The sequence below is a fragment of the Microbacterium jejuense genome (assembly GCF_039544225.1).
In the GTDB taxonomy this organism is placed as follows: Bacteria; Actinomycetota; Actinomycetes; order Actinomycetales; family Microbacteriaceae; genus Microbacterium; species Microbacterium jejuense.
The window spans coordinates 513,043-570,111 of the sequence record NZ_BAABLG010000005.1; the positions used below are offsets into that span (position 1 = coordinate 513,043).

General features: G+C 71.5%; 51 protein-coding genes (2 of these 51 cut by a window edge). 34 read left to right on the forward strand and 17 right to left on the reverse strand.

Features of this window, described 5'->3' with window-relative positions; genetic code table 11:
* From ABEA46_RS11995 to ABEA46_RS12005, 3 genes are all read right to left on the reverse strand, one after another.
* Window positions 1–592: the start of an acyl-CoA dehydrogenase family protein gene (locus ABEA46_RS11995; RefSeq protein WP_345544773.1), read on the reverse strand. The gene continues 1,136 nt to the left of window position 1, outside the view; only the first 592 of its 1,728 coding nucleotides appear in the window; the start codon lies at window positions 590–592; its stop codon lies off the left edge, out of view.
* A gap of 178 nt (window positions 593–770) precedes the next feature.
* Entirely contained in the window at window positions 771–1,235 is a 465-nt protein-coding gene (locus ABEA46_RS12000) for a hypothetical protein (protein ID WP_345544774.1), read from the reverse strand.
* A gap of 27 nt (window positions 1,236–1,262) precedes the next feature.
* Window positions 1,263–1,700, reverse strand: a complete 438-nt coding sequence (locus ABEA46_RS12005) for an excisionase family DNA-binding protein (protein ID WP_345544775.1) — start codon at window positions 1,698–1,700, stop codon at window positions 1,263–1,265.
* Between the two features lie 147 nt (window positions 1,701–1,847).
* Between ABEA46_RS12005 and ABEA46_RS12010 the strand changes: the two genes are divergently transcribed.
* From ABEA46_RS12010 to ABEA46_RS12030, 5 genes are all read left to right on the forward strand, one after another.
* Window positions 1,848–3,050: a globin domain-containing protein gene (locus ABEA46_RS12010; RefSeq protein ID WP_345544776.1), complete on the forward strand. Its 1,203-nt coding sequence runs from the start codon at window positions 1,848–1,850 to the stop codon at window positions 3,048–3,050.
* 15 nt (window positions 3,051–3,065) lie between these two features.
* The gene (locus tag ABEA46_RS12015; protein WP_345544777.1) at window positions 3,066–3,749 is read left to right on the forward strand and encodes a DivIVA domain-containing protein; all 684 of its coding nucleotides are present in this window, start codon (window positions 3,066–3,068) and stop codon (window positions 3,747–3,749) included.
* Between the two features lie 50 nt (window positions 3,750–3,799).
* Window positions 3,800–4,192 carry a group I truncated hemoglobin gene (locus ABEA46_RS12020; protein WP_345544778.1) on the forward strand — a complete coding sequence of 131 codons (393 nt, stop codon included), beginning with the start codon at window positions 3,800–3,802 and terminating at the stop codon, window positions 4,190–4,192.
* 123 nt (window positions 4,193–4,315) lie between these two features.
* Window positions 4,316–5,125 (forward strand): ThuA domain-containing protein, encoded by an 810-nt coding sequence (locus tag ABEA46_RS12025; RefSeq protein WP_345544779.1) that lies wholly within the window; start codon window positions 4,316–4,318, stop codon window positions 5,123–5,125.
* Window positions 5,122–6,267: a Gfo/Idh/MocA family protein gene (locus ABEA46_RS12030; protein WP_345544780.1), complete on the forward strand. Its 1,146-nt coding sequence runs from the start codon at window positions 5,122–5,124 to the stop codon at window positions 6,265–6,267. Before ABEA46_RS12025 ends, ABEA46_RS12030 begins: the two co-directional genes overlap by 4 nt.
* Before the next feature lie 151 nt (window positions 6,268–6,418).
* Here ABEA46_RS12030 and ABEA46_RS12035 read toward each other — a convergent pair whose 3' ends face one another.
* Complete coding sequence (locus ABEA46_RS12035; protein ID WP_345544781.1) at window positions 6,419–7,840, reverse strand: HNH endonuclease signature motif containing protein; 1,422 nt, start codon at window positions 7,838–7,840, stop codon at window positions 6,419–6,421.
* 213 nt (window positions 7,841–8,053) lie between these two features.
* Between ABEA46_RS12035 and ABEA46_RS12040 the strand changes: the two genes are divergently transcribed.
* From ABEA46_RS12040 to ABEA46_RS12060, 5 genes are read left to right on the forward strand one after another with little or no spacing between them, the layout of a single operon-like run.
* Complete coding sequence (locus ABEA46_RS12040) at window positions 8,054–8,380, forward strand: PadR family transcriptional regulator (RefSeq protein WP_345544782.1); 327 nt, start codon at window positions 8,054–8,056, stop codon at window positions 8,378–8,380.
* Window positions 8,377–8,733, forward strand: a complete 357-nt coding sequence (locus tag ABEA46_RS12045) for a DUF1048 domain-containing protein (protein WP_345544783.1) — start codon at window positions 8,377–8,379, stop codon at window positions 8,731–8,733. The genes ABEA46_RS12040 and ABEA46_RS12045 overlap by 4 nt, the downstream gene beginning before the upstream one ends.
* A gap of 1 nt (window position 8,734) precedes the next feature.
* Window positions 8,735–9,055, forward strand: coding sequence for a DUF1048 domain-containing protein (locus ABEA46_RS12050; RefSeq protein WP_345544784.1), 321 nt, complete (start codon window positions 8,735–8,737; stop codon window positions 9,053–9,055).
* A complete protein-coding gene (locus ABEA46_RS12055; protein ID WP_345544785.1) occupies window positions 9,052–9,960 on the forward strand; it encodes a glycoside hydrolase family 43 protein in 909 nt (302 codons plus the stop codon). Before ABEA46_RS12050 ends, ABEA46_RS12055 begins: the two co-directional genes overlap by 4 nt.
* Before the next feature lie 46 nt (window positions 9,961–10,006).
* Complete coding sequence (locus tag ABEA46_RS12060) at window positions 10,007–10,816, forward strand: isocitrate lyase/PEP mutase family protein (RefSeq protein ID WP_345544786.1); 810 nt, start codon at window positions 10,007–10,009, stop codon at window positions 10,814–10,816.
* A gap of 119 nt (window positions 10,817–10,935) precedes the next feature.
* Here the strand turns inward: ABEA46_RS12060 and ABEA46_RS12065 are convergent, their stop codons facing one another.
* Genes ABEA46_RS12065 through ABEA46_RS12075 form a run of 3 tightly spaced genes read right to left on the reverse strand, consistent with a single transcriptional unit; the run spans window position 10,936 to window position 14,378 of the window.
* Entirely contained in the window at window positions 10,936–12,609 is a 1,674-nt protein-coding gene (locus tag ABEA46_RS12065; RefSeq protein WP_345544787.1) for an MDR family MFS transporter, read from the reverse strand.
* A complete protein-coding gene (locus ABEA46_RS12070; protein WP_345544788.1) occupies window positions 12,606–13,247 on the reverse strand; it encodes a TetR/AcrR family transcriptional regulator in 642 nt (213 codons plus the stop codon). The genes ABEA46_RS12065 and ABEA46_RS12070 overlap by 4 nt, the downstream gene beginning before the upstream one ends.
* Window positions 13,248–13,271: 24 nt before the next feature.
* Entirely contained in the window at window positions 13,272–14,378 is a 1,107-nt protein-coding gene (locus ABEA46_RS12075; protein ID WP_345544789.1) for a substrate-binding domain-containing protein, read from the reverse strand.
* A gap of 220 nt (window positions 14,379–14,598) precedes the next feature.
* On the opposite strand from ABEA46_RS12075, the gene ABEA46_RS12080 reads away from it, so the two are divergent.
* The 4 genes from ABEA46_RS12080 (at window position 14,599) to ABEA46_RS12095 (ending at window position 23,077) form a co-directional block, all read left to right on the forward strand.
* Entirely contained in the window at window positions 14,599–19,980 is a 5,382-nt protein-coding gene (locus tag ABEA46_RS12080) for a 3-keto-alpha-glucoside-1,2-lyase-like domain-containing protein (RefSeq protein WP_345544790.1), read from the forward strand.
* Window positions 19,981–20,245: 265 nt separating this feature from the next.
* On the forward strand, window positions 20,246–21,958 hold the full coding sequence (locus ABEA46_RS12085; RefSeq protein ID WP_345544791.1) for an IlvD/Edd family dehydratase: 1,713 nt from the start codon (window positions 20,246–20,248) through the stop codon (window positions 21,956–21,958).
* Window positions 21,945–22,073, forward strand: coding sequence for a hypothetical protein (locus ABEA46_RS12090; protein WP_345544792.1), 129 nt, complete (start codon window positions 21,945–21,947; stop codon window positions 22,071–22,073). The genes ABEA46_RS12085 and ABEA46_RS12090 overlap by 14 nt, the downstream gene beginning before the upstream one ends.
* Before the next feature lie 8 nt (window positions 22,074–22,081).
* Window positions 22,082–23,077: a zinc-dependent alcohol dehydrogenase gene (locus ABEA46_RS12095; RefSeq protein ID WP_345544793.1), complete on the forward strand. Its 996-nt coding sequence runs from the start codon at window positions 22,082–22,084 to the stop codon at window positions 23,075–23,077.
* Window positions 23,078–23,111: 34 nt separating this feature from the next.
* Here ABEA46_RS12095 and ABEA46_RS12100 read toward each other — a convergent pair whose 3' ends face one another.
* On the reverse strand, window positions 23,112–24,137 hold the full coding sequence (locus tag ABEA46_RS12100) for a YeiH family protein (RefSeq protein ID WP_345544794.1): 1,026 nt from the start codon (window positions 24,135–24,137) through the stop codon (window positions 23,112–23,114).
* A gap of 73 nt (window positions 24,138–24,210) precedes the next feature.
* Here ABEA46_RS12100 and ABEA46_RS12105 point away from each other — a divergent pair, with 73 nt between their 5' ends.
* Window positions 24,211–25,125 (forward strand): LysR family transcriptional regulator, encoded by a 915-nt coding sequence (locus ABEA46_RS12105; RefSeq protein WP_345544795.1) that lies wholly within the window; start codon window positions 24,211–24,213, stop codon window positions 25,123–25,125.
* A 66-nt stretch (window positions 25,126–25,191) separates the two neighbouring features.
* Here the strand turns inward: ABEA46_RS12105 and ABEA46_RS12110 are convergent, their stop codons facing one another.
* The 3 genes from ABEA46_RS12110 to ABEA46_RS12120 all read right to left on the reverse strand — a co-directional run bounded on the left by ABEA46_RS12110 (window position 25,192) and on the right by ABEA46_RS12120 (window position 27,930).
* The gene (locus ABEA46_RS12110) at window positions 25,192–25,998 is read right to left on the reverse strand and encodes a CPBP family intramembrane glutamic endopeptidase (RefSeq protein ID WP_345544796.1); all 807 of its coding nucleotides are present in this window, start codon (window positions 25,996–25,998) and stop codon (window positions 25,192–25,194) included.
* An 82-nt stretch (window positions 25,999–26,080) separates the two neighbouring features.
* Window positions 26,081–26,758, reverse strand: a complete 678-nt coding sequence (locus tag ABEA46_RS12115) for a response regulator (RefSeq protein ID WP_345544797.1) — start codon at window positions 26,756–26,758, stop codon at window positions 26,081–26,083.
* Complete coding sequence (locus ABEA46_RS12120) at window positions 26,746–27,930, reverse strand: sensor histidine kinase (RefSeq protein WP_345544798.1); 1,185 nt, start codon at window positions 27,928–27,930, stop codon at window positions 26,746–26,748. Before ABEA46_RS12120 ends, ABEA46_RS12115 begins: the two co-directional genes overlap by 13 nt.
* Before the next feature lie 225 nt (window positions 27,931–28,155).
* Between ABEA46_RS12120 and ABEA46_RS12125 the strand changes: the two genes are divergently transcribed.
* The 6 genes from ABEA46_RS12125 (at window position 28,156) to ABEA46_RS12150 (ending at window position 34,454) form a co-directional block, all read left to right on the forward strand.
* A complete protein-coding gene (locus ABEA46_RS12125) occupies window positions 28,156–28,680 on the forward strand; it encodes a hypothetical protein (RefSeq protein WP_345544799.1) in 525 nt (174 codons plus the stop codon).
* Window positions 28,681–30,108 (forward strand): sensor histidine kinase, encoded by a 1,428-nt coding sequence (locus ABEA46_RS12130; protein WP_345544800.1) that lies wholly within the window; start codon window positions 28,681–28,683, stop codon window positions 30,106–30,108. It begins immediately after the preceding gene.
* Window positions 30,105–30,713 carry a response regulator gene (locus tag ABEA46_RS12135; RefSeq protein WP_345544801.1) on the forward strand — a complete coding sequence of 203 codons (609 nt, stop codon included), beginning with the start codon at window positions 30,105–30,107 and terminating at the stop codon, window positions 30,711–30,713. Before ABEA46_RS12130 ends, ABEA46_RS12135 begins: the two co-directional genes overlap by 4 nt.
* A gap of 98 nt (window positions 30,714–30,811) precedes the next feature.
* The gene (locus tag ABEA46_RS12140; protein WP_345544802.1) at window positions 30,812–32,113 is read left to right on the forward strand and encodes an MFS transporter; all 1,302 of its coding nucleotides are present in this window, start codon (window positions 30,812–30,814) and stop codon (window positions 32,111–32,113) included.
* Between the two features lie 14 nt (window positions 32,114–32,127).
* Window positions 32,128–32,742, forward strand: a complete 615-nt coding sequence (locus tag ABEA46_RS12145) for a TetR/AcrR family transcriptional regulator (protein WP_345544803.1) — start codon at window positions 32,128–32,130, stop codon at window positions 32,740–32,742.
* An 80-nt stretch (window positions 32,743–32,822) separates the two neighbouring features.
* Window positions 32,823–34,454, forward strand: coding sequence for a glycosyltransferase family 39 protein (locus tag ABEA46_RS12150; protein WP_345544804.1), 1,632 nt, complete (start codon window positions 32,823–32,825; stop codon window positions 34,452–34,454).
* Between the two features lie 41 nt (window positions 34,455–34,495).
* Here the strand turns inward: ABEA46_RS12150 and ABEA46_RS12155 are convergent, their stop codons facing one another.
* Window positions 34,496–37,156: a transglycosylase domain-containing protein gene (locus ABEA46_RS12155; protein WP_345544805.1), complete on the reverse strand. Its 2,661-nt coding sequence runs from the start codon at window positions 37,154–37,156 to the stop codon at window positions 34,496–34,498.
* Window positions 37,157–37,249: 93 nt separating this feature from the next.
* The gene (locus ABEA46_RS12160; RefSeq protein ID WP_345544806.1) at window positions 37,250–38,164 is read right to left on the reverse strand and encodes an oxidoreductase; all 915 of its coding nucleotides are present in this window, start codon (window positions 38,162–38,164) and stop codon (window positions 37,250–37,252) included.
* Between the two features lie 62 nt (window positions 38,165–38,226).
* Between ABEA46_RS12160 and ABEA46_RS12165 the strand changes: the two genes are divergently transcribed.
* Window positions 38,227–38,820, forward strand: coding sequence for a TetR/AcrR family transcriptional regulator (locus tag ABEA46_RS12165; RefSeq protein ID WP_345544807.1), 594 nt, complete (start codon window positions 38,227–38,229; stop codon window positions 38,818–38,820).
* Window positions 38,821–39,029: 209 nt separating this feature from the next.
* Here the strand turns inward: ABEA46_RS12165 and ABEA46_RS12170 are convergent, their stop codons facing one another.
* Window positions 39,030–39,515, reverse strand: a complete 486-nt coding sequence (locus ABEA46_RS12170; RefSeq protein ID WP_345544808.1) for a MarR family winged helix-turn-helix transcriptional regulator — start codon at window positions 39,513–39,515, stop codon at window positions 39,030–39,032.
* Window positions 39,516–39,604: 89 nt separating this feature from the next.
* Between ABEA46_RS12170 and ABEA46_RS12175 the strand changes: the two genes are divergently transcribed.
* Window positions 39,605–40,180: an NADPH-dependent F420 reductase gene (locus ABEA46_RS12175; protein WP_345544809.1), complete on the forward strand. Its 576-nt coding sequence runs from the start codon at window positions 39,605–39,607 to the stop codon at window positions 40,178–40,180.
* A gap of 83 nt (window positions 40,181–40,263) precedes the next feature.
* On the opposite strand, the gene uxaC is transcribed toward ABEA46_RS12175, so the two are convergent.
* Together uxaC and ABEA46_RS12185 are read right to left on the reverse strand one after the other, a co-directional pair.
* The gene (gene uxaC, locus ABEA46_RS12180; RefSeq protein ID WP_345544810.1) at window positions 40,264–41,673 is read right to left on the reverse strand and encodes a glucuronate isomerase; all 1,410 of its coding nucleotides are present in this window, start codon (window positions 41,671–41,673) and stop codon (window positions 40,264–40,266) included.
* 17 nt (window positions 41,674–41,690) lie between these two features.
* Window positions 41,691–42,722 carry a LacI family DNA-binding transcriptional regulator gene (locus ABEA46_RS12185; RefSeq protein WP_345544811.1) on the reverse strand — a complete coding sequence of 344 codons (1,032 nt, stop codon included), beginning with the start codon at window positions 42,720–42,722 and terminating at the stop codon, window positions 41,691–41,693.
* A gap of 118 nt (window positions 42,723–42,840) precedes the next feature.
* Between ABEA46_RS12185 and ABEA46_RS12190 the strand changes: the two genes are divergently transcribed.
* From ABEA46_RS12190 to ABEA46_RS12210, 5 genes are read left to right on the forward strand one after another with little or no spacing between them, the layout of a single operon-like run.
* A complete protein-coding gene (locus tag ABEA46_RS12190; RefSeq protein WP_345544812.1) occupies window positions 42,841–43,689 on the forward strand; it encodes a sugar phosphate isomerase/epimerase family protein in 849 nt (282 codons plus the stop codon).
* Window positions 43,686–44,867 (forward strand): Gfo/Idh/MocA family protein, encoded by a 1,182-nt coding sequence (locus ABEA46_RS12195; RefSeq protein WP_345544813.1) that lies wholly within the window; start codon window positions 43,686–43,688, stop codon window positions 44,865–44,867. Before ABEA46_RS12190 ends, ABEA46_RS12195 begins: the two co-directional genes overlap by 4 nt.
* Window positions 44,864–46,165, forward strand: a complete 1,302-nt coding sequence (locus ABEA46_RS12200) for a mannitol dehydrogenase family protein (RefSeq protein WP_345544814.1) — start codon at window positions 44,864–44,866, stop codon at window positions 46,163–46,165. Before ABEA46_RS12195 ends, ABEA46_RS12200 begins: the two co-directional genes overlap by 4 nt.
* Window positions 46,162–47,400, forward strand: a complete 1,239-nt coding sequence (gene manD, locus ABEA46_RS12205; protein ID WP_345544815.1) for a D-mannonate dehydratase ManD — start codon at window positions 46,162–46,164, stop codon at window positions 47,398–47,400. Before ABEA46_RS12200 ends, manD begins: the two co-directional genes overlap by 4 nt.
* Before the next feature lie 32 nt (window positions 47,401–47,432).
* Window positions 47,433–48,290, forward strand: a complete 858-nt coding sequence (locus ABEA46_RS12210) for a sugar phosphate isomerase/epimerase family protein (protein ID WP_345544816.1) — start codon at window positions 47,433–47,435, stop codon at window positions 48,288–48,290.
* 55 nt (window positions 48,291–48,345) lie between these two features.
* Here the strand turns inward: ABEA46_RS12210 and helR are convergent, their stop codons facing one another.
* Complete coding sequence (gene helR / locus ABEA46_RS12215) at window positions 48,346–50,496, reverse strand: RNA polymerase recycling motor ATPase HelR (protein WP_345544817.1); 2,151 nt, start codon at window positions 50,494–50,496, stop codon at window positions 48,346–48,348.
* Between the two features lie 304 nt (window positions 50,497–50,800).
* On the opposite strand from helR, the gene ABEA46_RS12220 reads away from it, so the two are divergent.
* The 6 genes from ABEA46_RS12220 to ABEA46_RS12245 form a co-directional block, all read left to right on the forward strand.
* Window positions 50,801–52,543: a dihydroxyacetone kinase family protein gene (locus ABEA46_RS12220; RefSeq protein ID WP_345544818.1), complete on the forward strand. Its 1,743-nt coding sequence runs from the start codon at window positions 50,801–50,803 to the stop codon at window positions 52,541–52,543.
* Window positions 52,533–53,000 (forward strand): ribose-5-phosphate isomerase, encoded by a 468-nt coding sequence (locus ABEA46_RS12225; RefSeq protein ID WP_345544819.1) that lies wholly within the window; start codon window positions 52,533–52,535, stop codon window positions 52,998–53,000. The genes ABEA46_RS12220 and ABEA46_RS12225 overlap by 11 nt, the downstream gene beginning before the upstream one ends.
* Window positions 53,001–53,042: 42 nt before the next feature.
* Window positions 53,043–53,777: a GntR family transcriptional regulator gene (locus tag ABEA46_RS12230; protein WP_345544820.1), complete on the forward strand. Its 735-nt coding sequence runs from the start codon at window positions 53,043–53,045 to the stop codon at window positions 53,775–53,777.
* Between the two features lie 120 nt (window positions 53,778–53,897).
* Entirely contained in the window at window positions 53,898–54,830 is a 933-nt protein-coding gene (locus ABEA46_RS12235; protein ID WP_345544821.1) for a sugar phosphate isomerase/epimerase family protein, read from the forward strand.
* Window positions 54,831–54,881: 51 nt separating this feature from the next.
* Window positions 54,882–55,862, forward strand: coding sequence for a 4-hydroxythreonine-4-phosphate dehydrogenase PdxA (locus tag ABEA46_RS12240; RefSeq protein WP_345544822.1), 981 nt, complete (start codon window positions 54,882–54,884; stop codon window positions 55,860–55,862).
* Between the two features lie 55 nt (window positions 55,863–55,917).
* Window positions 55,918–57,069: the 5' portion of an MFS transporter gene (locus ABEA46_RS12245; RefSeq protein ID WP_345544823.1), read on the forward strand. The gene runs 159 nt beyond the window's last position; the window shows 1,152 of its 1,311 coding nt (coding positions 1–1,152); it begins with the start codon at window positions 55,918–55,920; the stop codon falls past the right edge of the window.

Here is a 57,069-nt window from a genome sequence, read left to right on the forward strand (position 1 = left end):
AGATCTTCTGGCCGCGGATGCCCCAGCTGCCGTCCTCGCGCGGCGTCGCCGTGGTGCGGATCGCGCCGAGGTCGGTGCCGGCGTCGGGCTCGGTCAGATTCATGGTGCCGGTCCACTCGCCCGACACGAGCTTCGTGAGGTAGGTCTCGCGGATCTCGTCGGATGCCGCGGCGTCGAGCGCGTGGATCTGCCCGGCCGTCAGCAGCCAGCAGAGGGCGAATGCCGCGTTCGAGCCGTTCCAGATCTCGCCGAGGCCCGCGCGGATCGCGCCGGGCAGCCCGTCGCCGCCTGCCGAGACGGGCGCCTCGGCGGTGACCCAGCCGGCCTCGACGAACGCCTGATACGCCTCGGCGAATCCGTCGGGCAGCCGCACCTGGCCGTCCACGAGGCGCGCGCCGTCGCGGTCGCCGACGGTCTCGAGGGGTGCGATGACGGATGCCGCGAACTCGCCCGCTCCGGCGATGATCTCGGTGGCGTCCTCCGCCGTCAGCTCGCCGCCGGTCGCGCGGGCGACCACGTCGAGGCCGAAGGCCTCGCCGTAAAGGAAGGCGTAGTCGGTGACGGGCGCGGTGTACGAGTTCGCATCGGCCATGACGGACTCCTGACGTTTCAGAATCGTGGGACTGGGGTTCAGTGTACGCGAGACTGAGTGTCAGAACGATGTGTGCGACCGCGCGACCTGGTGATCCGTGGCGAGGGCGTGCTGCATCTCCGTCCGCTACCGCGTGCGGCGGGGCTGAGCGCCGCGCCGTCGCTCTCCGAAGGTGGAGTCAGCCGTGGGCTGTGCCCAGGTGCGCGGCGACGCGTTCGGCGAAGGCGGGGCAGCCCGCTGCCACGAGCGCCTCGGTGAGGGACGTGGTGGGGACGCCGTCCTGCCGGCGACGGTCGAGGTCGACCTGTCGCCGCAGCGTCACGGCGCGCACGCTCGCCGGTTCTTCGTCGTCGACGAGACAGAGGAACTCGTCGGGGGCGAAGGGCTCGGCGGCCGCGCCGTCGGGCGTCACGTCGTCGAGCACGGCCCGCAGCAGATCTTCGCGCCGTGCGGCAGCGCTCCGTGCGTGGGGGTGCCGCGAGCGCCAGTCCTCCGTCGCCGCGGCCAGCGTGTCGTCCGAAGTGTGCAGCCGGAAGGCGCCGTCGGTCTCGTCGCGCAGCATCGCCAGCCAGCAGAACGGGGTTCGCGTGGCGAGCACGTCGGCGTCGACGAAGACTCGTGGCGGCACGGGGGGTTGCAGCACGTGGGACAGACTACCCAGCGAAGGCTGTCAGTCGGCTCCGAACTCCTCATCGAATCGCAGCAGCGCCTCGAACGCCGCGCGCCGCTCGCGCGCCCGCGAGCGGCGGAGCGCCAGGACGTCGTCGGTGCGCAGGCGCGTGTGGCTGCCGACCTGATGAGAGGGGAGTGCACCGTCGCGCACCATCTTCATGAGGGTCGGCCGGGAGACTCCGATGAGCTCGGCGGCGACCGTGGTCGTCAGCTCGTCCGGCAGCGCGGTCACCGACACGGGGCCGCGGGCCAGGCCGGTCAGCACCTGGATCAGGAGGTCGCTGAGGTCGGGGGACAGTGCCGCATCGGCCTCATCGTCGCGCACGAGCGTGAGGCGATGCATGCCCGCCGCATGCGCGCGCGCCACGAGCTCGGCCGCCTGCGCACGCAGGTCGTCGTCGACGAAGACGGTTCCGTTCGTCAAGAGCACGGTCATGAGGCCCCCCAGCCTGCGACGCGCCCGATCGGAGCGCTGCGGCATCCATGATATGCCCTTTCAGTTGTATCTGAAGGCTTTGCAGATACAACTGGAACGTACTAGCGTCGCCCCTACCGACTCGCCGACGGATGGGATACGAATCAGGTGGATGCGGACGCGCTCAAGCGGACCTGGGCACAGGTGGCGGCTCACGGGGACGCGGTTCCCGGGTACTTCTACGCCCACCTGTTCCTGGCCCACCCCGAGACGCGCGATCTGTTCCCCGTCGCCATGGCGGCCCAGCGCGACCGCCTCGTCAAGGCCCTCGGCCACATGGTCAGCAATGTCGACCGCGTCGGCGACGTCGTTCCCTATATCGAGGACCTCGGCCGCGACCACCGCAAGTTCGGCACCGTCGCCGGGCACTACCCGGCGGTGGGCGGCTCGCTGCTCGCGACGCTGAAGCACTTCCTCGGCGACTCCTGGACGCCCGAGCTCGCCGCCGACTGGGCCGAGGCGTACGGGCTCATCGCGACCACCATGATCACCGCGGCCGAAGCGGTCGAGTCGCAGCCGGCGACCTGGTCGGGCGAGGTCGTGTCGACCGAGCGCCGCGGCATGGATGTCGGCACCGTCACCGTCCGCCCCGACGACCGCTACCGCTACCAGGCCGGCCAGTCGATCGCGCTCGAGATCCCGCAGCGGCCCCGCCAGTGGCGCTACTACTCACCCACGCACGCGCCGCGCGCCGACGGTTCGATCACCTTCCACGTCCAGCTCGTCGCCGGCGGTCAGGTCAGCGGTGCGCTGCTGCGCGATGTTCAGGCCGGCGACAAGGTGCGCCTCGGCCCGCCGATCGGCGAACTCCTCACGCTCCCCTTCGACAGCGAGTGGCCCGACCTGGTGCTGGTCGCCGGCGGCACCGGCCTCGCACCGCTGCTCGCGATCCTCGACCAGGTCGACGCGCGGCACGCCTCGCGCGGCAGCGGCCCGCGTGTCGCGCTGTACCACGGCGTGCGGCACCCCTGGGGGTTCTACGCCAAGCCCGAGCTCGAGCGCTTCGCCGACGCATCCTGGCTGACGGTCAAGTACGCGGTGTCGGACGACCCGTCGTTCCCCGGGCCGCGCGGTCTGATCGGCGATCTCGCTGCGGCCGACGGCCCGTGGGAGGACCGCCTCGCTATGATCTGCGGCTCGCCGCGCATGGTCGATCACACCACCGCGGTGCTGCGCCAGGCCGGAATCGACGAGCATCTCATCCGCAGCGAGAAGTACGAAGATCCGTTCACCCAGCAACCCAGTGCCTCCGGTGCTCAGGCGAACCCCCCGGAACTCGTCCCGGCCGGGCGTCGGACGGTAACCCAGTAGAGGGCAGAGACGACAATGACCGCGACCCAATCCGTATCCATCACGCCTGAGCTGCTGCGCAGTGTCTCGTTCGCCGAAGAGCGTCACGGCTACTCGCGCGGCGAGGTGCAGACGCTCCTCGCTGCGGCGGCCGACGCCCTCGAGCTCGCCTGGCGCGACAATGACGCCCTGACCGCGAACGGCGTCACCACCGACGACGGCGAGATCTCCAGCCGCGCCGTGCTGCTGCTCAGCAGTGCGCAGCGCATCGCCGACGATGCCGTGGCCGAGGCCGAGTCGTACGCCAAGGACCTCATCGAGACCGCCCGCAAGCAGTACCGCGAGATCATCGAGCGCGCCCAGCACGTCGCGCACTCGATCGAGAAGCAGGCGGCCGCCCACCCGGGCCAGGTCGCGGCAGCGGCGGCCGCTGCGGCCCCTGCCCCTGCGGCGCAGCAGTGGGCGGCGGACCGCTCCCCGGCCTTCGCGTTCGCGACCGACGATCTCGCGGCTGCCGGCCCCGCCTCGCCCGACGACGTCGTCCGCGCGCGCCAGTTCGCCCGTATGGCGACCGCGCAGGTGCACTCGCTGCTCGAGTCGATCGAGCGCGAACTCGGACGCCTCGGCGCGACCCCTGCCCCCGCGGCACCGGCGGCGCCGCCCGCCGACGCCGCCCCCGCGGTCGACGGCGAGTGGCGTCCCGGCGACACCGACTACTGACGTCCTTCTCTGCAGCATCCATCTCCCACCTTCACGATCGGAGCACGCACATGACCGACACCACCGAAGCGACCCTGTATCAGCGACTCGGCGAGGGCGCCGGCATCGCCGCCGTCGTCGACGGCCTGTACACGCGCATCCTCGGCGACGAGACCCTCGCGCCGTACTTCACCGAGACCCGCATGGTCGACCAGAAGCGTCACATGGCGCTGTTCCTGGCGGCCGCCGCGGGCGGCCCCGACGGCTACAAGGGCAAGGACCTCGGCGTCGCGCACGCCGGCCGCGGCATCTCGGGTGAGGACTTCGACCGGGTCATCGGCCACGCCGCGTCCGCGCTCGCCGAGGCCGGTGTCGACGCCGACGCGATCAGCCAGGTCGCCGGTGCGCTCATGCCGCTGCGTCCGGTGATCACGAACGAGGTTGCCGTGGAGCAGACCGCGTAACGCCCAGCGCAAGAACCGAATGGATGCCGGCGGCCGTGGCCGCCGGCATCCATTTGTCGTCGCCCCCGCGAAATAGCGCCGCGCCTCGCCCGCACCGGCGTGCCGTGACGGAAGAATCGCGGCATGACCAGACCCATCAGAGTCACCGTGTGGGGCGAGAACCGCCACGAGCAGCACGATGAGAGCGTCGCCCGGATCTACCCGGACGGCATGCACGCCACGATCGCGGAGGGGATCCGCGAGAACCTCGGGGAGCATGCCGTCGTGCGGACGGCGACCCTCGACGATCCCGAGCACGGCCTCACCGAGGAGGTGCTCGCCCAGACCGACGTGCTGACGTGGTGGGGGCATGCGGCTCACGGCGAGGTGAGCGACGAGGTCGTCGAGCGGGTGCACCGGCACGTGCTGTCGGGCATGGGACTCATCGTGCTGCACTCGGGGCACTGGTCGAAGATCTTCGTGAAGCTCATGGGCACGAGCTGCACGCTGCGGTGGCGGTCCGAACAGGATCGCGAACTCGTGTGGACGGTCGACCCGACGCATCCGATCGCGCAGGGCGTGCCGCATCCGATCGACATCCCGGCGCAGGAGATGTACGGCGAGTTCTTCGACATCCCCGCGCCCGACGAGCTCGTGTTCATCAGCTCGTTCAGCGGCGGCGAGGTGTTCCGCTCGGGCTGCACGTTCCGCCGCGGGCACGGCCGCATCTTCTACTTCAGCCCCGGCGACCAGGAATACCCCGTCTATCATCACCGCGACGTGCGGCGCGTGATCGCGAACGGGGTGGAGTGGGCGTACAGCGATCGCGCCGAGCGGTCGCTGCCGACGCTGCTGCGGTACGAGACGGGCGAGTTCTTCCGGGGAGCCGACTACGCGCATGCCGCGCCCGAGATCGCCGAGGCGCGTGCCGCCGCCGAGGCGGGTCAGGCATGACGTTCGCCGTCCTGCCGAACGGCGTCGAGCGCGTGCGGGTCGTCGTCGTCGGCGCGGGCCCGATGGGGCGCGCCTGGCTGCGGACGATCGCCGACGACAGCGAGGTCGAGCTCGTGGGCATCGCCGACCTGGCGGTGGACGTGGCCGACCAGGCGGCCGCCGAGCTCGGGCGAGCGGGGCTCCCGACGGGCCCCGACTCCGTCGAGCTCGCGCGCCGGACGGGCGCGCACGCGATCGTCGATGTGACGGTGCCTGCCGCACATCACCCCGTGACCCTCGCGGCACTGCGTGCCGGCATCCCTGTCCTCGGCGAGAAGCCCGCAGCCGCGACCGTCGCCGAGACGCTGTCGCTCGCTGCGGCCGCCGAGCTGACCGGGCAGCTGTTCATGGTGAGCCAGTCGCGTCGGTACAACGATCAGCTCTCCGCGGCGCGTGCGAGTGCGCAGCGGCTCGGGCGTGCCGGCATCCTCTCGGTCGACTTCTTCAAGGCGCCCCGGTTCGGTGGCTTCCGCGACGAGATGGCCAGCCCGCTGCTGCTGGACATGGCGATCCACCAGTTCGACATGGCGCGGTTCCTGCTCAGGGCAGACCCGGTGTCGGTGCTGTGCGACGAGTACAACCCGGCGTGGAGCTGGTACTCCGGCGACGCCGCCGCGACTGCCGCGTTCGAGTTCGAGGGCGGCGCGCGGTTCGTGTTCGCCGGCAGCTGGTGCAGCCCCGGCGCCGAGACCTCGTGGAACGGGTCGTGGCGGCTCTCGGCCGAACGCGGCACCCTGCTGTGGGACGGCGACAATCCTTCGACGGTGGATGCCGTCGCCGACGGCGCCGACCGTCCGTCCGGCGAGGTGGGGGCCTCGGCGGTTCCGGTTGCGCCGGGCGACGGCATTGCGGGGTCGCTGCGGGAGTTCACCGCAGCCCTGCGCACCGGCGCCGAGCCGATGGGGCGCGTGCACGAGAACGTCCTGAGTCTCGCGATGGTCGAGGCCGCGATGCTCAGCGCGCGGGAGGGGCGCCGGGTGACGATCGACGAGATCCTCCAGGCATCGCTGGCGACGGCGCTCGCCGTGGAGCGCGACGCCGAGGTGCGCGACGTGATGGCGGGATGGGGGTCGGCGCGCGGGGCGCTGCAGCCCGGTGGGTGACGGCGCCGGGCCCGGTGCGGCCTCGGTGGGTGACGGCACCGGGCCCGGTGCGGCCTCGGTGGGTGACGGCGCGGTGTCGCTGCAGCAGGGCAGGTGACGGCGCCGTGCCGCTCGCCGGAATCGGTCGTCTGAACGCGCGCCGCGCCGGGCCTCAGATCCGGAGTGCGATCTGATCTCGTCGCCTGACCGGCGATCCGGTGGCGGGTCGCCATCGCGCCTCGGCGTCCCACCAGGACGGGCCGCGCACATGCGGAACCCCGTCGATCATGCGGATCTGCCAGCCGCCGGTATCGATGGTGCGGTGGTGGAACCAGCACAGCAGCACGCCGTTGTCGGTGTGCGTCGGCCCGCCCCCGGAATGCTCCTGAACATGGTGGATCTCGCACCACTGCGGCGGCACGTCACATCCGGGGATCAGGCATCCGCCGTCGCGGAGCGTGATCGCCCGCCGCTGGTGATGGGTGAAGATCCGGTCGAACGTCGTGAGGGAAACGATCCGCCCGCCCTCGCTGAGCACGACCCGCTGCACCGCACCGGTGCACGCGACCTGGCGGGCGACGCCGATCGAGACCGGCTCGCCGGCCCCCGGCAGATGCGCGTACCCGCGCCCGGACGTGAGGTCTTCTTCCCGCACCTGAACGACGAGGGTCGGGGCGGCACCGCCGAGCATCGGAAGCTCCCCTGATGACACCGCGGCCGCCAACAGTGTTGCCAGAGCGTGGTGTCGCTTCTGCGTCGCGGTGCGCGTGTCGGCGGCCCCCTCGAACGGTCCGTCCACGGCATCAGCGCTGCTGCCGGCCTCGTCGAAGCGCGGACCGGGCATCCCCGCTCCGTCGACCTTCGGGTTGAGCACGCTGTCGAGCCCCAGCTGCAGCTGTGCTGCGACCTCGGGCAGCAGGCCGCCGCGCACCGGCACCAGCCCGTCCGCCCCGCGCCGCCCGATCGTGAACCCGCGTCTGCGCATCGCCCGTGCCTCCACGGGCTCGGCCCCGTCGGGGTCGAGGAACACCGCCCACACCTGCGCCATCGCCCGCAACTCATCCGCCGATACCGGGCCGACAGCATCACCACGCACGGCCGCAGCGAGCTCTGTATCCGCGGCCAGAAGCGACTCCCGTCCGACCAGACACCCTCGGAACACGGACGCCACCGCCACCACACCGTCCAAGCCGGCATCTCCGGTGAGCAGCACCCCTCGCATGCTCGGGAACTCCGGTGGCAGTGTCTCTCCCGTCGACGGTGCCACCTGCCGGCGCACCGCCTTGGCTGCCGCGACCACGTCACCCGCCGTTCGCCCTGACACGCGGGTCGCCCGCTGCAGGAGTTCGCCGAGGTTGCGGCATCCATACCGTGTCGTCACCCTGTCTGCGTGAGGGGCACGCTCGTCACACCCGACGATCGCCGCGACGGCCTCGACCACGACAGCCTCGGCCAGCCGCCGCACCCGACCCGCTTGGGCGAGTGCCTCCAGCACGTCCGCATCCGAGGCGGACCGCAGCCCTTCGCCCGCTGCCGCCGTCACCTGCGCCAGCGCATCGCCGAGCTCCGCGAGAGCGTCGGCGAGGTCTGTCATGGATCCATTGTGGCGAGGGGTTCCGACAATGGAATCCGCAGATCGCACAGAGTTTTCCACCTGTGGAGAACTTCGATTCCACCGTCGGATCCAACCCATGTGGAGGAGGTACGGATGCCGCGGCGTCCATCTCCCCGCTTGCCGTCCGCACTACTCGGTGTTACCGTATAGTGGTACTCGGTGATACCGAGTACTGGAGGGGATGAGACGCCGATGGAAGACCTGACCGAGATGCTCAAGGGCACGCTGGAGGGCTGTGTGCTGCAGATCATCGGCAGCGAAGAGGCCTACGGCTATGCCATCACGCGGCGGCTGAACGAGCTCGGTTTCGCGGACGTCATCGAGGGCACGGTCTACACGATCCTCATGCGGCTCGAGCGCAACGGCCTGGTCGAGGTGACCAAGCGGCCGTCGGGCGTAGGTCCGCCGCGCAAGTTCTACGCGCTGAACGACGCCGGCCGCGCCGAGCTCGCCACGTTCTGGGCGAAATGGGAGTACGTGTCCGCCCGCATCGACACACTGAAGGAGAGCGCAGGATGAACTTCTGGGAGACCATCACCGGGAGCGACCTGACCCGGGACTGGAAGGCGTTCGACGCCCGGGCCGAGGCGCTGCCTGACGACTACCGCGCCGCGTGGCGCGAGCTCGTCACGCGGATGATGCCGTACGGCGACTTCACGGGGCGCAACCTCACGCCGATCATGGACGGCGCGCTCGGGCTGCTCGAAGAGTCCGCCGCCGAGAGGCTGGGCGTCGAGGAGGTGCTCGGCGGTGATGTCGCCGCATTCGCCGCGGCCCTCGCCGGAGAAGAGGGCGCCGGCGACTTCCGCGACAAGTGGCGCCGGCAGCTGAACCGCAACGTCGCGCGCAAGCTCGCGCAGCTGGGAGAGTGACATGGGCATCCGAGACATCATCGAGGGCAAGAAGCAGTGGCGGTCGCACGTCGCGCGTGTGAAGGCTCTGCCGCCGGACTACCGCGTCGTGTACGACGAGCTCCAGAGGTACTACTTCAAGGTCGGGCCGGTCGGCCTCGACGACGGCTCGCTGCTGTCGGGCATCGTCGACTTCTTCGAGCAGGGCACGGCCGACGGCAAGAGTGCGCGCGAACTCGTCGGCGAGGATGTCGCGGCCTTCGCCGACGACCTCATCGCCGACACGCCCACCTACGCCGAGCAGTACCGTGCGTCGCTCGCCGGCGGGAACGACGACGCATGAGTGCCGGCACCCTCACCCTCGCCGACATCCAGATCCGTGACCCGTTCGTGCTCACCGTGCCCGAAGAGCGCGCGTACTACCTGTTCGGGTCGACCGACGCCGACATCTGGCATCCTCCCGGAGTCGGGTTCGACTGCTACCGCAGCACCGACCTCGAGCGCTGGGAGGGGCCGATCGAGGCCTTCCGGCCGCCGGTCGGATTCTGGTCGGACCGTGACTTCTGGGCGCCCGAGGTGCATCGGTTCCAGGGGCGGTTCTTCATGTTCGCGACGTTCAAGGCCGAGGGTGTGACACGCGGGACGCAGATCCTGGTGGCGGATCGACCCGAGGGGCCGTACACGCCGTGGAGCGACGGGCCGGTGACGCCGCGCGACTGGGAGTGCCTCGACGGCACGCTGTTCGTGGACGATGCCGGCGACCCGTGGATCGTGTTCTGCCACGAGTGGGTGCAGGTCATGGACGGCGAGATACTCGCCCAGCGGCTGACCCCCGACCTGCGTGCCGCGACGGGGGAGCCGGAGCTCCTGTTCCACGCCTCGTCCGCGCCGTGGGCGCGCCGGGTGCCGCATCCGCGGGTGCCGCCCGAGGAGTCGGCCTTCGTCACCGATGGGCCGTTCCTGCACCGGCTGGCCGACGGCGGCCTCATCATGCTGTGGTCGAGCTTCGGCACCAGCGGCTACGCGATGGGCATCGCCACGTCGTCCAGTGGTGGCGTGAACGGGCCGTGGACGCAGCAGGCCGAGCCGATCTGGGCCGCGGACGGCGGGCACGGCATGATCGCGCGCACGCTCGACGGCGGACTGCTGCTCACGCTGCATCAGCCCAACGACTCGCCGCACGAGCGGGCCGTGTTCCGCGACCTCGTCGAGGGCGACGCAACGGTGCGGCTCGCGGGCGACGCGTGACACCGATCCGATGCGGGCGTCGGAGGGGCGGCGTACGATCCCGAGCGTGACCGACACCGATCGTGCCGCCGCACTGCGCGCGCTGCACTCCGGGGCCGGGTTCGTCATCCCCAACGCGTGGGATGCCGGAACCGCCCGCATCCTCGAACAGGTCGGCTTCGCGGCCATCGCCACGACCAGCGCCGGCATCGCGTGGTCGTGCGGCGTGCCGGACGGCGGCGCGCTCAGCCCCGACAGGATGTTCGCCCGCGTGGCCGAGATCGTCGCGGCGGTCGACGTGCCGGTGTCGGCCGACCTCGAGGCAGGCTACGGCGACACCCCGGACGAGGTCGGCGCGACGGTCGCCCGTGCCGTCGCGCTCGGCATCGTCGGCGGCAACATCGAGGATGCCGCCGACGGCCGGCTGTTCGACATCGAGACCGCCACGTCGCGCCTTTCGGCGGCGCGGGAGGCGGCATCCACCGACGCGTTCGTGCTGAACGTGCGCACCGACGCGTTCTTCGTCGGCGGGGTCGACGATCCGTTCGCCGAGACCGTCGAGCGCGCCCGCCGCTACGTCGAGGCGGGGGCGGACTGCATCTTCGTGCCGGGCGTGCGCGACGCCGACACGATCCGCCGGCTCGTCGACGAGATCGCGGCACCCGTCAACATGGTCGCGGGGCTCACGGCTCCCGTCATCGACGCGCAGACCCTGTTCTCGCTCGGAGTCACGCGGGTGAGTGTCGGCGGCAGCATCGCCCGGGCCTCGTTCCATGCCGTGGAGCGGGCCGGGCAGGAGCTGCTCGAGCACGGCACGCTCGGATTCCTCGACGGTGCCGTGTCGTACGCGGGACTGCAGCAGCGCTTCGGGGCCTGAGCCGCACGGCCTCGGAGGTTGTTCCCGGCCGGCGTGCGGCATCCATTCACTCGCTCGAGTGAGGGACCGCCGAGTCGCGGAGCGGAACGACGCACCGGCTCCGCAACCCGGCGATCGTCTCAGTCGAGGCTGCGTCCGGCGCGCGAGCGGCGGCCCGGGCGTCCGGCGGGCACCTCGGCGGCGCGCTGCTCGGCCTCGAGGCGCTCGGCCTCCTCGCCGCCGATGGCCTCGCCGCGGGCGACCAGGCCGGCGACGTCCGACAGTGGGATCTGCTTCAGGAACAGGGCGAGCACGAACGCGGCGGCGATGAACGGCACGAGGTACCAGAACACCGGGGCGAGCGCGTCGGCGTAGGCGTCCACGACACCCGTGCGGATGGCATCCGGAAGGTCGTTCAGCACCGACGGGTCGATGGTCGAGGTCGCCTGACCCGCCTGCTCGGCCGAGGCGCCGGCATCCGTGAACACCTTCGTCAGGTTCTCGGTGAGCCGGGTCGTGAACAGCGTGCCGAACACGGCGGTGCCGAGGGCCGCGCCCACCTCGCGGAAGTAGTTGTTCGTCGAGGTGGCGGTGCCGAGGTCCGACGCGGGCACGGCGTTCTGCACGACGAGCACGACGACCTGCATGATGCAGCCGAGGCCCACGCCGAACAGGAACAGGTACACGCAGATCAGCCAGATCGGCGTGGACGCCGTGAGCGTCGTCATGAGGATCATCGCGATGCCGACGATGACCGTGCCGACGATCGGGAACAGCTTGTACTTGCCGGTCTTGGTGATGAGCAGGCCCGACGCGATCGAGGTGCCCATGACGCCGACCATCATCGGCAGCATCAGAAGACCGGATGCCGCAGCCGACGTGCCCGAAGACATCTGCAGGAACGTCGGCACGAAGCCGAGCGCGGCGAACATGCCGATGCCGATCGCCATGCCGATCGCGGTCGCGTTGATGAAGATCGGGTTGCGGAACATCGAGAGCGGCATGATCGGGTCGGCCGCGCGCGACTCGGTGAAGATGAACAGGCCCGCGGCGGCGACGAGGCCGGCGCCCCAGGCCCACGTCGCACCCGAGTCCCAGCCGAAGTCTGCCGAGCCGCCGAAGTCCGTGAAGAAGATGAGACACGTGGTCGCGGCCGAGAGGAACAGCACACCCAGCCAGTCGATGGGCTTCTCGGCCTTCTTGTTCGGCAGCTTGAGCGCGAAGACGGCCACGAAGAACGCCGCAATGCCCACCGGGATGTTGATGTAGAACGCCCACTGCCACGTGAGGTGGTCGACGAAGAAGCCGCCGAGGAGCGGGCCGGCGACGGCCGCGAGGCCGAAGATGCCGCCGATCGGGCCGAGGTACTTGCCGCGCTGGTCGGCCGGCACGATGTCGGCGATGATCGCCTGCGAAAGGATCATGAGCCCACCGCCGCCGAGGCCCTGGATCGCGCGGAACACCACGAACATCCAGAAGTCGGTGGCGAACGCGCACCCGATCGAGGCGAGGGTGAAGATCGCGATCGCGACCATGAACAGCCGGCGCCGGCCGAGCACATCGCCGAACTTGCCGTAGATCGGCATCACGATCGTCGTGGCGAGGATGTAGGCGGTCGTGATCCACACCTGGTGCGAGACGCCGCCGAGCTCGCCGACGATCGTCGGCATGGCCGTCGACACGATCGTCTGGTCGAGGCTCGACAGCAGCATGCCCGCGATCAGCGCGGAGAAGATGATCCAGATGCGCCGCTGCGTGAGCAGGAACGGCGCATCCCCGCCGGGCTTGGCGGTGGGGAGGGTGGCGGTGGTCATTCGGGTCTTCCTGTCAATGCGGTCTGCGTGCTGAAGAGATCGCGGGCCGCGCCGATGCGTCGCTCGAAGATCTCGATGAAGGTGTCGGAGTCGCCGGCGGCGAGGAACTCGCCCGCGGCCGAGCGCACGACGGCGCCCACGATCTGCGCGGCCACCTCGGCACGCAGGTCGCCGGCATCGAGACCCTCGCGCTGCTCGATGAGCTGCGCGTCGTAGCGCTCGCCCTCGGCGCCGAGTTCGAGCATGCGCGCGAGCAGTCGAGGCTCCTTCTCGACGGCGCGGAAGAGGTCCTGCACGGTGTCGGGCGCGATGTCGAGGGCGCGCCAGCGCTCCTCGGCGAGGACGGCGAGGTCGGTCAGCAGGTTCGGCGACAGTCCAGGCCCCTCGGAGCCTCCCGCGACGAAGCGGGCGACTGCTGCGGCATCCGCGCGCTCGATCGGGATGCCGAGCACGGCGTCATCCTTCGACGCGAAGTAGTTGAAGAACGTGCGCCGTGAGACGTCGGCCTCGGCGCAGAGCTCCTCGACGGTGAACCCCGCGAGGCCGTGCTCGGCGGTGAAGCGGCGGGCCGCGCGGATCAGCGTGCGCGTCGTCTCGGCGCGTCGGCGTTCTCGCAGTCCATCTGCACTATCGGTCACATCATGCAGTTTTGCACTAAGTGGCTAATCGTGCAAAAAAGCAGCGCTCGACTCCCGCGTGTGCAGCACCGGCAGGACGTAGGTCCGGCGCACCGGGAGTCGTGCGCCGCGCGCCAGGCGCTCGACCATCATCTCGACGGCGAGCCGGCCGATGTCCTGCTTGGGCGGGCGCAGCGCGGTGATCGGCGGCTCGGCGCTCTCGGCCACCTCGTCGTCGTAGGCGACGATCGCGAGGTCGCCCGGGATCGCCCAGCCGTGGTCGAGGGCGTGCTGCTCCAGCAGCACGGCCTGCGGGTCGTTGTGGATGAGCAGGGCGGTGGTCGATGTGTCGCGGCACCGCCGCAGCACGTCCGAGACGAGCTCCTCGCGGGCGATGCCGTCCAGCGCGTCGAGCGTCGCATCGACGTCGACCAGGCACTCCAGCCCCAGCTCGTCGACGGCGCGGTCCCAGCCGCGGCGCAGCTGCCAAGACGTCGGCGATCCTTCGGAGGTGAGGATGCCGACGCGCCGGTGCCCGAGCGATGCCAGGTGCGCGGCAGCCAGCGACCCGCCGAAGACGTGATCGGTCGTGACCCACTCCAGGCTCGTCAGCGCGAGGGCCGACGGGACGCGGCGCTCGGCGAGCACCACCGGGATCGGCAGGGCCTCGAGCCCGTGCAGCAGGGCACGTCCGTCGGCTCCGAGCGTCTCGGGCGCGACGATGAGCCCGTGCAGGCTGCCGGACTCGACGAGCGATGCGATCTGCCGGCGCTGGTCGTCGACCGAATAGCTCGCACCGCGCAGGATCAGCTGCACGCCGAGCTCGGTCGCCGCCGCCCTGGCCCCGATGATGACGTGCGGCCAGTAGTAGCTGAGCGAGGGCACGATCATGCCCACGCGATAGCGGATGCCGCGCTCGGGCGCTGCCGGGACGCTCGTGTCGAGGCGGCTGCGCAGCGTCGCGCCGCCGTGCACGCGGGTGACCAGGCCGCGATCGGCCAGGTGGCCGATGTCGCGGCGGATCGTGAGCTCCGACACGCCGAGCTCGCGCGCCAGGTCGGTGACCCGCACCGACCCGCTGCGGCGCAGCTCGTCGAGGATGTGCTCGCGGCGTGAGAGGCCGAAGGCCGGCGGATCGGTGGGCTGGTCCATGATCGCCTCAGCGTACAGATGTGTTCGAATGCGTTCAAGCATGAACGAACCTGTTCGGTTGGCTACCGGCATCCCTCCTCCAGCGGGCAGGATTTCGCTGCGGGCACGCGGTCGTGCCCGCACACGCGTGCCAGCGCCCGAAGGAGAAGTGCACATGCCGCAGGCAAGGATGCCTCGTCCGAACATCGGACCGAATACCCGACGGATCCGGAAGGGTGTCGTGGCCGCCGTGGTGACCGCGGCCGTGATCGCAGCCCCGCTCGCCGTGCCCACGATGGCGCAGGCGGCCGGAGCCGACCCGGTCACCGTCACGGTGACCGGTGCCGACGTCGCCGCCGCGGCGCTCAACAAGAACGGGCTGACCTTCAAGGGCTTCGGCGTGCTGTCGGCAAACTCGACCAGCGCGCTGCTGCTGGACTACAAGTCGCAGCATCCCGACAAGTACTGGGAGCTCATCGAGACCCTGTTCGGCGGGGACCACCCGATCATGAACACCGTCAAGATCGAGATGGGCAACGACCGCAACACGTCGACGGGCCCGAACGCCTCGACGATGCGCACGCGCGACGAGTACCCGAACGTGCTGCGCGAGCCGGGCTTCCAGCTGGCGGCCGACGCGCAGCGGGTCGCGCACGGCGACGTCCACGTCAGCATCCTGCGCTGGAACCGGCCGGCGTGGGCCGTGAACGACGCGGACCAGTACATCTGGTTCAAGAACACCGTGATCGCCGCCTACCGCCAGTACGGCGTCATGGTCGACTCGATCAACCCCGACACCAACGAGACCAGCACACCCAACGTGCAGCTGTACAAGGACTTCGCCGGCTGGGTGAAGAACGACGCCAAGGGCTACGAGGGCGCCACCGCGGGCGACCCGAACAACGGCTTCGCCACGCAGCAGGAGGCCGACCTCTTCCACGCGATCCGCACGGTCGCCGCCGACATCGTGGGGACGCCGCCGGTGTCGTTCGGCAACGCGATGACATCGGCGACCGACTCGTCGCTGCGCGACGCCGTCGACATCGTCGGCTTCCACTACTCCAGCGCCGACGACAGCGCCGGCAACATGAAGAAGATCGCCGAGCAGCTCGACCAGGAGGTGTGGAACTCCGAGGGCCAGTCGACGTTCTCCAGCTCCGCAGACCGCCCCAACAACAACGCCAGTGACGAGCAGGGCGGCAGCGGCACCGAGTTCGGCGGCACCAACAGCGCCCTCGAGATGGGCAACTGGATCACCACCGGCTTCGCCGCGTCGCGTCGCACCATGAACATCTTCCAGCCGGCGATCGGCTCGTTCTACGACGGGTTCCAGTACTCGTCGAAGGAGCTCGTGAATGCGCGCGACCCGTGGTCGGGCTGGCTGTACTACGACGGCGGTCTGGCCGTGCTCGAGCAGTTCACGCAGTTCGCGACGCTCGGGTGGGAGAACGCCGACAACACCGCCGGCATCTGGCGGGCGATCCCACAGGCCTCCAAGAGCGAGCTGGGCACGGGCAATCCGCCGAGCGGTGCTCGCGCCGGGGGTGCGTCGTACACGACGCTCGCGGCGCCCGACGCGTCGGACTTCTCGACGGTCGTCATCAACGACTCGAAGTTCGCCAAGACCTACCGCGTCGTCGCGAAGGAGCTGAACCTCGGCGCCGACGCGACCGCCGAGGTGTGGGAGACCCGCGCCGCAGACGCCGGCCAGGCGTACGACGCGAACTACCTCAAGCCCGTCGCCGAGGTGCAGCCCGCCGCCGACGGCTCTTACACCGTCACGGTGAAGCCGTGGTCGACCGCCACGATCACGACCCTCGACCACGCGACCGCGAAGGCGGACGGCTCGCTCGTGGCGAAGGACGGGTACGGGTCGGGCCTGCCGACGTCGAGGGAGTACACCGACGCCGACGGTGGTCGTGACGTGCTCGACACGGACGCCAGCGGCAACGTCAACGGCGTGACCGACGACGCGACGCTCTACGCCGACGACTTCGACTACCGCGAAGAGGGCACGATCCAGGGCTACGACCCGGCGACCGGGCAGCTCGTCGACAGTGGCGTTCCGTACCTCGTCGCACGCGGCGATCAGGCCAAGCCTGCCGGCACGCCCGCGGTGCAGAGCGAGGACAACGGCGCCACCCCGCGCTACACGAACGACACCAACGGCGCGTTCGAGTCCGTCGCGACGCAGGATGCCGCGCACGGCCGCGTGCTGCGCCAGCAGGTGGGCCCCGGCATGGCCGGCGGCGCCTGGAACAGCGGCGACCCGAAGACCACGATCGGCGACGCGCGCTGGGCGAACTACACCGTCTCGTCCGATGTGCTGTTCGAGGCGACCGGCTCGCAGTACGCGACGATCGGCGCCCGCGAGCAAGGCGGCACGGCCAACGGCCAGAGCGTGTCGGCGGCAGAGCTCAAGATCGATCCGACCGGCGCGTGGACGTTCATGCGGTTCGGCGCGACGCTCTCCAGCGGCACGGTGCCGGCGAACGCGGCCTTCAAGACCGGCGCCGGCGTCTGGAACAACATTGCCGTGAAGGTGGCGGGCTCCGTCTACACGGCCTTCGTCAACGGCGTCCAGGTCGCGACCTACACGGATGCCGCACCGCAGGCCACCGGGCGCATCCAGCTCGGCTCGAGCTTCACGTTCGTGCAGTTCGACAACCTGAAGATCGAGACGGTGCCCGGCTACACGCCGTACTACGCGGCGATGATCGACGGCATGCACCAGACCAGCTGGGCGGACTCGTCGGTGCCGGTGCTGCAGTTCGACGCGAACTGGAGCCACGTCAACGGCCAGGGGATGTTCGAGTGGCAGCGCACCGCGTCCAAGAGCACCGCCAAGGGTGCCGCGATGACCTACGCCTTCACGGGCACCGGTCTCGACATCATCGGCACCAACACGGGCGGACCGACGCTCGATGTCGTGGTCGACGGGGTGCCCGTCGTCGCCGCCGCGCCGACCTACAACGCCGGCAGCGAGCGGACCGCGTTCCAGCTTCGAGGTCTCGCGAACGCGGCGCACACTGTCGTGATCAGGACCGCCAACGACAGCTCGATCAACGTCGACGCGGTCGGGGTGGTCACCGCGACGGCGGACTCGTCGAAGGTCGACACGACCGCGCTCGCCGCCCTGGTCGGATCCGTCGACGACCTCGCCGAGAGCGAGTACAGCGCCGAGACGTGGGCGGTGTTCGCGGCCGTGAAGGCCGACGCGGAGGCCGCGGCATCCGATCCCGCCACCTACGGTCTCGACGCCGAGGGCGCGACCGCGCTGTCGGCCCGGCTGACGGCCGCCGTCGACCGTCTCACCCCGAAGGACGTGAGTGCCGATGTCGTGGACCTCGGCGTCGTGACGATCACGTCGAGCGCGCGGACGCTGCCGTCGCACCTGACGCTGCTCGGCGCCGACACGAAGGTCACGTGGGCCCTCAGCTCGGTCGACAGCGCGAAGAGCGCCGCGGAGCTCGGCACGTTCGCCGCGACCGGCCGCTCGACCGAGAAGCTGCCGTCGGGGCTGTACCAGCGGTTCAGCGCGACAGTGCTGGTCGTGCCCGCCGCCCTGGAGTACTTCATCGACTCCGGCGCTTCGGGCTCGCCTGACGGCTCGGTCTACGCCGCCGTCAAGGCCGCGTTCCCCGACCTGCGCAACGACACGGGCGACCAGAAGTGGGACGGCGTGGCATCGGGCGAGACGTGGGGCTACTCGACGACGGCGACGACGATCGCCGCGGGTTCGCCGCTGGACTGGGGTTCGTCATACGTCGGCGCGGACTACAACAAGCCGATCACATATCACCTGGCGCTGCCGGCCGGCTCGTACAACCTGGTCGGAGTGCAGGCGCCGCGTGCGGGGCTGACGACCAACGTCTACTCGAAGGTGACCGCCGCGGGCGTCTCGACCACGAAGACCGCGGTGTCGACCGGCTCGGCGACCCCGGTGGCGCAGACGCTGACGCTCGACCAGGACGCGGTCGTCGACCTCGAGTTCGGCACCAACGGCACGAGCGGGTACAACGCCCGCCTCGCGCTGGTCTACGTGCAGAGCCTGCCACGCGACCTGGGCGTGCAGGGTGCGCTGGGCGTCGCCGACGACCTGCCTGCGACGGTCCTGGTGGCCGGTGCCGAGAAGGACGTGGAATGGGATGCCGCCTCCGCCGCGCAGCCGCGCACGGAGTATGCAGCGCTCACGCTGACCGGCCGCCTGACCGGCACGGACCAGGCCGTCATCGCACGGTACGAGATCGTGCCGCCTGCGCTGGTGTACTACATCGACTCGGGCACGAGCGGTGCGGCCTCGCCGCAGTACACGGCGGTGGCGGGGGCGGTGCAGCTGCGCAACGACAAGGTCGACCAGGTGTCGGGGGCGGCCGACCAGTGGGGATATGTCGCCGACGGCATGAAGACCAAGGGCACCACCGACATCAACGACAAGTACTCCACGGGCCTGTACCAGGACACGACGAAGCTGATCTACCGGCTGCCGCTGGATGCCGGCACGTACACGCTGACGGGCGGCTTCACCGAGTGGTGGAACATCAACCGCGCCATGTACCAGACGGTGTCGGTCGCCGGGACGGAGCTCGCCAAGGGCACCATCCCGCTGTCGGGGACGAGCACGCCGCTCGCCGCCGCGCTGACCTTCACACTGACGGCGCCGGCCACTGTCGACTACGTCGTCACGAACGAGGGCGCCGGCAGCGAGAAACCGGTCATCTCGTGGCTCGCCGTCGCCGACACGACGAAGGCCGCCGCGCCGCAGAACGCGCAGGCGGTCGCTGCCGGCGACACGTCGATCACCGTGTCGTGGGATGCCTCGGCCCTGACGGGTCCCGGCTTCACCGGGTACCGCGTGTACGAGGTGGGCGGCACGGAGCCGGTGTGCGAGACGACGAAGACGACGTGCACCGTCTCGGCGCTCGAGCTCGGCACGACCCACGCGTACGAGGTCGCCGGGGTGAACACGCTCGGTGAAGGCGACCGCTCCGCCGCGACGGCCGTGGTGACGCTGCCCGAGGTCGTCTCGGACGACGGCGCCAAGACGGCGCCGGGCAAGGGCGTGCTGTCGTCGAACGACGGATGGGACACCGGCCTCAAGGACGGCACGTTCCAGGTGACGATGGACCTGTGGTGGGGTGAGAACGGCCAGCTGTTCAAGCTCTACCGCGACGGTGAGCTCGTCGCCAAGGTGCCGCTCGCGATGACGACCCCGAGCGCGCAGCGCGCGGTGGTCGACGTCGCGGGCCTGAAGAACGGCACCTACGTCTTCACGGGCGAGCTCGTGAACTCGAAGGGCACGACGGCCACGCAGTCGCTCACCGTCAAGGTGACCGACGCGTCGCCCGGCAAGCCCACGCTGTCGGCCTCGAACAAGGACGGCGACGGCGGGTACACCATCACCGCCGACCTGTGGTGGGGCACCAACGCGACCTCGTACCGATTCCTCGAGAACGGCACCGAGGTCGGGTCGGGCACCCTCACCGCGGCCTCGCCGGGCGCGCAGCACGCGACGCTGCCGGTCAGCGGCAAGGCGAAGGGCACGTACACCTACACGGTCGAGTTCACGAATGCCGCCGGCACCACCGTGAGCGCTCCGCTCAAGGTGACCGTCGCGAAGTAGTCCGAACGACCTTCCCGGTCGTTGAGCGGAGCGAGGACACTTCGTCTCGTCGCTGCGCTCCTCGCTCAGTGACCGACTCGCGAAGACGAAACGTCGCAAGTCGCTTTCGAGGACCTGGGCCACTGCATACGTTGCGGAGGTGGTCACGTCCGATCGGCGGCTCGCGGCGTTTCGTCTCGCTCCGCTCGCTCAACGGCCGGTGGCTCGCATCGGGCAGGATGGCGGGAGCAGCCCGGCATCGCCGCCGGACGGAGGAGAGCCCGACATGTCGCTTCGCAGTTCGCACTGGTACGCGGGGGATGACCGCAACGCGTACATCCATCGGGCGTGGATGCGGCGCGGCGCGCCGTCGAGCGCGTTCGGGGGGCGCCCGCAGATCGCGATCGCCAACACGGCGTCGGATCTCACGCCGTGCAACGCGCACCTGACCGAGGTGGCGCAGTCGGTGAAGAACGGGATCTACGAGGCGGGCGGCATCCCGCTGGAGCTGCCGGTGGTCTCGCTCGGCGAGACGCAGGTGCGCCCGACGGCGATGCTGTGGCGCAACATGGCGGCGATGGCCACGGAGGAGATGCTGCGGGCCAACCCCATCGACGGCGTCGTGCTGCTCGGCGGCTGCGACAAGACGATCCCGTCGCTGCTGATGGCCGCGGCATCCGTCGATCTGCCGGCGGTGGTGGTGCCCGGTGGGCCGATGCTCACCGGGCACTTCCGGGGCGAGGCACTGGGGTGCGGCACAGACGTGTGGCGGCTGAGCGAAGAGGTTCGCGCCGGCACCCTGAGCGAAGAACAGTTCCTGAAGTCCGAGTCGTCGATGATCCGCTCCAAGGGTCACTGCAACACGATGGGGACCGCGTCGACGATGGCGCTGGTCGCCGAGGCGCTGGGTGTGGTCGTGCCCGGCGTGGCGGGGACCCCGGCGCCCGACGCGCGGCTGCTCGAAACCGCGCACGAGACCGGGCGCCTGGCGGTGGACCTGGTCGCGGCGGACCGCCGGCCGTCGACGTTCCTCACGAAGGGGAACTTCCACAACGCGATCGTCGCGCTCGCCGCGATCGGCGGATCGACGAACGCCGTCGTGCACCTGCTGGCGATCGCCGGGCGGCTCGGGATCGACCTCACCATCGACGACTTCGACCGCATCGGCGCCGAGGTGCCGCTGCTGGTGAACCTGCAGCCGGCCGGGCACTACCTGATGGACGACCTGTACCGGGCGGGCGGGTTCCTCGCCGTGCTGCGCGAGGTGCGCGACCTGCTCGACCCGACCGCCCTCACCATCACGGGTGAGCCGTTCGTGGAGTACCTCGATGACGCCCGCATCTGGGACCCCGACGTCATCACGCCGCGCGACGCGCCGCTGCAGCCGCACGCCGGCATCTCGGTGCTGCGCGGCTCGCTCGCGCCCGGCGGCGCGCTCATCAAGCCCGCGGCGGCGTCCCCGCACCTGCTGAAGCACCGGGGCCGGGCGGTCGTGTTCGACTCGATCGAGGACTTCCACGCGCGCATCGACGACCCCGACCTCGACATCGACGAGAACAGCGTCATGGTGCTGCGCGGCTGCGGGCCGAAGGGGTACCCGGGCATGCCCGAGGTGTCGAACATGCCGTTGCCGGCGAAGCTGCTGGCGAAGGGCGTGCGCGACATGGTGCGCGTGTGCGACGGCCGGATGTCGGGCACCGCGTACGGCACCGTGGTGCTGCACGTCACACCCGAAGCCGCCGCCGGCGGACCACTGGCGCTCGTGCGCACCGGGGACTGGATCAGCCTCGACGTGCGCGCCCGGCGCCTGGACCTCGACGTGCCCGCCGAAGAGCTGGCCGCGCGGATGCCGAACCAGGCCACCCTCGACGGCTACGCGAACCCGCGCCGCGGGTGGGAGCGCCTCTACGTCGACCACGTGCTGCAGGCCGACCGGGGCGCCGACCTCGACTTCCTGGTCGGATCGTCCGGATCGGGGGTCACGCGTGAATCACATTGACCCGGGCCACGTCGCCGTGCCGCTCCTGGCGACGGCCCAGGTGGCGACCGACGAGCCCCATTTCCTCGGCGAGCGGGTGCGCGGCATCCCGCCGCTCTTACGGGCCGGGCGATGAAGGCGCTCGTGATCACCGCGCCCGGGCACGCCGAGGTGCAGGAGGTCGACGAGCCGGCGCCCGCGGCCGGCGAAGTGGTCGTCGACGTGCGACGCGCGGGCATCTGCGGCACCGACCTCGAGTTCTTCAGCGGCGAGATGGCGTACCTGCACTCGGGCCACGCCGCGTATCCGATGCGCATCGGGCACGAGTGGGCGGGCACGGTGTCGGCCGTGGGCGCCGGCGTGGACCCCGCGTGGACCGGACGCCGAGTGACCGGAGACACGATGCTCGGCTGCGGAGAGTGCCGGCGCTGTCAGCACGGCCGGCAGCACGTGTGCGAGCGCCGCCTCGAGCTCGGCATCCGCGGCGGCAAGCCGGGAGCCATCGCCGAGAAGGTCGCGACGACAGTGGCGTCGCTGCACCGGCTGCCCGACGCGGTCGACGACGCGATGGGTGCGCTGGTCGAGCCGGGCGGCAACGCGTTCCGTGCGGTGCAGGGTGCGGCGCTGCAGCCGGGGGACAGGTGCCTCGTGCTCGGGCCGGGCACGATCGGGCTGCTGTGCGCGATGTTCGCGCGTGCGGCCGGGGCCGAGGTCCATCTGCTCGCGCGCGACGAGGCCTCGACGGCGTTCGCCCGGTCGCTCGGCTTCGACGACGTCTGGACCGAAGCGCAGCTGCCGGGGCTGCCCTGGGACGCCGTGGTCGAGGCATCCAATTCGCCACAGCTGCCGGCGCGGGCGCTGGAACTCGTCGAACCCGGCGGCCGAGTGGTCTACATCGGCCTCGCGGGCACGCCCAGCCTCATCGACACGCGGGATCTCGCCCTCAAGGACGTGACAGCCGTCGGCGTGCTGAGCGCGTCGCCCGGCCTCGCCGGCACGATCGACGCGTACGCGGCCGGCGTGGTCGACCCGCGCCCGCTCATCGCCGCGACAGTGGCGCTCGACGACCTGCCCGCGATCCTCGCCGGCACGCGGCCGCCGGGTGCCGGCCCGGGGCCGAAGTTCCACGTCGCGCTCTGACGCCTCGCCCGTCGAGGGAAGGGGATGCTCCGCCTCAGCCCCGCAGGCCGGTCACGGCCAGCGCGCCCACCGCGGTCGCGGTGACCAGCAGCGACAGCACAGCGCCCAGCGCGAGCGGGCGCCAGCCGGCGCGGCGGATGGCCGCGAGATCGGTCGACAGGCCGATACCCGCGAGCGCCACTGCGATGAGCACGCCGCTGCCGAAGAGCATCGCGCCGCGCACGCCGGGGGCGATCAGGCCCGCTGAGTTCGCGAGCACCATCACCGTGAAGCCGACGATGAACCACGGCACCAGCGTGACGATGCGCCACGGCCGGCGCAGCAGGCTCGCCTCGCTGTCGCGGGGCTGCCGCAGGGCGAGCCCCACGCTGATCGGCAGGATCATGAGGGTGCGCACGAGCTTCACCACGACCGCGAAGCCCAGCGCCCCCGCCCCGAAGGTGGTGGCCGCGGCGATCACCGAACTGGTGTCGTTGATCGCGGTGCCGGCGAGCAGCCCGAAGGTGTGGGCGTCCAGCCCGAGCGCGTGGCCGAGCAGCGGGAACGCCACCGCCGCGGCGATGTTGAACACGAAGATCGTCGACACCGCGTACGCGATCTCGCCGCTGGTCGCCGCGATCACCGGGGCGACGGCAGCGATCGCCGACGCGCCGCAGATGCCGGTGCCCACGCCGATCAGCGTGCGCAGCCGGCCGTCGATCCGCATGGCACGACCGAGCCCCCGGGCCGCGAGCAGGCACACCGTCAGCGTGCTGAGCATGACGGGCAGCGACTCGGCGCCGACCGCGAGCACGTCCTGCAGCGAGAGGTGGGCGCCGAGCAGCACCACGGCCGCCTGCAGCAGCCACTTGCTCGAGAAGGCGACGCCGGGCTGAACGCCCGGCCCCGGTCGCCGGATCGCCGCGACCGCGACGCCGAGCGCGATCGCCGGGATCGCCGTGCCGACCACCGGTGCGACGGCTCCGACCGCGACCGAGACGGCGCCGATCGCGAGGCACAGCGCGATGCCGGGAACGAGGCGGATGGTGCGATGGGCGAGCGGGGCGGAGCGGAACACCATTCCACGTTCGCTTTTCGCCGCGGACTCCGGTACCCCTCCCGCATGCGTAGGGGTACAGGCGTAGGCTGTGGCTGTGGGATACGTGCCCGACATCGAGGCCCTGCGACTGCTGCGCGCGGTGCTCGAGAGCGGCTCCATCTCGGCCGCCGCCCGCGAGCGCGGCGTCACGCAGCAGTCCGCGTCCGCGCGGCTGCGCGCGATGGAACGCGCCCTCGGCCTCGAACTGCTGCTGCGATCGCCGCAGGGGGTGACCGCGACGCCCGCCGGCGAGGTGTTCGTCGCGTGGGCCGACGACCTGCTCCACGCGGCCGACCGGCTCGAGACCGGCATCGGGCAGCTGCGCGGCGAGACCGGACGGGAGCTCTCGGTCGCCGCGAGCCAGACCGTCGCATCGCACCTGCTGCCGCGGTGGCTGGTGGCGCTGCGGGCGGCGCAGGTCGCCGCCGGACGCACGCCGACCGAGGTGCGCCTGCTCACCGCCAACAGCGCAGACACGTGTGCACGCGTGCGGGGCGGTGAGGCATCCCTCGGCTTCATCGAGAGCCCTGAGGCCCTGACCGACCTTTCGAGCCGTGTCGTCGCGCGCGACGAGCTGGTCGTGGTCGTCGCGACGGATCATCCGTGGGCGGATCGGGATGCCGTCCCCCTCGCCGACATCGCCGGCACCGGCCTGGTCGCACGCGAGCTCGGCAGCGGCACCCGGCGCAGCTGGGAGCTCGTAGTCGAGGAGCGGTTGGGCCACGCCCCCGCCGCGCCGGCTGTCGTGCTCGCGAACACGGCGGCGATCCGGTCGGCGGTGGCGAGCGGGCTGGCACCGGCCGTGCTGTCCAGCCGCGTCGTGGCGGACGACCTGCGGCTCGGGCGTCTGGCCCGCGTCGCCGTCGACACCGATCCGATCACCCGGCCGATCACCGCGATCTGGCGCGGCGCCGCGCGCGACCTGGCGCCGGTCGCGCGGGACCTGCTGGAGGCTGCTCACACCTCGTGAGCGCACGAGCGGAGCGCGTATACGACGACGCCCCCGACCCGTGAAGGTCGGGGGCGTCTTCGACGATCAGCCGATCGCGGTGCGCTCCTTCGCGCCGCGGATGACGAAGGCGACGACGATCAGTCCGGCGACGCAGGCGATCTGGTTCACGATGCCGCCGAAGGCCGCGAACGCGCCGGGCGTGCCGTGGCCGACGGCGAAGGTCGAGAAGTCCCACAGCCCGTGCAGCACCATGGCCCAGATGAGGGTGCCGGTGGTGCGGCGCAGGATGTAGAAGATCGTGCCGCCCGCGAAGGCGAGGGCGACCTGCTGCAGCGTGGTGAGGAGGTCCTGACCCGACAGTGCGTTCGTCAGGTGCATGAGTCCGAACAGCAGCGAGCTGAGGAACCACACCCAGCCCTCGCCGAGCCGGCTGCGCAGCGCCACGATCAGCAGGCCGCGGTTGGCCATCTCTTCGGTGAAGCCCACGAGCAGCAGGACGATGGATGCCGCGAAGAAGGCGCCGTCGTACGAGGCCCAGTCGGTGCTCGCGAGGTTGATGACGAGCGCGACGGCCATCAGGATCGGCACGAAGATCGGCCAGCGCACGCTGCGGTGCTGATCGAACAGGGCGGGGCGCCACCAGCCGAGCAGCGTCGCGGTGATCGCCAGGGCCACCGCCCCGACGATGAGCGAGAGTCCGGCGCCGAGGAAGAGGTTCGAGCCGCTCTCGCCCAACGCGGTGTACGGGATGCCGATCAGCGCCTGGACGGCGACGACGAGAAGGGTGTACCCGGCCCAGATCGCGAGGCCGATCCACACCCGGGGACGGACCCGCAGTGCCGGACCCGTGGGGGTCTCGGCGAGGGTCGCGCTGTGCTCTTGGTTGGTCACGGCTCAATGATGGCGGGGATGCCGCCGCCGCAGCAGCACCGGAAGTCTGTGTCGACTCCTACTTTCGGCTACGTCCGCCGGGTCACGTCGCGTCGTGAACCAGCAGCGCCAGCTGCACCCGGTTCTCGAGCTGCAGCTTGGCCAGGGCCCGGCCCACGTGCGCCTTCACCGTCGCGATCGACATGTGCAGGTCCGCCGCGATCTCGGCATTCGAGAGGCCGCGGCCGACTGCCTGCGCCACCTCGAGCTCGCGTTCGGTGAGCTGGGTGAGCTGCGTGCGCGCGGCCGCCCGGGCGTCGTCGTCGCGGGTGCGCTCGGGAGCTGTCGCGGTGGCGATGAGCTTCTGGGCGACCCGCGGCGACAGCGCGGGCGACCCGGCGGCGGCGTCCTTCACCGCGGCGATGAGCTGTGCGGGCGGGGTGTCCTTCAAGAGGAATCCCGCCGCGCCCGTGCGCAGGCCGCGCAGCACCATGTCGTCGGTGTCGAACGTCGTCAGCAGCACGACGCGCGGCGGCTGCGGCATCCCGAGGATCCGCTCGGTCGCGGCGAGGCCGTCCATGACGGGCATGCGGATGTCCATGAGCACCACGTCGGGCTGCTCGCGTTCGACGGTGGCGATCCCCTCGGCGCCGTCGGCCGCCTGCGCCACGATGCGCAGCGCCGGGTCGCCGCCGATGATCATCGCGAGACCCGTCCGCACCAGGGGGTCGTCGTCGACGATCACGATGCGCAGCGGCTCGGGGACTGTCACGTCGCCCATGGTAGCCAGGCGGCGACTTCGAACCCGCCGTCGTCGGTCGCGCCGTGGTTCATGCGGCCGCCGAGGAGCTCGACCCGCTCGCGCATGGCGACGAGCCCCAGCCCCGCGCCGGGCAGGGCTTCGGACGACGGATGCCGCACCGCCGCATTGCGGACCCGCACGGCCAGTCCCTCGCCGGCCTCACCGGCGATCGACACCACCGTCTTCGCGCCCGGTGCGTGCTTGCGGGCGTTCGTGAGGGCCTCGCGGATCACGCGGTACGCGGTCTGGCCGACGACCGACGGCGGGTCGCCGTCGACAGCCTCGACGAGGTCGACCTCCAGGCCGGCCGCGCCGACCTCGTCGACAAGGCGGACCACGTCGCCGAGCTGCGGCTGCGGCGGTGCCGGGTCGGCGAGGCCGGTCGGGCCAGGCTCGCGCAGCACACCGAGCACGTCGCGCAGCTCGGAGAGCGCCAGGCGTGCGTTGTCCGCGATCGTCTGCAGTGCGGCCTTCTCTTCATCGCGAGGCACGTCGTCGCGGAAGGCGAGCGCCGACGAGTGCAGCGCGACCAGCGAGATGCGGTGCGCGAGCACGTCGTGCATGTCGTGGGCGATGCGGGTGCGCTCGGCGGCGCGGGCCGCCTCGGCGCGGGCCTCCTGCTCGCGCTCGGCCTGCTCCGCCCGCTCGCGCAGTCCTGCCAGGAGCGCCCGGCGCTGGCCCATCGCGATGCCGACGGCGACGACGACCGCGAGCCCCAGCCCCATGACGAGGACGCGCCCCCACCACGGCAGCGTCCCCGCGGCTGCGGGGTAAAGCGAACCCGCGAAGAGCAGCGCGACGAGATCGATCGCTCCGACGATCGCGATCTCGCGCCAGCGGCGCCGCGTGGCGACCGAGCCGATCGCGAGGAGCGCGGGGCCGATCGCCGCCGTCGAGACGACGACGAGGATGCCGGCGGCCGCGCCCACGATGACGGGGAGCCGCCGCGCGAACAGGAGTACGAGGACCAGCGCCACAACGCCGAGCGCCGGATCCACGACCCACGCCCAGACCCGCTGGAAGGGCGTGAAGATCGGGCCCTGGCTCGCGACGACAGAGCCCCAGACGACGCCGCTGATGAGGAGTGCGAGAGCGACGCGCCACACGACGCCCCACACGCTCCGCGGCGCGTTCGCATCCGGTGCCGGCATGGCTCGAAGTCTAGGGTCGGCGAGGTCTCCGGCCGTTCAGCGTGCGACGAATGCGCGCCTGGCGGAGGAGCCGGTGCCGCGCTCACGGAGCGGGGGGATACCGGGGTCGTACGACCATCGTCCGATGGCGGCGGGGCGAGCGCGACGAGGACGCTGGAACCACCTCGACCCGCACGGCTGTGCGCCATACGCGCCGAGGGCCAGAATGAGCGAAGGGGCGGAACCATGAAGAACCAGATCCTTGTCGGCGCGGGGGCACTCGTGCTCGTCGCCGTGCCCGCGGTCATCGGCCTGTGGGGCAACGGGTCGTTCGCGCAGAACGTGCCGGTGCGCGTGCCGTCGTCCGGCCAGGTCGTGACGCCGGCGCCGACGCCGTCGCCGTCGGTCGACGACCACGGCGGCGACGTGCCGCGCGATCAGCGCACCGAGCCGGGCGACGACCGCGATGTCAACGGCGGCGTGACGACCCCGACCGCACCGGCCCCGGGCGCCACAGCGACCGATGACCACGACGGCGACGTGCCGCGCGATCAGCGCACCGAGCCGGGCGACGACCGCGAGGTGAACGGCGGCACGACGACGCCGGCCGCCCCGGCAGCACCCACCACTGACGACGGCGGCGCAGCGGCGACCACGGACGACCACGGCGGCGACGCGCCGCGCGACGACCGCACCGAGTCCGGCGACGACCGTCACGGCGGCGACGACCGCACCGGCGACGATCACGGCGGCCACGGTGGGGACGACTGAGTGACGGCCCACGACGCGCGGACCGCCGCGGCCTCCGAGGCCGCGGCGGTTCCTGTGCCGTGGGTGACGGTGGTGGCGGCATCCGATGATCCCTCCCCGGAACGCGGCCCGCTGCGCACCCGCACGGTCGTGCTCGCGCTCGCCGCGGGGCTGGCGGCGATCCTGGTGGTCGTCGGGCTGCTCGCGACGTTCGCCGCGCAGTGGCTCGCCGAGCGCGAGGCGGTCAACGATGCCGCGGGCGTCGCCGACGTGCTGGCCGAGGCGGTGGTCCAGCCGGCGCTCACCTCGGAGATCGCCGATGGCGACCCCGACGCCGTCGACGCCTTCGACCGGGTCGTGCGCGATCAGGTGCTGGGCGACGACATCGCCCGGGTGAAGCTGTGGAGTCCCGACGGCGTCGTGCTGTACGCCGACGAGGAGCAGCTGATCGGCCGCTCGTTCCCGCTCGACGATGCGCGACGCAAGGCGCTCGAGCATCCGTCGACCCGCGCCGACGTGTCGGACCTGTCGGAGGACGAGAACGAGTTCGAGCCCGGTTCGCGGCTGCTCGAGGTCTACCGGCCGGTGTGGACACCCGACGGCAGCGAGCTGCTGTTCGAGGTCTACCTGCCGTACGAGCCCGTGGCGGCGCGTGCCGCGGACCTCTGGCGGGGATTCGCGGGCGTCACCACGAGCAGTCTGCTGCTGCTGCTCGTGCTGACCGCGCCCATCGTCTGGGGCCTGCTGCGTCGGCTGCGTCGCGAGGAGCGTCGCCGTGCCGACCTGCTGCAGCGCGCGGTGGATGCCTCCGACGCCGAACGCCGGCGGATCGCGGGCACGCTGCACGACGGCCCGGTGCAGGAGCTCGTGGCGACGAGCTTCGCCGCCGAGAGCGCCGCCGACGCCGCCTCGCGTCGAGGCGACGACGAGGCGGGAGCGCAGCTGCGCGAGATCGCCGGAGCGGTGCGCGGCGACATCCGCGTGCTGCGGTCGCTGCTCATGGACATCTACCCGCCGGGCCTGCGGGCCGCGGGCCTCGACCATGCGCTGCACGACCTCGCCGCCACCGTGCGCGGCCGCGCCGTGACCGTCGACCTCGACATCGCGGCGTCGCTGCCCGAGCTGTCCGAGGCTGACGAGCAGCTCGTCTACCGGGTCGCGCAGGAGACGCTGCGCAATGCCGTCGCGCATGCGGCGCCGTGCCGGGTGACGATGCGCCTGGCTCGGGAGGGCGGCGACCTCGTGCTGCAGATCGCCGACAACGGACCGGGGTTCGATCCCGGCATCGTGCAGCGCCTGCCGGCCGAGGGTCACCTCGGCACCCGCGTACTGCGGGATCTGGCCGAGCAGGCGGGCGCCGAGCTCGCCCTCGCGACCCGGCCGGGCGCAGGAACGGCCTGGCGACTGCGGCTGGTCGCCGTCGCCGCACGACGGGAGGCGGCGGTGTGATCAGGGTGCTGGTGGTCGACGACCATGCGATGGTGCGCGAAGGGCTCACCGCGGTGCTCGCGGCCGACGGCGACATCGAGGTCGTCGCGAGCGCGGGCAACGGCTCGGAGGCCGTGCCGGCAGTCCTGGCGCACCGGCCCGATGTGGTCGTGATGGACCTGTCGATGCCGGTGATGGACGGTGTGGCCGCGACGGCGGCGGTGCGGGATGCCGTTCCCGAGGCGCGGGTGCTCGTGCTGACCTCGTTCACCGACCGCGACCGCGTGCGCAGCGCGATCGAGGCGGGCGCCACGGGGTACCAGCTGAAGGATGCGGAGCCCGCCGACCTGCGCGCGGCTGTGCGGGCGGTCGCCGCCGGTAACGCGCCGCTCGACCCGCGCATCGCCACGGCGCTGCTGCCCGCGCCTGCGGCGCGGCACCGCCTCAGCGACCGTGAGCGCGAGGTGCTCGACCTCGTCGCCGAGGGGCTGGCGAACAAGCAGATCGCGACCGCTCTGGGCATCGCCGAGCGCACGGTCAAGGCGCACCTGGGCAGCATCTTCCGCGAGATCGGCGTGGCCGACCGCACGAGCGCGGCCCTGTGGGCCCGCGACCACCCGGCGTGACGGCATCCGCTCGACAAAAACCGGCAGGGGTGACGGTTTTGCCGTAGAGTCGGGGCGACCGGGCCGCGCACGGACGCGCGGCAGAACGGATGTGCACTGTGGCCGACAAGAGACCGAGCCCGCCGCGCGAGCTGCGCACGTGGCGCAACGCGGTCATCGCGACCTTCGGCGTCGGCGGCGTGACGGTGTCGGCCTGGGGTCCGCGGCTGCCCACGATCTCGTCCGAGGTCGGGCTCGACGCGACGACGATCGGGTTCCTCCTCACCGCCATGGCGATCGGCTCGGTGCTCGGCCTCGCGGTGTCGGCGCAGATCTCGATGCGCCTCGGCGGACGACGGGCGATCGCCGCGGCCCTGGTCGTGGTGGTGCTGTCGATGGTGACGCTCGGGATCGGCGTGGGGGCGGCATCGGTCCCGTTCATCGCGATCGCATTCGTGCTCACTGGTCTCGGGATCTCGGTGCTCGACGTCACGGCCAACGTCGAGGGCGCCGAGGTCGAGAAGCGCGCCGCGCGCACGTGGATGCCGATGATGCACGCCGCCTGGTCGATCGGCGTCGCCGCCGGCGCGGCGATCGGAGGTCTGTGCGCGGCCATCGGCATCGCGCCGGCCGCGCAGTTCCTCGGCGAGGCGGTCGTGATCGCGATCGCGGCCGTGCCGATCGTACGCGGCATCCCGACCGGCAACCACGCGGCGCCCAAGCCCGCGGCCGACGGCACGAAGGCGCGCGTGAACTGGCGTGCCGTGCTCGACTGGCGCCTCGTGCTCATCGGCGTGGTGATGCTCGGCGTCGAGGTCGGCGAGGGGTCCGCCAACAACTGGCTGTCGCTCGCGGTCAGCGACGGTCACGGCCAGAGCGCCACCGTCGCGGCGTTCTTCTTCACCGTGTTCGCGATGGTCGAGGCGGCCACGCGCATCTTCGCCGGACCGGTCATCGATCGCATCGGGCGGGTCCGCGCGGTGCGCTACACGACGGCACTCGGGATCGTCGGCGTCATCCTGTTCATCGTGGGCGGCCCTGCCTGGGTCGTGCTCGTCGGCGTGGCGCTGTGGGCCGTAGGCGTTTCGATGGGCTTCCCGCTCGGCATGTCGGCTGCGGCCACCGGCCCGTACGCGGCGCTGCGCGTGAGCTTCGTCGCGGCGATCGGCTACCTCGCCAACTTCGCCGGTCCGCCGGTCATCGGCGTGCTCGCCGACCAGTACGGCCTGCTCGAAGCCCTGTGGGTCGTCGTCGCGCTGCTCGCCGTCGCGTGCGTCGCGGCGAGCGGCCTGGCTCCGGCGCGCGGCGCGCGGTCCGTGGACGGGCACCTGGATGCCACCCCCGGCGTCGAGGCGGGGGCCGCCGTGGTGGGGCGCGCTGACGACGGAGATCCCGGCACCGGCCAGGTCGGCAAGGGCTGAGGACGACCGGGGCCATGAGCGGCGTCGACGAGGATGCGGGCTACGCGAAGGGCCGCGCCCGCCGTGCGCTGATCGTGCGCACGGCGTTCGAGGCCTTCAGCGCGCACGGCTACCGGGGTGCGAGCCTCGTGCAGATCGCCGCGGACTGCGGGGTGTCGCGGGCCGGCCTGGTTCACTACTTCCCGACCAAGGAGTCGCTGCTGGAGGCCGTGCTCGAAGAGCGCGACCGCGTCGACAGCGAGCAGTTCTTCGCGGGGGTGACCTCGCCGATCGACGGGCTGGACCTGCTCTCGCGGTTCGCGCGACTGGTCGAGCACAACACGTCGAACCGCGGCATCGTGAGCCTGTTCGCGGTGCTTTCGGTCGAGGCATCCGATCCCTCACACCCGGCGCACGCCTACTTCGCGACCCGCTACGAGAACCTGCGCCGTCACCTGCGCGCCGCGATCGCCGACCTCGACGCCCGCGGACTGCTGCGCCCCGGCGTCGTCGTCGAGGGCCTCGAGGCCGAGCTGATCGCCACGGCGGACGGCCTGCAGGTGCAGTGGCTCATCGCCCCCGACAGCATCGACATGGCGGCGGGGTTCCGCCGTCGGCTGGCGGAGCTGGTCGCGGTCGAGGTCGCCTGACCGAGGACGCGACTGACCGCTGCGTCGCGGCATCCCGGATTCCCTGCCCGTTCACAGTGGTTCAGGAGCACTCTGGACAGGTGAGCGTCTCACCGGAGAGGTTCGGGCCGGGCCCGGTCGCCGCCGTCGGCACACCGGCGACGGACCGGACGCCGGCGGTGAGCACCGCGCCCGAACGCGCGGCGGCGCCGCATGAAGCGCCCGGCGTCGACCCCCTCCGGCTGGGACGTGCCGCGGCGATCGTCGGCGCGATCGCGGCACTCGTGAGCCTGGCGGGGTCGTGGATCCCGTCGCTGTGGGGCGACGAGGCCGCGAGCGTGCTGTCGGCCACGCGCCCGGGGTCCAGTCTTTTCGCGATGTTCCTCAACGTCGACGCGGTGCACGGCGCCTACTATCTGGGTCTGCACGAGTGGGTGCGGCTGTTCGGCTCCAGCCCGTTCTCGGTGCGCCTGCCCTCGGCGTTCGCGATCGGCGTGTGCGCGGCCGCGGTCACGTGGCTGTGCGGGCGCGTCGGCGGCGCCGGTCGTGCCGGATCGATCCGGTTCGCGGTCGTCGCCGGCCTGATCGCCGCGATCCTCCCGCGGCTGACGTACGCGGGCGAAGAGGCCCGCGGGTACGCGTTCTCGGCGGCACTCGCGACGCTGCTGTGGGTCGTGGTCGTCGAGGTCCTTCGCCGGGGGATGCCGTCACGCCGCGGCTGGGCGGTGTACGCGGCCGTGCTCGCGGCGGGGGTCTACATCTTCCTGTACCTCGCCCTGCTCGCCGTCGCCGTGGGGGTCGTGCTGGCCCTCGGGCCGGAGCGCCGCCGTCACCTGCGCCACTGGGCGGTTGCCACGGGTGCGGCCTTCCTTGCGGCGAGTCCCGTGGTGGTGCTGGCGCTCATCGAGCACAAGCAGATCGCGTTCCTCGCGGACCGGGCGGTCGTGACGCCGAACACGGTGCTGGTGAAGATGTGGTTCGGCGCGTGGCCGTTCGCGGTGATCGCATGGACGCTGATCCTCGTGGCCGTCGTGCTGTGGGTGCGCGGGCTGATCCGTCTCCGCTCCGTGCCGTCGGGCCTCGATCTGGAGACGATCACCCTCGCGTGGCTCGTCATCCCGACCGGCGCGCTGCTGCTGGTGAGCACCGTCATCCCCGACTACACCCCGCGGTACGGCACGTTCGCGGCCCCGGCCGCCGCGATCCTCATCGCTCTCGGGATCCGTCGGGTGGGTGGCATCCCCTTCTCGAACCGGATGCCGCGACCCGTGCTCGCCGCGATCGCACTGGTCGCGGTGCTCGCCGCCGCGGCTCCGGTGTACGTCGGGCAGCGCACGCCGTACGCGAAGAACCAGTCGGACTGGAACGACATCGCCGCGACGGTTCAGCACGAGGCGCAGGCCGGGGACGCGATCGTCTTCGACGCATCGGTGCGCCCGTCGCGCCGCCCGCGGCTCGCGCTCGACACGAACCCTGCGTCCTTCGCGGGCCTGAACGACGTGCTGCTGAAGACGCCCTACTCCCAGAGCGAGCTGTGGGATGCGACGACGTACAGCATCCCCGACGCCGCGGCGCTCGGGCGCTTCGCCGCTGTCACGCGCGTGTGGCTGGTCGAGTACGAGAAGGGCCCGGCCCCCGACACGTGGGGCGTCGGCGACCTCGAGGCGCTGGGCTTCAGGGTGGCCGAGCACGTCGACCTGCACCGCAGCGACGTGTACCTGCTGATGCGCTGAGGGATGCCGGCGGCCGCTGCCGCCGGCATCCGCAATCCGGATCAGCCGTCCGTGCCGCTGCCGCGACCGTTGCCGTTGCCGGAGCCGTTCTCGGTGCCGTTGCCGGCTCCGTTCCCGGCGCCCGGGTCGGTGCCGGTGCCCGCGTCGGTGCCGGTGCCCGCGTCGGTCCCGGATCCGCCGTCGCCCTTGCCGTCTCCCGGGTCGGATGGCGCCGTGCCGGTGCTCGGGTGCAGCGTGACAGTGGCTCCCGCGGCCACGCGACCGGCGCCCGGCTCCTGCGAGGCGACGAGGCCCTCGGCAACATCGGCGTCGACAGCGTCGCCCACGTGGACGGTGAAGCCGGCGTCCTCGAGCTTCGCCTGTGCATCGGCGACGCTCATGCCCGTCACATCGGGCAGCGACACCTCGACGGTCTTGATGAGCGCGGGATCAGGGTTCGGGAAGGCGTCGCCGCCGTACGCGTCGTTCGCCGCGGTCTGCACGGCCTTGGCGATGCGGTAGCGGATGTCCGACAGTCGCGTGCCGTCGTGCCAGGTGTTGAACAGGTCGCCGAAGCCGTCGGAGTTGCCCGCCCACGTCGCCGACGTCACCTTGGTGCTCGACTCGATGAGCCAGGTCTGCCACGCCTCGTGCGTGCCGGTCTTGCCGAGCACCGGCGTGCCGTCCCACGGGTTGCCCTGCGTGCCGCTGCCGCCCGCGGCCATCACGCCCTGCAGCGCGTACGCGGCCGTCGCGGCGATCTCAGGGTCCAGGGCGGCGGTGCACGACGGTGCCGTGCTCGTGATCTCCTTGCCCGTGGCATCCGTCACCCGGTCGATCGCCGACGGCACGCAATAGGTGCCGCCGTTGGCCACTGTCGCGTAGGCAGCCGCCATCGCGATGGGCGACACAGCCGCGGTGCCGATGATCGAGTTGAGGTTGTCCATCGTGATCGCTTTGCCGTCGGCCTGCGTGACACCGAGGCGGCTCGCGACCTTCTCGATGTCGCAGAGGTCGAGCTTCTCGGCCATCGCGAAGAAGCCGGTGTTCAGCGATGCCGCGGTGAACTGCAGCGGAGTGCCGACCTTGCCGGCGGCCTTGCCGAAGTTGTTCACGAGCGTCTTGGAGTAGTTGGTCCAGTCGCCCTGGCATGAATTGGTGAGGTGGGTGAAGACGCGCAGCCGGCCGTCGAGCGACTCGTTCAGCGAATGCCCCTGCTCCAGCCAGTCGAGCAGGGTGAAGAGCTTGAACGTCGAGCCCGCATTGAAGCCGGTCGACCCTCCCGTCGCCTGGTCGCCCGCGAACACGATCGACGAGTAGGCGGGGTCGCCGTCGTGAGCGGGGTCCTCGGTGAACGTCGTGTTCTGCGCGATCGCGAGGATGCGGCCGGTCGAGGCCTCGATGCTGACCGTGGTCGAGCCGAACTTGCCGGTGGCCGCGTCCTTCGCCGTCGGCATCTCGGCGGATGCCGGGGCGTACGTGGTCATCGCCTGCTCGGCGGCCGTCTGCACCCTCGAGTCGAGCGTCGTGTAGACGTTGAGGCCGCCGCGCTGGAGCGTCTGCAGCCGGTCTGCGCGGGTCTCGCCGAAGGCGGTGTCGCCCAGGATCGTGTCTTTGACGTACTGGCAGAAGTACGCGGCGCCGCCCGCGGCCGCGCAGCCGACCTGGGTCGGCGTGATGACCGGGGCGATGGGCTCGATCGCCGCGGCGACGTACTCGTCGCGCGTGATCTTGCCCTCGTCGAGCATGCGGCTCAGGACGTACAGCTGGCGGCCCTTGGTGGACGTGTAGCCGTCGGCGGCGGCGGTGTACTGGTCCTGCGTGATCGTGCCGTCGGCCAGCAGCGAGTCGAGCGCCTTCAGCTCGTTGCCCGTCGCATCGGCGACCGATCCGTCCGGCGCCTTGTTCAGTGTCGTGCCGTCCGACGCGGTGATCGACCCCTCGGGCCTGTCGATGCGGTAGCTGTTCGGGTTCTGCACCATGCCGGCGAGCGTGGCCGCCTGACCGAGCGTGAGGTTCGCAGCCGTCGTGCCGAAGTAGTAGTGGGCCGCCGACTCGATGCCGTAGGTGGTGCCGCCGAAGTTGGCGATGTTGAGGTAGCCGAGCAGGATCTCGTCCTTGGAGTACTTCTGCTCCAGCGCGATGGCGTAGCGCATCTCCTGCAGCTTGCGCTCGACGCCCTGCGTGCCGCTGGAGGTCGTCGCGTCGGACCAGCACGCGTACTTCTCCTCGGACGTCTTCGCCGATGACTCGCACTGCTGCACGAGCACGTTCTTGACGTACTGCTGGCTGATGGTCGACCCGCCCTGGGTCTCGGCGCCGCCGCTGAGGTTCGACAGCACGGCGCGCGTGGTGCCGATGATGTCGACGCCGCCGTGGTCGTAGTAGCGCGGGTCCTCGCTGGAGAGGATCGCGTCGTACATCACCGACGAGACCTGGTCGTACGTCACCGGCGTGCGGTCCTGCTCGAGGAACTTGGCCAGCAGCACCGGCTGCCCGGTGGTGGGATCGGTCGCGTAGAAGTTGCTCGGCAGCATCAGCTGATCGATGTCGAGCGTGCTCGGCAGATCGTCGAACAGCGTGATGGCCTGGCTCGCGGCGCTGCTGGTGAGGGCCACCGCCGGGGTGACGGTGGCGGCGATCAGCACGCCGCTCAGGGCGCTGAGGCCCACGAGTCCGGCGATTCCGCCGAGGATCCTTTTCGGGCGCGGCGAATCAGGCATTCCTCGAGGGTAGGAACCGTCCCTGGGCGCTTTCGGAGCGCCCGCTATGCGTCCGGTGGATGCCGGCGCGCGGGCCTCACGCGCAGTCCGAGGTCACGAGCGGGGCAGCGAAGCCGGAAAGCTCACCCCGGTGAGCTGCTCCGAGGCGTCCCAGAGGCGGCGGGCGACGTCGGCGTCGGATGCCGCGGGGGAGCGGTCGACGAGCGCGGGCGCTCCCCGCATCTCGAAGCGGCCGCCGGGACCGGCGTAGCTCGCGCCGGGCAGATCGGCGACGGCCGCGTAGAGCGTCGGGAGCGCACCGCCGTCGGCGTCCTGTGCGACCAAGCGGTTGCCGAACAGCATGAGCGCGCGCCGGACGCCGTTGGCGTCGTGCCCCTGCAGCTCGGTGGCGGCCCAGCCGGGGTGTGCGGCGAGGGCGCGCACGGGCGAGCCCGCATCGGTCAGGCGGCGCTGGAGCTCGAGGATGAACAGCAGGTTCGCGAGCTTGGACTGGCTGTAGGCGGCCCCGGGCGAGTACTCGCCCGCGAGCGTGAGGTTGTCGAACCGGATCCGCGTGCCGGGTGACCGGTGCATGCCCGACGACAGCGACACGACGCGGTCCGACACGTGCGGCAGCAGCAGGTTGGTGAGTGCGAAGTGGCCGAGGTGGTTGGTGCCGAACTGCATCTCGAAACCGTCGGCTGTGCGCGACTCGGGGAGGTTCATCACGCCCGCGTTGTTGATGAGCACGTCGATCGGCGCGCCCCATGCCGCGGCGAATGCGCGGATCGACGACAGATCGGCGAGATCGAGCCGCCGGACCTCCGTGCTGCCGGGGATGCCGGCGGCCGCGGTCTCGCCCCGCGCGGTGTCGCGCACGGCGAGCACCACGTGGGCGCCGGCCGCCGCCAGAGCACGGCTGGTGGCCAGGCCCAGCCCGCTGTTGGCGCCCGTCACCACGACGGTGCGTCCGGTCTGGTCGGGGATGTCGGCGGTGCTCCAGCGGGGAGTCTTCGTTCTGCGGGCCATGAGCACAATGTATGCGATGACTACATTGTATGCAATGCCTACATTCAGGATAGGCTGAAGCCATGAGGCATGGCCGCTACCACCACGGGGATCTTCGGGCGGCGCTCCTCGTCCAGGCCGAGCAGCGGTTGCGCGAGCGGGGCGCCTCGGGACTCTCGCTGCGAGAGCTCGCGCGTGACCTCGACGTTAGTCCCGGCGCGCCCGGCCGTCATTTCGAGAGCAAGCAGGAGCTGCTGGCCGCCCTGGTTCTGCGCGGCTACGAGCGGCTCGACCGCGTCACGGCATCGGCGATCGCCACCGCCGGCGAGTCGTTCGCCGAGAGAGTGGATGCCGCAGCCCGTGCCTACGTGGACTTCGCGGTGGCAGACCCCGACCTGCTCGCACTCATGTTCGCGGCCAAGCACGACGTCGCGCCGTCCCCCGAGCTGGCTGCCGCGGCCCACGCCTGGTTCGAACGCATGCTCGAGGTGATCGACGAAGGCCAGCGGCGCGGCGAGGTGAAGGCCGGAGACCGCGAACGCGTCGCGCTCCCCGTGTTCGCCGCGCTGCACGGCTTCGCGATGCTCGTCGTGAGCCGCAGCCTTCCTCCGGAGCTCGCCGCCGCCGGCCTCGACGACGTCATCGTCGCCGCCGTGCAGGGCAGCGCCGCCGTCTGAGCCGCGCCTGGAATCCCCGGTCTCGTCGAGACCGGGGATCCCCGCCGAGACCGAGGGCGTCGTCGCTGGTCTCGGCGCAGATCCCCTGACTCGGCATCCGGATCCCCTGTTTCGGCGACGAGCGGCCGACCGTCGAGGAAGGCCCGCTCACGGTGGTCCAGGAGGTCCGCTGGGCCCGGTGCGCCGTCCGAGCCGCGCCCGGCGCGACATCAGCGGGGCGGCAGGATCCGCATCCGGCCTTCGGGGTCGACGCGCGCGAGCACGGCGTCGGTGATCTGCTGCAGCTGCGCGGTCTGCTCGGGGGTCAGCGCGTCGAGCACCAGGTGCCGCACGTTCTGGACGTGACCCGGGGTCGCCGCGAGCACCTTTCGCCGGCCGTCCGCCGTGATGACGGCGTCGGTCGCGCGCGCATCGGCGGGGTTGCGCTCGCGCCGCACGAACCCGCGCGACTCCAGGCGCGAGATGACGTGCGAGAGCCGCGGCAGGGTCGCGTTCGTCATCGTCGCGAGTTCCTTGAGCTGCAGCCGATGGTCGTCGGCGTTGACGAGCATCGACAGCGCGAAGTAGTCGAAATGCGTGAGGTCCTCGTCGCGCAGCAGCTGCGCATCGAGTTCGCGCGGGAGCAGCTCCAGCAGGGCGGCCAGCGGCACCCACGTCGCGCGCTCGTCCGGTGTGTAGAAGCGCGGTCGGGTCATTCTCCGATTCTAGGAATAGTTGCACCGACAAGTGGGTTGTTCCGATCAAGTGCTTGTAGCTACAAGCAATCGATCGACAGGAGCACAGAATGACCAGCATCACGATCTTCGGCAAGGGCAACATGGGCCAGGCCATCGGCGGCGTCCTCGCCCGTGGCGGTGCCGACATCCAGCACATCGACAGCAGCGTCACGGGCGCCGTCGTGCAGGGTGACATCGTCGTGCTCGCCGTCCCCTACGGCGCACTTCCGGCGATCGTCGAGGCCTACGGCTCGCAGCTGGCCGGCAGGACTGTCGTCGACATCACGAACCCGCTCGACTTCTCGACCTTCGACGCCCTCGTCGTGCCGGCGGGCAGCTCCGCCGCCGCCGAGCTGCAGCAGGCGCTGCCTGACGCGATCGTGCTCAAGGCGTTCAACACCAACTTCGCCGCCACCCTCGTGAGTGGTCGCGAGGGCGATGCGACCACGACCGTGCTCGTCGCGGGCGACGACGACGAGGCGAAGCGCGGTCTGATCGCGGCCGTCACCGCGGGCGGTCTGGAGGCCGTCGACGCCGGTCCGCTGTCGCGCGCCCATGAGCTGGAGGCCATCGGCTTCCTCCAGCTCTCGCTCGCCGTCGGCGAGAAGATCAGCTGGACGGGCGGTCTCGCGCTGGTCCGCTGATCGCGCGGACCGAGCGGAGGGGTGGATGCCGGGCGCCCGGCATCCACCCCTCTCCCGTTCCCGGCCGGTGAGCCGGACAGCGCTCAGTCGCCGAGGCGGAAGACATGACGGGGGAGCGGGCCGACCAGGTCGGCGGCGATCGTGCGGGCCTCCTCCTCGGGCAGGCGGCCGGTGGCGACGAGCGTGGCGAGCCAGCCGGCATCCATCCGCCGGGCCACATCGTGGCGCGCCGGGATCGACAGGAACGCGCGCGTGTCGTCGATGAAGCCGCTCGTCTTGTAGAAGCCCGCGGAGTCGGTGACGGCTTCGCGGTAGCGCCGGATGCCGTCCGGCGAATCGAGGAACCACCACGGCGCCCCCGCGAACACCGACGGGTAGAAGCCCGCGAGCGGCGCGATCTCGCGGCTGAACGCGGTCTCGTCGACGGTGAACAGCACCATGCGGAACCTCGGATCCGCGCCGAAGTCGCGCAGCAGATCGCGCAGCGGCACCGAGTACGCGGTCGGCAGCGGCAGGTCGTGCCCGGTGTCGGGGCCGAAGCGCTCCAGCGTGGGCGTGTGGTGGTTGCGCAGCACGCCCGGATGCAGCTGCATCACGAGGCCGTCTTCGCTCGACATGCGCGCGAGCTCCCACAGCATGTGCGCGCGGTACGCGGCGGCGTCGGATGCCGTGACCTCGCCCGTGCGGGCGGCGGCGTGGATGCGCTCCAGCTCGGCGGGTTCGGCGCGCACCGCCCACGCCTCGACGACGCCGGTGTCGGTGGAGGTGGCGCCGGCGGCGCGGAAGAACGCGCGACGGTCCTCGAGCGCCGCGACGAGCCCCGCGTGCGTGCCGCAGTCGACACCGCTCGCCGCCGTGAGGCCGTCGAGCGCCGCCTGCCACCCCGGCGCCGACGGGTCCAGATAGCGGTCGGGACGGAAGGTCGGGATCACACGACCGTGCCACGTCGGATCGTCCGCCAGCGCGCGATGCGCGGCCAGGTCGTCCGCGGGGTCGTCGGTGGTGGCGAGCACGTCGATGCGGAACCGTTCGAACAGCCGCCGCGGTCGCGAGGCGGGATCTGCGATCCACGCCGTGATCGCGTCGAACTGCTCGTCGGCGTTCGCTGCGGAGGGATGCCGGTCCAGCCCGATCACGTGCTGCAGCGTGTCTTCGAGCCACACCCGCACCGGGGTGCCCGCGAACATGTGCCAGTGCGACGCGAAGGCCCGCCACACCTCGCGCGGGGGAGCCGTCGCGGGGGCGGGGCCCCGGCCGAGCGCGTCCAGCGCCACTCCGTGCGCGTGCAGCAGCCTCAGCACGTAGTGGTCGGGAGTGACCAGCAGGTCGGCGGGATCGGCGAACGGCGCGTCGTCGAGGAGCAGCCTCGCATCCACGTGGCCGTGCGGCGAGACGATGGGCGCGGCGGCCACGACGTCGTGCAGCTCGGCCGCGATGCGCCGGACGGCGGCGTCGGCGGGGAGCAGTCGATCAGGGGAGGCGGAGAGGCGCACGGGGATCCGTTCGGTGTTCAGGCGGTGGGAGCGGGGCCGCTGCTGCGGCGGGCGCGGAGGTAGGTGGGCAGGATCGCGCGGGTGCGCCCCGACCCCGTTCCGCCGATCGTGTCGAGCAGCATGGTGACCGCGACACGCCCCGCCTCTTCGATGGGTGCGGCGACCGTGGTCAGCGGTGGTTCGCAGAAGTCGGCGCCGAACACGTCGTCGCACCCGACGATCGAGAGATCCTCGGGTACGCGCACGCCGCGCTCGCGCAGCCGGCGCAGCATGCCGAACGCGAGCACGTCGTTGAAGACGATGCATGCGGTCGCTGCGCCGACGACCGCGTCCGCGGCCGTCGCGCCGGCATCGGCGTGCGGCATCCACGGTCCGCTCCGGTGCAGTTCGACATCGAGCTCGCCGGCGGCGGCCTCGAGCGCCTGCCAGCGGCGGGCATTCGACCACGAGTCGGCCGGGCCGCCCACGTAGGCGATGCGGTGGTGGCCGAGCGAGCGCAGGTGGAGCAGCGCCTGGCGTGCGCCGTCGGGGGTGTCGAGGATGACGCTCGGCACGCCCGGCACGTCGCGGTTGACGGTGACGATCGGCTGGCGCTGCGCCAGTGCGGCGAGCTGGCGTTCGTCCAGGCGCGATGCGGCGAGGATCACGCCGTCCGCCGACTTGCGCATGAGGTCGATGGTCTCGGCCTCGATCTCGGCGGACTCCTCGGTGTCGACGAGCAGCTGGGCGTACCCGGCGGCGCGCAGCTGGCGCTGGGCGCCGCGGATGAGCCCGAAGTAGAACGGGTTGGCGATGTCGGGCACGAGCAGCGCCACGGTGCGGGTGGCGCCCGAGACGAGCGAGCGCGCATGGGTGCTCGGCACGTACGAGAGCTCGGCGGCTGCGGCGACGACGCGCTGCCGCGTCGCCTCGCTCACCCGCCCGGGCGTCGTGAGTGCGCGCGACACCGTCGAGGTCGCGACCCCGGCGAGGCGCGCCACGTCGCCGATGGTGGCGGGACGCCCGGAGGCGGCCGTGGATGCCGGCGTCGGGACCGTCGCGTCTGTCATGGCACTCCCCTCGGTCGGTGCGAGCCTAGCCACCGTGGCAACTCATGGCAAACGATTGCACAAAAGCGCCTCACGCGACTAGCCTGATCGCGCACACGCTCCCCGAACGAGAAACGCGATGACGAACGACACGAGCACGACCTGGCAGCTGTCCGGCTTCGGCGACGAGATCGACCCCGACCCGCGCGTGCAGTGCGCGGTGCTGTCGGCGCTGGGCGCCCGGCACATCGAGGTCCGCTCGGCGGGGGGCACCAACATCGTCGATCTCGACGACGAGGGGCTCGACGCCCTCGGCGCCACGATCCGCGACGCCGGCATGGGCGTCTCGGCGATCGCGTCGCCGATCGGCAAGAGCGAGCTCAGCGAGCCCGTCGAGTTCGAGCTCGGTCGCCTCGACCGCGCGCTGCGCGCCGCGGACGTGCTCGGATCGCGCTACATCCGGCTGTTCTCGTTCTGGTGTCATGAACCGGATGCCGCGGCCCGCGGCCGCGACGAGATCCTCGACCGCATGGGCGCGTGGGCCGCGCGCGCCGCGCAGGCCGGCGTCACTCTCGTGCACGAGAACGAGAAGCACATCTACGGGGACGTGCCCGAGCGCGTGCTCGACATCGTGCAGACGGTCGACTCCCCGGCGCTGCGCCTCGCGTGGGACAACGCCAACTACGTGCAGGTCGGCGTGCGCCCCGTCACCGACGGCTGGGCGCAGCTCGCGCCGTACGTCGACTACCTGCAGGTCAAGGACGCGCGCCTGGCCGACGGCGAGGTCGTGCCCGCCGGCGAAGGCGATGGCGAACTGCGCGAGACGATCGCGAATCTGCGGGATGCCGGCTTCGCGGGCTTCGCGTCGCTCGAACCGCACCTCACCGACTTCACCGCCACCGGCGGCTTCTCGGGCGCCGCGGCCTTCGGCCGCGCGGCCCGGGCCTTCCGTTCCCTCACCGACGACGCAGGAGTGACCCTCGCATGACCGCCACCACATCCGCCCACCCGCTCGCAACCGGCCCTCTGGCCACCGTGATCGTGGGCTGCGGCGTCATCGGCCGTACCCATGTGGAGTCGGTGCTCTCGTTCGACGAGCTCGAGCTCGCCGCCCTCATCGACCCGGTGCGCGAGCGCGCCGACGCCCTCGCCGACGAGGTCGAGCGCACCGGTGGCGCGCGTCCGCTGGTCTTCGCATCGATCGAGGACCTGGTGGCGGCATCCGTCCCGGTCCAGCTCGTGGTCATCGGCACGCCGAGCGGTCTGCACGTCGACCAGGGCGTCGCGGCGCTCGAGGCCGGCGCCCACGTCATCATCGAGAAGCCCCTCGACGTCGACCTGGTGCGTGCGCGCCGCCTCGCAGAGGCGGCCCGCGCCCACGCCGGACAGGTCTGCACCATCATCAGCCAGCACCGGTTCGATCCGGCAAGCCGGATCGTCCACGAAGCGATCGAGGCCGGTCGCTTCGGACGGCTGACCTCTGCGGTCGCGACAGTGCCGTGGTGGCGCTCACAGGGCTACTACGATTCCGGCGACTGGCGCGGCACGTGGGCGCTCGACGGCGGCGGTGCGCTCATGAACCAGGGCGTGCACACGCTGGACCTGCTGCTGTGGTTCCTCGGTCGCCCGGTCTCGGTGAGCGCCGAGTTCGCGCTGCTCGCCCACGAGGGCGTCGAGGTCGAAGACACCGTGGTCGCGACGATCACATTCGCCTCGGGCGCGCTGGCCGTGCTGCACGCGACCACCGCAGGCTACCCCGGACTCGCCGTGCGCCTGCAGGTGCAGGGCTCGACCGGGTCGGCCGTGATCGACTCCGACGAGCTGCAGTACATCCACATCGCCGACAGCGCCGCGGGCAACGACATGGGGCTGCAGGGCGGCGGCAACCAGCGGGACGCGTATGACATGGAGCCCGCCGACGGCGAGATCCCGGTGGATGCGACCCAGTCGGCGACCGGCCACGAGCGCCAGTACCGCGACCTGCTCGACGCCGTGGCCGACGGCCGCGACCCGATCGTGACGGTCGACGAGGCGCTCTTCACGCTCGCGACGGTCCGGGCCGTGTACGCCTCGGCGACCATCGGTCAGAAGGTGCTGATCGACGACGTGCTCGCCGGCGCCTACGACGACGTCGAGCTGATCGTCCCGGCACCGCAGCTCGTATGACAGCATCGCCGGCGCGGATCGCCCATATCGGACTGGGCGCCTTCCACCGCTCGCACCAGGCCTGGTACACCGAACTGGTGAACCGCGCGAGCGATGAGGAGCCATGGCGCATCGCCGCGTTCACGGTGCGTTCGCCGCACGCCGCGGAGGTGCTCGCCGGGCAGGACTGCCGGTATCCGCTGGTGCTGCTCGGACGCGACACCGAGCACGTCGACTGGATCGACGCGATCGCCGAGGCGCACGACGGTGCCGATGCCGCGCGCTGGCGCGAGGCTGCGGCATCCGTCGCCCTCATCACGGTCACGATCACCGAGGCCGGCTACCGGATGAGCGAGGCGGATGCCGCGGCCACCCGTGCCGCCCTGCGCGCGGGTGCGCTGCCGAGCACCGTCGCCGGGCGCCTCGTCGACGGGCTGCGCGCGCGCCGCGCCGCGGGCGGCGGTCCGATCGCGGTCGTCAGCTGCGACAACCTGCGCGACAACGGGGGAGTCCTCGCGCGCGCCGTGCGGGGGCTCGCGCGCGAGGTCGATCCCGACCTCGCCGCGTGGATCGAGCACGACGTCTCATTCGTGTCGACCGCCGTCGACCGCATCACTCCGGCACCCGATCGGGCGATGCTGCCGGCCGAGCTGCGAGAAGACCCGACAGCGCTGGTCGCCGAGGAGTACGCCTCGTGGATCCTCGCGGGGGAGTTCCCCGCCGGCCGTCCGGCGTGGGAGCTCGCCGGCGCCGAGTTCGTCGACGACATCGTGCCGTACGAGCTGCGCAAGCTGTGGCTGCTCAATGCCGGGCACACACTGCTGGCCTCGCTGGGTCTGCTGCGCGGCCACACGAGCGTCGCCGAGGCGATGACCGACCCGGTGTGCCGTGCGGCGCTCGACGCGCTGTGGGCCGACGCGGCCGACGTGCTGCTGTTCGCGCCCGACGAGATCGCCCGCGTGTGCGCGGCGATCGCCGAGCGGTTCGAGAACCCCCGCATCCGCCACGAGCTGCGCCAGATCGCCCGCGACAGCGAGCTGAAGCTGCGCGAACGGGTCGTGCCGGTCATCGCCGACCGCCTGCGGCGCGACCTCGCCCCCGGCGACGGCGAGCTCACCGCCCTCGCCGCGTGGGCCGCCGCCGTCCGCGCCGGCGTGCTCGACGGTCCCGGGCTCGGTGCCCCCGGCGCCGACCCCGAGGCCGCCGCCGCGGCCGTATTGCAGACCCTGGCACCCGAGCTCGCCGCCTCGCCGCACGGCGCCGAGGTGACGGCATCCACTGCTCTTCTCATCCGCACTCTCGAAGGGAACGCATCGTGATCATCGACAAGGCCGAGGTGATCGTCACCAGCCCCGACCGCAACTTCGTCACCCTCAAGCTCACGACAGACGACGGACTCACCGGGCTGGGCGACGCGACGCTGAACGGCCGCGAGCTCGCCGTCGTCGCCTACCTCACCGAGCACGTCGTGCCGCTGCTGCTCGGCCGCGACGCGCATCGCATCGAGGACACGTGGCAGTTCCTGTACCGGTCGGCGTACTGGCGGCGCGGTCCCGTCACCATGGCTGCGATCGCCGCCGTCGACATGGCGCTGTGGGACATCAAGGGCAAGGCGGCCGGCATGCCGGTCTACCAGCTGCTCGGCGGCGCCTCGCGCACGGGGCTGCTCGCCTACGGGCACGCCTCGGGCACCGACCTGCCGTCGCTGTTCGACTCGGTGCGCGACCACCTCGAGCAGGGGTACAAGGCGATCCGCATCCAGACCGCGGTGCCCGGGCTCAAGGCCATCTACGGCATCGCCGCGCAGTCCTCGTTCACCGGCGGCGGCGATGCCCGCTACGACCACGAGCCGGCGCGCCGCGGCGCGAAGCCGGTGGAGGAGGACTGGGACACCCGGCCCTACCTCCGCCACCTGCCGACCGTGTTCGAGGCGGTGCGCAACGAGTTCGGCCCCGAGATCCCGCTGCTGCACGACGGCCACCACCGCATGACCCCCATCCAGGCCGCCAGGCTCGGCAAGGCGCTGGAGCCGTACGACCTGTTCTGGCTCGAGGACTGCACGCCGGCCGAGAACCAGGAGGCGCTGCGGCTCGTGCGCCAGCACACCACGACGCCGCTCGCGATCGGCGAGATCTTCAACACGGTGTGGGACTTCAAGGACATCATCCGCGACCAGCTCATCGACTACGTCCGCGGCGCCGTCACCCACATGGGCGGCATCACCGCGCTGAAGAAGACGCTCGACTACGCGGCGCTGTACCAGATCAAGTCGGGCATGCACGGGCCGACCGACATCTCGCCGGTCGGCATGGCGGCCGCGATGCACCTGGGACTCGCGATCCACAACTTCGGCATCCAGGAGTACATGAAGCACGGCGTGCGCACCGACCAGGTGTTCCAGCAGTCCTTCACGTGGCAGGACGGCCTGCTGCACCCCGGTGACAACCCCGGGCTCGGCGTCGAGCTCGATCTCGACGAGGCGGGCAAGTATCCGTACGAGCAGGCCTACCTGCCGTACAACCGCCTGGCCGACGGCACAGTCCACGACTGGTGACCCGCCGCCCGGCGGGAGAGGAGAAGACGAACATGGCACGCATCGGTGTGCAGGCGATGATGCTCCGCGGCGCGATCGGCGAGCTCGGCGCCTACGAGGCGATCCGCCGCACCGTCGACGTCGGCTACCGCGTCGCCGAGCTGTCGGCCACACGGCTCACGCCCGAGGTGCTCGCCGACCTGCGGCGCGCGCAGGACGACTTCGGCTTCGAGGTGTGCTCGACGTCGGCGGGAGTCGGACCCGCGGGTTCGGCGAACCCGTCGCTGGAGACCGAGTTCGACAAGGTGGTGTCCGACACCCACGCGCTGGGCGCCGACATGGTGCGCATCGGGATGCTGCCGATCCCGATGCTGCGGTCGCTCGACACCGTGCTCGAGTTCTGCCGGATCGCGGATGCCGCAGCCGTGCGACTGGCTGACGAGGGCATCGCGCTGTATTACCACAACCACCATGTCGAGTTCGCGAAGAGCGACGGCCGCTACCTGCTCGACATCATCACGGATGCCTCGCCCCACGTCGGCATCGAGCTCGATGCGCACTGGATCCAGCGCGGCGGCCTCGACCCGGTGCGCGTCATCGACCAGTACGCCGGACGCGTGAAGCTCGTGCACCTCAAGGACTACCGGATCGGCTGGCCGACCGCCGAGACGGTCGACGCCCTGGAACGCGGCGACCACGCCGCGTTCCAGGAGGGCTGGAAGGGTCTCGTGCAGTTCGCCGAGGTCGGCGAGGGCAACCTCGACTGGCCGTCGATCATCGCCCACAGCATCGCCGCGGGCGCCGAGTATCTGCTCGTCGAGCAGGACGAGCTGTACGGCCGCACCGTGTGGGAGTCGCTCGCGATCTCGCGCCGCAACCTCGTCGATCTCGGGCACGCGGCCCTGTTCTGACCAAGGCGCCTGCGAGGGTGAGTGGATGCCGCCGGCCGAGGCCGGCGGCATCCGTTCACCCCTCGAGGATCACCAGACGCTGGGTCGCACGCGTCATCGCGACGTAGCGGTCGACCGCTCCCTCGATGCCCTCGCGGTCCGCGCCGCCGAAGGCGGCGGGCTCGACGAGCGCCACGAGATCGAACTCCAGCCCCTTCGCGAGCTCGGGCGTCAGCGACCGCACCCGCTCGCGCGCGACGAACGTCGGATCGCCGATGACGCACGCGATGCCGTCGGGATGGGCCTGGATCCACTCGTCGACGATCGCGTCGCGCGCCGACGTCGTCGTGCGGAGCACGGGCACACCGCTGGAGCGGATCGAGGTCGGCACGTTCGCGTCGGGGATCGCGGCGCGGATGACCGGCTCGGCTTCGGCCATCACCTCGCTCGGCGTGCGGTAGTTGACCGTCAGCGAAGCGATCGACACGTGCGTCAGGCCGGCGCGTTCCAGCCTGTCCTGCCAGGACTCGCGGAAGCCGTGGCGCGCCTGTGCGCGGTCGCCGACCACCGTGAAGCTGCGCGAGGGGCAACGCGAGAGCAGCATCCGCCACTCGGCGTCGGTGAGCTCCTGCGCCTCGTCGACGACGATGTGCGCGAACGGCCCGGCGAGCAGATCCGGATCGACCGCATCGAGCACCGACTCGTCGACCAGGCTGTTGCGCAGGTCGTCGCCGTCGAGCCAGGTCATCATCTCGTCGCCCGCCTCCTTGAAGCGCTCCACGACCTGCGCCATGTACTCGCGCTCCTCGGTCAGCCTGGCCTCGCGTTCGCGTCGGCGCCGCGAGGCGCCCGGGTCGCCGAGTCGCCGGCGAGCGGCGTCGAGCAGCGGCAGGTCCGCGACCGTCCACGCTGCGGCATCCCCTCGCTGCAGCAGCTCGACCTCGACGGGTGTGAGCCACGGCGCGCAGCGGCGCAGGTAGGCGGGCACGCTCCAGAGGTCCGAGACGAGGACGGATGCCTCGACCAGCGGCCACGCGCGGCCGAACATCCGCGTGAGAGCCTCGTTGCGCGCGAGCGCTCGCCGCAGCTGATGCAGCGGCACCTCTTCGGGGTCGACCTGGTCGACGAGGATGTCGAGCACCGTCTCCCACACCTGGTCGCGCGCCTCGTTGTGCGGCAGACCCGACTCGGCGGACGAGAACGCCTCCGCCCAGTCCTGCGGCGCGAGCGACACCTCGCCCCACTGCGTGCCGATCACGATGCCCTGGGCGGGCGGCTCCTCGTACAGCGCCACCGCCGGCTCGATGGCGTCGACCATGCGGGCGTCGGCCTTGAGCCGGGCGATGCGGGGGTCCTCTTCGGGGTGGGCTGTCGTCCCCTCGGCGACCAGGTCGCGCACCGTGCAGGTCTGCACGCTCTCTTCGCCGAGCGAGGGCAGCACGTCCTCGACGTACGACAGGTAGGCCGGGCTCGGGCCCACGAACAGCACGCCGCCGTGGCCCTGGCCCAGGAGCGGGTCGGAGTACACGAGGTACGCGGCGCGGTGCAGCGCCACGACGGTCTTGCCCGTGCCGGGTCCGCCGTCGACCACGAGCGCGCCGCGGGATCCGGCACGGATGATGGCGTCCTGATCGGCCTGGATCGTGCCCAGGACGTCGCGCATGCGCGGCGAGCGGCTCGCGCCGAGGCTCGCGATGAACGCGGACTGGTCGTCCAGCGCCGCCGTGCGGTCGAGCCCGTCGGCGGTGAACACCTCATCCCAGTAGTCGGTGACGCGGCCGCCGGTCCAGCGGTAGCGGCGACGGCTCACCAGCCCGTGCGGGCTCGCGAAGCTCGCGGCGAAGAACGGCTCGGCCGCCGGGGTCCGCCAGTCGACGAGCAGGCGCCGGCCGCCGGCATCCCGCAGTCCGAACCGGCCGATGTAGACCGGGTCGGAGCCGTCGTCGGGCACCATGCGGCCCAGGCACGCGTCGAGGGTGAACCGGCGCAGCATGCGCAGGCGCGCGGTGGCCTGGTGGATCTCCAGGTCGCGTTCGAGGGCCGGCTGGCCGTGGCCGGCCGGACGCAGGCGCAGCTCTTCCAGCCGCGCATCCAGGCCCGCCGTCTGACGGGAGAGCGTGTCGGCGATCGCGGCGAACTGCCGCTCGTCGCGATCGATCAGGGCGGGGTCGGACTTCGCCGAAAGACGTTCGGGCAGGTGGAAAGCGCTGGCAAGAGGGGGATTCACGGCATCGACTCCAGGCGGGGATCGGGCGGCGTACGCGTCGCGACCGACAAGTATGCGCCCGGAGGGGGCCCTTGCCGCAAGGCCCCCCTCCACGGGTATCCTGGAAGTGCAGGCGGGGGCCTGCTCGACGAGCGGATGCCGCGCGATGCGCGCCCGCTCGTCCTCTGTTTCCGGGGCGTTGCCGGCGCCGGCTCGGGGGACGTGGATGCCGGCGGCCCGGCGTCCTGCTGCGCTCTCGTCCGCGCGCGTCGCCGTAGGTATCCAATTTCCTATAGGATCGTGGAAACGAACCGAAGGGCGAGCGATGACGCGGCTGTTCAACGATCCAGACGATTTCGCCGATGAGGCGGCGCGGGGCTTCGTCTCGGCGTCCCGCCGATGGGTCAATCCCGTGCCGGGCGGCGTCGTCCGCTCCTCGCGCGGCGAGGCTCCCACCGTCGCGGTGGTGATCGGCGGCGGGAGCGGCCATTACCCCGCGTTCGCGGGACTGGTGGGTCCGGGACTGGCGCACGGCGCGGCGATGGGCAACCTGTTCGCCTCGCCGTCGGCCCAGCAGGTGCACTCCGTCGCCGTCGCGGCGGACGAGGGCCGGGGGGTCCTGCTGAGCTACGGCAACTATGCGGGCGACGTGCTCAACTTCACGCGAGCGCAGGAGCGGCTGCGCGAGGCCGGCGTCGACTGCCGCACCGTCCTGGTCACCGACGACGTCTCCAGCGCTCCGGCCGCGCGAGCCCACGAGCGGCGGGGCATCGCCGGCGATCTCGTCGTGTTCAAGATCGCGGGGGCGGCCGCCGAGGCGGGGTACGACCTCGACGGTGTCGAACGCGTCGCGATCCGGGCGAACGACCGGACGCGCACGCTCGGCGTCGCGTTCAGCGGGTGCACGCTTCCGGGGGCGACGGAGCCGCTGTTCACCGTTCCCGAGGGGCGGATGGCCGTCGGTCTCGGGATCCACGGCGAACCCGGCATCGACGAGACCGACATCCCGACGGCGGCGGGCCTGGCGCGGCTGTTCGTGGACACGCTGCTCGGCGAGGTGCCCGAGGGTGTCTCGGTCGAAGGCGCACGCGTGGTTCCCCTCCTCAACGGCCTGGGCAGCGTCAAGTACGAAGAGCTGTTCGTCGTGTTCGGCGAGGTCGATCGTCTGCTCCGCGAAGCGGGGGTCGAGGTCGTATCGCCCGAGGTCGGCGAGTTCTGCACGAGCTTCGACATGGCCGGGGCATCGCTCACGCTCGTGTGGCTCGACGACGAGCTCGACACCCTCTGGCACGCGCCGTGCGACACGGCGGCGTTCCGGCGCGGGGCGCTCGGCGCCCGCGTGGCCGTCGGCGACGCTCCCGCCGATGTGCCCGAGGCGGCGCAGGAGCCGCTCGCCCCGTCGAGCGAGGAGTCCCGGCGAGCCGCCGTCTCCGCCGCGGCGGTCTTCGCCGTGGTCGCCGAGACGCTCGATGCGCATGCCGACGAGCTCGGCCGCATGGACCGGATCGCGGGCGATGGAGACCACGGGATCGGGATGCAGCGGGGGAGCCGGGCGGCGGCCGCCGAGGCCGCGCGCTGCGCCGATGCCGGTGCGGGCGTGTCGTCCACGCTGCGCCGTGCGGGCGAGGCCTGGGCCGACACCGGCGGCGGAACCTCCGGCGTCATCTGGGGCGAGCTGCTCACGGCGCTCGCCGGCAGTCTTCCCGACGACGGCGTTCCCACCGCCGGCGACGCCGTGGACGGCGTCCAGGCCATGAAGCGCGCGGTGATGTCGTTCGGAAAGGCCCAGCCCGGCGACAAGACCATGATCGACGCGATCGTCCCGTTCGCCGATGCGCTCGGCTCGGACGACGCGCGCGACGACGACCTGCCGGGCGCGTGGGCGCGCGCGGCGGATGTCGCCACCGCTGCCGCCGAGGCGACGGCCGCGCTCACGGCCCGACTGGGCCGGGCGCGCTCGCACGGCGACAAGAGCATCGGCACGCCGGACCCGGGTGCCGTCTCGTTCGCCCTGGTCGTGAGGACCGTGGCGAGCGTTCTGAGAGGAGAGGACGGACATGACCGCTGACGGGATGCTCAGGGTGGTCGTCGGATCGGACGACGCCGGATACGAGTACAAGGAGCGGCTGAAGGCCGACCTTCTGGCAAGCCCGCTCGTGGCGGAGGTGTACGACGTCGGCGTGGATGCCGGCGGGCACACGAACTATCCGCGGATCGCCACGAGCGCCGCGGAGCGCGTCGCAGCCGGAGCCGCGGACCGTGCCGTGCTCGTGTGCGGCACCGGCCTCGGCGTGGCGATCGCCGCCAACAAGGTGCCGGGCATCCGTGCCGTCACCGCGCACGACTCGTTCAGCGTCGAGCGCTCGATCCTGTCGAACGACGCGCAGGTGCTGTGCCTCGGACAGCGGGTCGTCGGACTCGAGCTCGCCCGCCGTCTCGTCCGCGAATGGCTCACCTACCGGTTCGATCCGGCCAGCGCCTCGGCCGACAAAGTGCGCGAGATCTGCGCCTATGAAGGCGTATGAGGCCCGGGCAGGCAAGATGTCAGAGTGGACCAGGAGGATCGCATGCTGTCCAGTGCTGCCGATGAAGCCGATGTCCTCGGCGGACTGAACGCGACGTTCGAGCGTCGCGGGCTCCGCGACCACGTCTACGACAGCATCCTCCAGCTGCTGCTGAGCGGCGAGGTGCCGCCGGGGTCGCGGCTGTCCATCGACACGATCGCGCGCCGTCTGACAGTGTCGCCGACGCCCGTCCGTGAGGCGATGGTGCAGCTGGAGCGCACCGGGCTGGTCACCCGCGAGGCGCTCAAGGGGTATCGGGTCGCACCTCCTCTCAACACCTCGCAGCTGGCCGAGCTGTTCGAAGCGCGCCTGATGCTGGAGACGACGGCGGCCCGCCTCACCACGCCCGCACGCCCGCCGATGATCGACGAGCTTCGTGCGGCGGAGGACCAGCACCGCTCGATCGGCGAAGCGGTGATCGGCGCGATGGGCTCCGGGTCCGCGGATGTGGCGCTGACGGCGGCGTACTTCGCTGCGGATGCCGCCTTCCACCGGGTCGTGTTCCGCCACTGCCGGAACCACTACATCCAGGAGATGTCGGAGGGGCTCGGCGCGCAGCTGCACCGCATGCGTCAGTCGGTGCAGCACGGCGTGACCGATGTGCGCGAGGCGATCGCCGAGCACGACGCGATCGTCGCCGCGTATGAGAGCCAGGATGCCGCGGCGCCCGAGGCCGCGATGCGGCTGCACATCGAGGGAGTGCGGTCGCGCTCTCTCGACATCGCCGACCAGAGCTGACGGCCCGCACCGGAACGCGCCCGTGAGAGGGGGTGGCGGGAGAGTGCTTGACTGCATGCCTATTTCCTATAGGATCTTCAATATCGCCTCGAAAGGTGAACCACGTCAATGGAGTCGTCGATGACAGACACGTCCCCCGAACAGCCCGGGCCCATCGCCGTGTGCATGCACGGATTCGCTCCGCTGCTGCGCGACGGCACCGCCCTTCACGACGCACCGGCCGAGGTGTGGGACGCGATGTTCGCCCAGATCGCGCAGCTGGGGTTCACGGCGCTCGAGCTCGCCGACAGCCACATCCGCCCGGCCGACCTGGAGCCTTCGCGCCGCGCCGAACTGCGGGGGATCGCCGCCGCCCACGGCGTCGAGCTCGTCGCCGTGCACGTCCAGCGGCAGAGCGTCATCCAGCCCGGCCGCGGTGAGATCAACCTCGCGTACGCCCACCGCTCGATCGACGCCGCCGCCGATCTCGGGCTGAGGGTCTTCTCGACCGGCCTGCACCAGCCGTTCACCGAGGCGCAGCGCCGGGCGCTCTGGTTCTGGACCGCCCCGGGTCCGGTCGATCCCGACGACGCCGACACGCGCCGGCTGGCGGTGGACCGGCTGCGCGAGCTCGGCGAGCACGCGGCATCCGTCGGACTCCCGATGTCGCTGGAGATGTACGAGGACACCTACCTCGGCACCGCCGACAGCGCGGTGCGGCTGATCGAAGAGATCGGGCTGTCCAACGTCGGCCTCAACCCCGACATCGGCAACCTCGTGCGCCTGCACCGCCCGATCGAGGACTGGCGCGAGATGTACGAGAAGACCCTGCCGTACGCGAACTACTGGCACCTGAAGAACTACGCGCGCGACGAGGCCGGAGACGGCAGCTGGTTCACGTCGACGCCGACCTCGCTCGAACTCGGACTCATCGACTATCGGTCCGTCGTCCGCCGTGCTCTCGAACTCGGGTACCGCGGCCCCTTCCTCATGGAGCAGTACGGCGGCGACAGCCTCGGCGTCTGCGCCACCAATCGGCGCTATCTCGAGTCGTTGCTGCCCGCGTCGCGCTGACCGACCCCCATACCTCGCCGACGTCGCGTCGGCTCGCCCACCAGGAGAATCATGAACCGTCCCCGCATCGCCGTCACACTGGGAGACCCCGCAGGCATCGGTCCCGAACTGGTCGCCAAGGTGCTCTCGCGACCGGGCGTGCTCGACCGCGCCGAGGTGTACCTGCTCGCAGACCGCTCCGAGGTGGAGCAGGCATTCGTCGACGCCGGCCTGCCGATGCTGCCGGACGGCGACCCGGCTCCCGGTCGCGTCACGATCCTCGACGACGGGACGGCGCCGGCTACCCCCGTGCCCCGCGGCGAGGTCGGCACGGCCGCCGGCGCGCGGGCCATGCATCAGCTGACCCGCGCCATCGAGCTCGTCAAGCGCGGCGAGGCCGGCGCCATCATGTTCGCGCCCCTCAACAAGACGAGCCTGCACCTGGCGGGGATGCACGAAGAGGACGAGCTGCGCTGGTTCGCCAAGCAGCTGGAGTTCGACGGCACGACCTCCGAGCTCAACGTGCTCGGCGAACTGTGGACCGCGCGGGTCACCTCGCACGTGCCGATCTCGGCCGTCGCCGAGCGGGTCACCGCACCGAACGTCACCGCGGCGATCCGTCTGCTCCACGATGTGCTCCGTGACGCCGGATACACGCCGCGCCTGGGAGTGTGCGCCCTGAACCCGCACAACGGCGAGAACGGCAACTTCGGCCGCGAAGAGATCGACGAGATCCGTCCGGGCGTCGAGGCGGCCCGTGCCGAGGGCATCGACGTGCAGGGTCCGTTCCCGTCCGACACGATCTTCCTCGCCGCACGGCGAGGCGACTTCAACGGGATCGTCACGATGTACCACGACCAGGGCCAGATCGCGATGAAGCTCCTCGGCTTCAGCGGGGGCGTGACGATCCAGGGCGGGCTTCCCGTCGCGATCACCACGCCGGCCCACGGCACGGCGTTCGAGATCGTCGGCCAGGGAGTGGCCGATCCCACCTCCACCAACAACGCGTTCGACATCGCCGTGTCGGTCGCAGCCTCGCGCCTGCAGAACTGAAGCCTGCCGGGACTCAGGCGCCCGGCATCCACCCGAAAATGACAAAGGAGTCGCCATGACCGTGCCCTCCACGGTGAAACCCAGCCGTATCCGCTTCCAGATCTTCGGGGTCCTCTGGATCCTCGTGCTGCTGAACTTCATCGACCGCGCCGCGCTGTCGATCTCGATGCCGTTCATCAGCGAGGAGTTCCAGCTGACGCCCGAGCTCCAGGGATGGCTGCTCGGATCGTTCTTCTGGACCTACCTGCTGTTCCAGATCCCCGGCGGCTGGCTGCTCGACCGCTTCGGGCCGCGCAGGATCGTCGGCTGGGCCGGCGCGATCTGGGGCGGCGCGCAGCTGCTGGGCGGCCTCGCGATGAGCGGCATCTTCCTCACCGGCACCCGCCTGGCCCTCGGCGCCGCCGAGGCGCCGGTGTTCCCCGCCGGATCGAAGCTGAACTCGAAGTGGCTGCCGTCGAAGGAGCGGGCCCGTGGGGCGACCTTCATCGACGCCGCCGGCCCCTTCGGCTCCGCCGTGGGCGGCATCATCGTCACGGCGCTCATCGGGCTCACGGGCGGCTGGCGCTGGGCGTTCATCCTCACCGGCGCGATCACGATCGTCGTCGCGGTGCTCTACTACGTGTACCTCCGCGACACCCCGGAGGAGCACTCGAAGGTGAATCAGGGCGAGCTCGACCACATCCGCGGCGACGTCGACGTGGCCGACACCGCCATCGCGACCGGCACGCTTCCGAAGCTCTCGGACTATGCGCGCTCGACGAGCTTCTGGGGCCTGTGGCTCGGGCGCCTCGGGTGGGCGACGGTCTGGTGGGGCATCATCTCGTGGACGCCGTCGTACCTGTCGACGGCCATGGGCTTCGACCTCGCGGCCCTCGGCTGGGGCACGTTCGTCGTGTACGGCTCGGGCGTGGTCGGCCAGCTGGTCGCGGGCTGGGCGACCGACAAGTACCGCGCGCGCACCGACGACTACAACCGGGTCATGAAGACGATCCTCGCGATCTCGGGGGTCGGCATGATCGCGGCCATCCTCACCCTCCCGGTGATCAGCAACGGGTATGTCGCTCTGGTCGCATTGAGCCTGGCGGTGTTCTTCAACCAGTTCGGCGGCATCTACTGGGCCTTCCCGTCGTGGCTCGCGCCGAAGCCGCACGTCGGCACGGTCGGCGGTGTCATGAACGTCGCCTCCAGCGCCGGCGGCGGGCTCGCT

Excerpts from the sequence above, each read along its gene's own strand:
- ABEA46_RS12035 (WP_345544781.1), bottom strand. The coding sequence starts at position 7,840 with ATGACAGACCTCGCCGACGCTCTCGCGGAGCTCGGCGATGCGCTGGCG.
- ABEA46_RS12160 (WP_345544806.1), bottom strand. The coding sequence starts at position 38,164 with ATGGCCCGCAGAACGAAGACTCCCCGCTGGAGCACCGCCGACATCCCC.
- ABEA46_RS12005 (WP_345544775.1), bottom strand. The coding sequence starts at position 1,700 with ATGACCGTGCTCTTGACGAACGGAACCGTCTTCGTCGACGACGACCTG.
- ABEA46_RS12075 (WP_345544789.1), bottom strand. The coding sequence starts at position 14,378 with ATGGACCAGCCCACCGATCCGCCGGCCTTCGGCCTCTCACGCCGCGAG.
- ABEA46_RS12195 (WP_345544813.1), top strand. The coding sequence starts at position 43,686 with ATGACCGCCACCACATCCGCCCACCCGCTCGCAACCGGCCCTCTGGCC.
- ABEA46_RS12145 (WP_345544803.1), top strand. The coding sequence starts at position 32,128 with ATGAGCGGCGTCGACGAGGATGCGGGCTACGCGAAGGGCCGCGCCCGC.
- ABEA46_RS12055 (WP_345544785.1), top strand. The coding sequence starts at position 9,052 with ATGAGTGCCGGCACCCTCACCCTCGCCGACATCCAGATCCGTGACCCG.
- ABEA46_RS12045 (WP_345544783.1), top strand. The coding sequence starts at position 8,377 with ATGAACTTCTGGGAGACCATCACCGGGAGCGACCTGACCCGGGACTGG.
- ABEA46_RS12235 (WP_345544821.1), top strand. The coding sequence starts at position 53,898 with ATGACAGACACGTCCCCCGAACAGCCCGGGCCCATCGCCGTGTGCATG.
- ABEA46_RS12050 (WP_345544784.1), top strand. The coding sequence starts at position 8,735 with ATGGGCATCCGAGACATCATCGAGGGCAAGAAGCAGTGGCGGTCGCAC.
- ABEA46_RS12020 (WP_345544778.1), top strand. The coding sequence starts at position 3,800 with ATGACCGACACCACCGAAGCGACCCTGTATCAGCGACTCGGCGAGGGC.
- ABEA46_RS12015 (WP_345544777.1), top strand. The coding sequence starts at position 3,066 with ATGACCGCGACCCAATCCGTATCCATCACGCCTGAGCTGCTGCGCAGT.
- ABEA46_RS12155 (WP_345544805.1), bottom strand. The coding sequence starts at position 37,156 with ATGCCTGATTCGCCGCGCCCGAAAAGGATCCTCGGCGGAATCGCCGGA.
- ABEA46_RS12125 (WP_345544799.1), top strand. The coding sequence starts at position 28,156 with ATGAAGAACCAGATCCTTGTCGGCGCGGGGGCACTCGTGCTCGTCGCC.
- ABEA46_RS12120 (WP_345544798.1), bottom strand. The coding sequence starts at position 27,930 with ATGCCGGCACCGGATGCGAACGCGCCGCGGAGCGTGTGGGGCGTCGTG.
- ABEA46_RS12220 (WP_345544818.1), top strand. The coding sequence starts at position 50,801 with ATGACGCGGCTGTTCAACGATCCAGACGATTTCGCCGATGAGGCGGCG.
- ABEA46_RS12100 (WP_345544794.1), bottom strand. The coding sequence starts at position 24,137 with ATGGTGTTCCGCTCCGCCCCGCTCGCCCATCGCACCATCCGCCTCGTT.
- ABEA46_RS12115 (WP_345544797.1), bottom strand. The coding sequence starts at position 26,758 with ATGGGCGACGTGACAGTCCCCGAGCCGCTGCGCATCGTGATCGTCGAC.
- ABEA46_RS12185 (WP_345544811.1), bottom strand. The coding sequence starts at position 42,722 with ATGACAGACGCGACGGTCCCGACGCCGGCATCCACGGCCGCCTCCGGG.
- ABEA46_RS12190 (WP_345544812.1), top strand. The coding sequence starts at position 42,841 with ATGACGAACGACACGAGCACGACCTGGCAGCTGTCCGGCTTCGGCGAC.
- ABEA46_RS12025 (WP_345544779.1), top strand. The coding sequence starts at position 4,316 with ATGACCAGACCCATCAGAGTCACCGTGTGGGGCGAGAACCGCCACGAG.
- ABEA46_RS12175 (WP_345544809.1), top strand. The coding sequence starts at position 39,605 with ATGACCAGCATCACGATCTTCGGCAAGGGCAACATGGGCCAGGCCATC.
- ABEA46_RS12030 (WP_345544780.1), top strand. The coding sequence starts at position 5,122 with ATGACGTTCGCCGTCCTGCCGAACGGCGTCGAGCGCGTGCGGGTCGTC.
- ABEA46_RS12230 (WP_345544820.1), top strand. The coding sequence starts at position 53,043 with ATGCTGTCCAGTGCTGCCGATGAAGCCGATGTCCTCGGCGGACTGAAC.
- ABEA46_RS12200 (WP_345544814.1), top strand. The coding sequence starts at position 44,864 with ATGACAGCATCGCCGGCGCGGATCGCCCATATCGGACTGGGCGCCTTC.
- ABEA46_RS12040 (WP_345544782.1), top strand. The coding sequence starts at position 8,054 with ATGGAAGACCTGACCGAGATGCTCAAGGGCACGCTGGAGGGCTGTGTG.
- ABEA46_RS12170 (WP_345544808.1), bottom strand. The coding sequence starts at position 39,515 with ATGACCCGACCGCGCTTCTACACACCGGACGAGCGCGCGACGTGGGTG.
- ABEA46_RS12065 (WP_345544787.1), bottom strand. The coding sequence starts at position 12,609 with ATGACCACCGCCACCCTCCCCACCGCCAAGCCCGGCGGGGATGCGCCG.
- ABEA46_RS12225 (WP_345544819.1), top strand. The coding sequence starts at position 52,533 with ATGACCGCTGACGGGATGCTCAGGGTGGTCGTCGGATCGGACGACGCC.
- ABEA46_RS12165 (WP_345544807.1), top strand. The coding sequence starts at position 38,227 with ATGAGGCATGGCCGCTACCACCACGGGGATCTTCGGGCGGCGCTCCTC.
- ABEA46_RS12085 (WP_345544791.1), top strand. The coding sequence starts at position 20,246 with ATGTCGCTTCGCAGTTCGCACTGGTACGCGGGGGATGACCGCAACGCG.
- ABEA46_RS12210 (WP_345544816.1), top strand. The coding sequence starts at position 47,433 with ATGGCACGCATCGGTGTGCAGGCGATGATGCTCCGCGGCGCGATCGGC.
- ABEA46_RS12240 (WP_345544822.1), top strand. The coding sequence starts at position 54,882 with ATGAACCGTCCCCGCATCGCCGTCACACTGGGAGACCCCGCAGGCATC.